The organism is Rhodococcus sp. NPDC004095, from assembly GCF_053604015.1.
Window position 1 is genome coordinate 344472 of the sequence record NZ_JBSGGS010000005.1, and the last position, 55342, is coordinate 399813.

At 65.6% G+C, this 55342-nt stretch carries 61 protein-coding genes and 1 pseudogene (2 of these 62 only partly in view); 28 read left to right on the top strand and 34 right to left on the bottom strand.

All coding sequences use genetic code 11. The features are described from left to right. The 6 genes from ftsY to ACWEPG_RS12290 form a co-directional block, all read left to right on the top strand. Positions 1-682 carry the final stretch of a signal recognition particle-docking protein FtsY gene (gene ftsY / locus ACWEPG_RS12265; protein ID WP_450116905.1) on the top strand. 827 nt of this gene lie to the left of the window's left edge, so 682 of the gene's 1509 nt are visible here — the last part of the coding sequence; its start codon lies beyond the left edge, outside the window; the stop codon is at positions 680-682. Between the two features lie 184 nt (positions 683-866). Continuing rightward, positions 867-2240 (top strand): ammonium transporter, encoded by a 1374-nt coding sequence (locus ACWEPG_RS12270; RefSeq protein ID WP_450116904.1) that lies wholly within the window; start codon positions 867-869, stop codon positions 2238-2240. Positions 2241-2245: 5 nt separating this feature from the next. Further along, positions 2246-2584 carry a P-II family nitrogen regulator gene (locus ACWEPG_RS12275; protein WP_450116903.1) on the top strand — a complete coding sequence of 113 codons (339 nt, stop codon included), beginning with the start codon at positions 2246-2248 and terminating at the stop codon, positions 2582-2584. Further along, positions 2574-5114 (top strand): [protein-PII] uridylyltransferase, encoded by a 2541-nt coding sequence (locus tag ACWEPG_RS12280; protein WP_450134407.1) that lies wholly within the window; start codon positions 2574-2576, stop codon positions 5112-5114. The genes ACWEPG_RS12275 and ACWEPG_RS12280 overlap by 11 nt, the downstream gene beginning before the upstream one ends. Before the next feature lie 66 nt (positions 5115-5180). Beyond that, positions 5181-6755, top strand: coding sequence for a signal recognition particle protein (gene ffh, locus ACWEPG_RS12285; protein ID WP_450116901.1), 1575 nt, complete (start codon positions 5181-5183; stop codon positions 6753-6755). Positions 6756-6758: 3 nt separating this feature from the next. Next, complete coding sequence (locus tag ACWEPG_RS12290; RefSeq protein ID WP_450116900.1) at positions 6759-7853, top strand: amidohydrolase family protein; 1095 nt, start codon at positions 6759-6761, stop codon at positions 7851-7853. Positions 7854-7930: 77 nt separating this feature from the next. Here the strand turns inward: ACWEPG_RS12290 and ACWEPG_RS12295 are convergent, their stop codons facing one another. Continuing rightward, on the bottom strand, positions 7931-8614 hold the full coding sequence (locus ACWEPG_RS12295) for a TetR/AcrR family transcriptional regulator (protein WP_452594445.1): 684 nt from the start codon (positions 8612-8614) through the stop codon (positions 7931-7933). 107 nt (positions 8615-8721) lie between these two features. Here ACWEPG_RS12295 and ACWEPG_RS12300 point away from each other — a divergent pair, with 107 nt between their 5' ends. Next, entirely contained in the window at positions 8722-9489 is a 768-nt protein-coding gene (locus ACWEPG_RS12300) for a carboxymuconolactone decarboxylase family protein (RefSeq protein WP_450116898.1), read from the top strand. Positions 9490-9541: 52 nt separating this feature from the next. Beyond that, a complete protein-coding gene (locus tag ACWEPG_RS12305; protein WP_450116897.1) occupies positions 9542-10372 on the top strand; it encodes a mycofactocin-coupled SDR family oxidoreductase in 831 nt (276 codons plus the stop codon). A gap of 12 nt (positions 10373-10384) precedes the next feature. Here the strand turns inward: ACWEPG_RS12305 and ACWEPG_RS12310 are convergent, their stop codons facing one another. Together ACWEPG_RS12310 and ACWEPG_RS12315 are read right to left on the bottom strand one after the other, a co-directional pair. Further along, a complete protein-coding gene (locus tag ACWEPG_RS12310) occupies positions 10385-11179 on the bottom strand; it encodes an NADase-type glycan-binding domain-containing protein (protein ID WP_450116896.1) in 795 nt (264 codons plus the stop codon). Continuing rightward, positions 11176-11832, bottom strand: a complete 657-nt coding sequence (locus tag ACWEPG_RS12315) for a DUF5336 domain-containing protein (protein WP_450116895.1) — start codon at positions 11830-11832, stop codon at positions 11176-11178. Before ACWEPG_RS12315 ends, ACWEPG_RS12310 begins: the two co-directional genes overlap by 4 nt. 284 nt (positions 11833-12116) lie before the next feature. Between ACWEPG_RS12315 and rpsP the strand changes: the two genes are divergently transcribed. From rpsP to trmD, 4 genes are read left to right on the top strand one after another with little or no spacing between them, the layout of a single operon-like run. After that, positions 12117-12584 (top strand): 30S ribosomal protein S16, encoded by a 468-nt coding sequence (gene rpsP, locus ACWEPG_RS12320; protein WP_450116894.1) that lies wholly within the window; start codon positions 12117-12119, stop codon positions 12582-12584. Then, entirely contained in the window at positions 12581-12823 is a 243-nt protein-coding gene (locus ACWEPG_RS12325) for an RNA-binding protein (RefSeq protein WP_450116893.1), read from the top strand. Before rpsP ends, ACWEPG_RS12325 begins: the two co-directional genes overlap by 4 nt. A 4-nt stretch (positions 12824-12827) precedes the next feature. Then, positions 12828-13403, top strand: coding sequence for a ribosome maturation factor RimM (gene rimM, locus ACWEPG_RS12330; protein ID WP_450116892.1), 576 nt, complete (start codon positions 12828-12830; stop codon positions 13401-13403). 2 nt (positions 13404-13405) lie between these two features. Continuing rightward, entirely contained in the window at positions 13406-14101 is a 696-nt protein-coding gene (trmD, locus tag ACWEPG_RS12335) for a tRNA (guanosine(37)-N1)-methyltransferase TrmD (RefSeq protein WP_452594446.1), read from the top strand. Positions 14102-14108: 7 nt separating this feature from the next. On the opposite strand, the gene ACWEPG_RS12340 is transcribed toward trmD, so the two are convergent. Then, positions 14109-15197 carry a hypothetical protein gene (locus tag ACWEPG_RS12340; RefSeq protein WP_450116890.1) on the bottom strand — a complete coding sequence of 363 codons (1089 nt, stop codon included), beginning with the start codon at positions 15195-15197 and terminating at the stop codon, positions 14109-14111. A 96-nt stretch (positions 15198-15293) separates the two neighbouring features. Further along, positions 15294-16817, bottom strand: coding sequence for a serine hydrolase domain-containing protein (locus tag ACWEPG_RS12345; protein WP_450116889.1), 1524 nt, complete (start codon positions 16815-16817; stop codon positions 15294-15296). A 149-nt stretch (positions 16818-16966) separates the two neighbouring features. On the opposite strand from ACWEPG_RS12345, the gene ACWEPG_RS12350 reads away from it, so the two are divergent. After that, positions 16967-19330, top strand: a complete 2364-nt coding sequence (locus tag ACWEPG_RS12350) for a Tex family protein (RefSeq protein WP_450116888.1) — start codon at positions 16967-16969, stop codon at positions 19328-19330. Between the two features lie 68 nt (positions 19331-19398). Here ACWEPG_RS12350 and ACWEPG_RS12355 read toward each other — a convergent pair whose 3' ends face one another. Continuing rightward, on the bottom strand, positions 19399-20070 hold the full coding sequence (locus ACWEPG_RS12355; protein ID WP_450116238.1) for a GAP family protein: 672 nt from the start codon (positions 20068-20070) through the stop codon (positions 19399-19401). Positions 20071-20160: 90 nt separating this feature from the next. On the opposite strand from ACWEPG_RS12355, the gene ACWEPG_RS12360 reads away from it, so the two are divergent. From ACWEPG_RS12360 to ACWEPG_RS12385, 6 genes are all read left to right on the top strand, one after another. After that, the gene (locus tag ACWEPG_RS12360) at positions 20161-21084 is read left to right on the top strand and encodes a formylglycine-generating enzyme family protein (protein WP_450116240.1); all 924 of its coding nucleotides are present in this window, start codon (positions 20161-20163) and stop codon (positions 21082-21084) included. After that, the gene (locus tag ACWEPG_RS12365; RefSeq protein ID WP_450116237.1) at positions 21084-21929 is read left to right on the top strand and encodes a hypothetical protein; all 846 of its coding nucleotides are present in this window, start codon (positions 21084-21086) and stop codon (positions 21927-21929) included. The genes ACWEPG_RS12360 and ACWEPG_RS12365 overlap by 1 nt, the downstream gene beginning before the upstream one ends. Positions 21930-22088: 159 nt before the next feature. Continuing rightward, positions 22089-22430, top strand: coding sequence for a 50S ribosomal protein L19 (rplS, locus tag ACWEPG_RS12370; RefSeq protein ID WP_450116236.1), 342 nt, complete (start codon positions 22089-22091; stop codon positions 22428-22430). 195 nt (positions 22431-22625) lie between these two features. Beyond that, positions 22626-23411, top strand: a complete 786-nt coding sequence (gene lepB / locus ACWEPG_RS12375; RefSeq protein WP_450116235.1) for a signal peptidase I — start codon at positions 22626-22628, stop codon at positions 23409-23411. Between the two features lie 26 nt (positions 23412-23437). Continuing rightward, on the top strand, positions 23438-24130 hold the full coding sequence (locus tag ACWEPG_RS12380; protein ID WP_450116234.1) for a ribonuclease HII: 693 nt from the start codon (positions 23438-23440) through the stop codon (positions 24128-24130). Between the two features lie 64 nt (positions 24131-24194). Further along, entirely contained in the window at positions 24195-24518 is a 324-nt protein-coding gene (locus ACWEPG_RS12385) for a DUF2469 domain-containing protein (RefSeq protein ID WP_345343313.1), read from the top strand. A gap of 31 nt (positions 24519-24549) precedes the next feature. Here ACWEPG_RS12385 and ACWEPG_RS12390 read toward each other — a convergent pair whose 3' ends face one another. From ACWEPG_RS12390 to ACWEPG_RS12410, 5 genes are all read right to left on the bottom strand, one after another. After that, the gene (locus tag ACWEPG_RS12390; protein ID WP_450116233.1) at positions 24550-25062 is read right to left on the bottom strand and encodes a TIGR04338 family metallohydrolase; all 513 of its coding nucleotides are present in this window, start codon (positions 25060-25062) and stop codon (positions 24550-24552) included. Further along, positions 25059-25814, bottom strand: a complete 756-nt coding sequence (locus ACWEPG_RS12395) for a DUF2786 domain-containing protein (protein WP_450116232.1) — start codon at positions 25812-25814, stop codon at positions 25059-25061. The genes ACWEPG_RS12390 and ACWEPG_RS12395 overlap by 4 nt, the downstream gene beginning before the upstream one ends. 95 nt (positions 25815-25909) lie before the next feature. Beyond that, positions 25910-29278 (bottom strand): DUF4132 domain-containing protein, encoded by a 3369-nt coding sequence (locus ACWEPG_RS12400; protein ID WP_450116231.1) that lies wholly within the window; start codon positions 29276-29278, stop codon positions 25910-25912. 92 nt (positions 29279-29370) lie between these two features. Then, entirely contained in the window at positions 29371-30009 is a 639-nt protein-coding gene (locus ACWEPG_RS12405) for a response regulator (RefSeq protein WP_450116230.1), read from the bottom strand. After that, positions 30000-31247 (bottom strand): sensor histidine kinase, encoded by a 1248-nt coding sequence (locus ACWEPG_RS12410; RefSeq protein ID WP_450116229.1) that lies wholly within the window; start codon positions 31245-31247, stop codon positions 30000-30002. The genes ACWEPG_RS12405 and ACWEPG_RS12410 overlap by 10 nt, the downstream gene beginning before the upstream one ends. A gap of 111 nt (positions 31248-31358) precedes the next feature. On the opposite strand from ACWEPG_RS12410, the gene ACWEPG_RS12415 reads away from it, so the two are divergent. The 7 genes and pseudogenes from ACWEPG_RS12415 to ACWEPG_RS12445 all read left to right on the top strand — a co-directional run bounded on the left by ACWEPG_RS12415 (position 31359) and on the right by ACWEPG_RS12445 (position 38694). Further along, complete coding sequence (locus ACWEPG_RS12415; protein ID WP_450116228.1) at positions 31359-32123, top strand: ABC transporter ATP-binding protein; 765 nt, start codon at positions 31359-31361, stop codon at positions 32121-32123. 2 nt (positions 32124-32125) lie between these two features. Continuing rightward, on the top strand, positions 32126-34594 hold the full coding sequence (locus ACWEPG_RS12420; RefSeq protein WP_450116227.1) for an FtsX-like permease family protein: 2469 nt from the start codon (positions 32126-32128) through the stop codon (positions 34592-34594). Between the two features lie 113 nt (positions 34595-34707). Continuing rightward, entirely contained in the window at positions 34708-35064 is a 357-nt protein-coding gene (locus tag ACWEPG_RS12425; protein ID WP_450116226.1) for a YraN family protein, read from the top strand. Next, positions 35064-35978: pseudogene (locus ACWEPG_RS12430) on the top strand (YifB family Mg chelatase-like AAA ATPase); the annotation flags it as partial. The gene ACWEPG_RS12425 and the pseudogene ACWEPG_RS12430, both read left to right, overlap by 1 nt. A 345-nt stretch (positions 35979-36323) precedes the next feature. Then, positions 36324-37166 (top strand): hypothetical protein, encoded by an 843-nt coding sequence (locus ACWEPG_RS12435; protein ID WP_452594447.1) that lies wholly within the window; start codon positions 36324-36326, stop codon positions 37164-37166. 65 nt (positions 37167-37231) lie between these two features. Beyond that, positions 37232-38134: a restriction endonuclease gene (locus tag ACWEPG_RS12440; RefSeq protein ID WP_452594448.1), complete on the top strand. Its 903-nt coding sequence runs from the start codon at positions 37232-37234 to the stop codon at positions 38132-38134. A 263-nt stretch (positions 38135-38397) separates the two neighbouring features. After that, entirely contained in the window at positions 38398-38694 is a 297-nt protein-coding gene (locus tag ACWEPG_RS12445; RefSeq protein WP_452594449.1) for a hypothetical protein, read from the top strand. A 385-nt stretch (positions 38695-39079) separates the two neighbouring features. On the opposite strand, the gene ACWEPG_RS12450 is transcribed toward ACWEPG_RS12445, so the two are convergent. The 21 genes from ACWEPG_RS12450 to ACWEPG_RS12550 all read right to left on the bottom strand — a co-directional run bounded on the left by ACWEPG_RS12450 (position 39080) and on the right by ACWEPG_RS12550 (position 51266). Further along, positions 39080-40090, bottom strand: coding sequence for a GTP pyrophosphokinase (locus ACWEPG_RS12450; RefSeq protein ID WP_452594450.1), 1011 nt, complete (start codon positions 40088-40090; stop codon positions 39080-39082). 81 nt (positions 40091-40171) lie between these two features. Beyond that, positions 40172-40663: a DUF3846 domain-containing protein gene (locus ACWEPG_RS12455; protein WP_452594451.1), complete on the bottom strand. Its 492-nt coding sequence runs from the start codon at positions 40661-40663 to the stop codon at positions 40172-40174. 65 nt (positions 40664-40728) lie between these two features. Beyond that, the gene (locus tag ACWEPG_RS12460; protein ID WP_452594452.1) at positions 40729-41259 is read right to left on the bottom strand and encodes a putative PDDEXK endonuclease; all 531 of its coding nucleotides are present in this window, start codon (positions 41257-41259) and stop codon (positions 40729-40731) included. Next, positions 41256-41645 carry a hypothetical protein gene (locus ACWEPG_RS12465; RefSeq protein WP_452594453.1) on the bottom strand — a complete coding sequence of 130 codons (390 nt, stop codon included), beginning with the start codon at positions 41643-41645 and terminating at the stop codon, positions 41256-41258. Before ACWEPG_RS12465 ends, ACWEPG_RS12460 begins: the two co-directional genes overlap by 4 nt. 244 nt (positions 41646-41889) lie before the next feature. Continuing rightward, complete coding sequence (locus ACWEPG_RS12470; protein ID WP_452594454.1) at positions 41890-42072, bottom strand: hypothetical protein; 183 nt, start codon at positions 42070-42072, stop codon at positions 41890-41892. Between the two features lie 810 nt (positions 42073-42882). Continuing rightward, complete coding sequence (locus ACWEPG_RS12475) at positions 42883-43863, bottom strand: hypothetical protein (protein WP_452594455.1); 981 nt, start codon at positions 43861-43863, stop codon at positions 42883-42885. Between the two features lie 221 nt (positions 43864-44084). Beyond that, on the bottom strand, positions 44085-44381 hold the full coding sequence (locus ACWEPG_RS12480; protein WP_452594456.1) for a helix-turn-helix domain-containing protein: 297 nt from the start codon (positions 44379-44381) through the stop codon (positions 44085-44087). Then, complete coding sequence (locus ACWEPG_RS12485; protein WP_452594457.1) at positions 44378-44545, bottom strand: hypothetical protein; 168 nt, start codon at positions 44543-44545, stop codon at positions 44378-44380. The genes ACWEPG_RS12480 and ACWEPG_RS12485 overlap by 4 nt, the downstream gene beginning before the upstream one ends. Beyond that, the gene (locus ACWEPG_RS12490; RefSeq protein WP_452594458.1) at positions 44542-44748 is read right to left on the bottom strand and encodes a hypothetical protein; all 207 of its coding nucleotides are present in this window, start codon (positions 44746-44748) and stop codon (positions 44542-44544) included. Before ACWEPG_RS12490 ends, ACWEPG_RS12485 begins: the two co-directional genes overlap by 4 nt. Before the next feature lie 298 nt (positions 44749-45046). Next, the gene (locus ACWEPG_RS12495; protein ID WP_452594459.1) at positions 45047-45559 is read right to left on the bottom strand and encodes a hypothetical protein; all 513 of its coding nucleotides are present in this window, start codon (positions 45557-45559) and stop codon (positions 45047-45049) included. Between the two features lie 41 nt (positions 45560-45600). Continuing rightward, the gene (locus tag ACWEPG_RS12500; protein ID WP_452594460.1) at positions 45601-45882 is read right to left on the bottom strand and encodes a DUF7695 domain-containing protein; all 282 of its coding nucleotides are present in this window, start codon (positions 45880-45882) and stop codon (positions 45601-45603) included. Then, positions 45879-46391 carry a hypothetical protein gene (locus tag ACWEPG_RS12505; protein ID WP_452594461.1) on the bottom strand — a complete coding sequence of 171 codons (513 nt, stop codon included), beginning with the start codon at positions 46389-46391 and terminating at the stop codon, positions 45879-45881. The genes ACWEPG_RS12500 and ACWEPG_RS12505 overlap by 4 nt, the downstream gene beginning before the upstream one ends. Before the next feature lie 30 nt (positions 46392-46421). Beyond that, positions 46422-46661, bottom strand: a complete 240-nt coding sequence (locus ACWEPG_RS12510) for a DUF6953 family protein (protein ID WP_452594462.1) — start codon at positions 46659-46661, stop codon at positions 46422-46424. 135 nt (positions 46662-46796) lie between these two features. After that, the gene (locus ACWEPG_RS12515; protein WP_452594463.1) at positions 46797-47456 is read right to left on the bottom strand and encodes a recombinase family protein; all 660 of its coding nucleotides are present in this window, start codon (positions 47454-47456) and stop codon (positions 46797-46799) included. A 3-nt stretch (positions 47457-47459) separates the two neighbouring features. After that, positions 47460-48263 (bottom strand): prohibitin family protein, encoded by an 804-nt coding sequence (locus ACWEPG_RS12520; RefSeq protein ID WP_452594464.1) that lies wholly within the window; start codon positions 48261-48263, stop codon positions 47460-47462. A gap of 131 nt (positions 48264-48394) precedes the next feature. Continuing rightward, positions 48395-48661: a hypothetical protein gene (locus tag ACWEPG_RS12525; RefSeq protein ID WP_452594465.1), complete on the bottom strand. Its 267-nt coding sequence runs from the start codon at positions 48659-48661 to the stop codon at positions 48395-48397. Between the two features lie 4 nt (positions 48662-48665). Beyond that, positions 48666-48908, bottom strand: coding sequence for a hypothetical protein (locus tag ACWEPG_RS12530; RefSeq protein WP_452594466.1), 243 nt, complete (start codon positions 48906-48908; stop codon positions 48666-48668). Beyond that, the gene (locus tag ACWEPG_RS12535) at positions 48908-49462 is read right to left on the bottom strand and encodes a hypothetical protein (RefSeq protein WP_452594467.1); all 555 of its coding nucleotides are present in this window, start codon (positions 49460-49462) and stop codon (positions 48908-48910) included. The genes ACWEPG_RS12530 and ACWEPG_RS12535 overlap by 1 nt, the downstream gene beginning before the upstream one ends. Next, the gene (locus ACWEPG_RS12540; protein ID WP_452594468.1) at positions 49449-49676 is read right to left on the bottom strand and encodes a hypothetical protein; all 228 of its coding nucleotides are present in this window, start codon (positions 49674-49676) and stop codon (positions 49449-49451) included. The genes ACWEPG_RS12535 and ACWEPG_RS12540 overlap by 14 nt, the downstream gene beginning before the upstream one ends. After that, positions 49673-50239 carry a hypothetical protein gene (locus ACWEPG_RS12545; RefSeq protein ID WP_452594469.1) on the bottom strand — a complete coding sequence of 189 codons (567 nt, stop codon included), beginning with the start codon at positions 50237-50239 and terminating at the stop codon, positions 49673-49675. Before ACWEPG_RS12545 ends, ACWEPG_RS12540 begins: the two co-directional genes overlap by 4 nt. Before the next feature lie 58 nt (positions 50240-50297). After that, positions 50298-51266, bottom strand: a complete 969-nt coding sequence (locus ACWEPG_RS12550) for an ERF family protein (protein WP_452594470.1) — start codon at positions 51264-51266, stop codon at positions 50298-50300. Between the two features lie 563 nt (positions 51267-51829). On the opposite strand from ACWEPG_RS12550, the gene ACWEPG_RS12555 reads away from it, so the two are divergent. After that, the gene (locus ACWEPG_RS12555; RefSeq protein WP_452594471.1) at positions 51830-52537 is read left to right on the top strand and encodes a replication-relaxation family protein; all 708 of its coding nucleotides are present in this window, start codon (positions 51830-51832) and stop codon (positions 52535-52537) included. A gap of 1119 nt (positions 52538-53656) precedes the next feature. Here ACWEPG_RS12555 and ACWEPG_RS12560 read toward each other — a convergent pair. Further along, entirely contained in the window at positions 53657-54574 is a 918-nt protein-coding gene (locus ACWEPG_RS12560) for a hypothetical protein (protein WP_452594472.1), read from the bottom strand. A 50-nt stretch (positions 54575-54624) separates the two neighbouring features. On the opposite strand from ACWEPG_RS12560, the gene ACWEPG_RS12565 reads away from it, so the two are divergent. Then, complete coding sequence (locus tag ACWEPG_RS12565; protein ID WP_452594473.1) at positions 54625-55089, top strand: hypothetical protein; 465 nt, start codon at positions 54625-54627, stop codon at positions 55087-55089. Here ACWEPG_RS12565 and ACWEPG_RS12570 read toward each other — a convergent pair. Further along, positions 55052-55342, bottom strand: the end of a protein-coding gene (locus tag ACWEPG_RS12570) for a hypothetical protein (RefSeq protein ID WP_452594474.1). The gene runs 750 nt beyond the window's last position; 291 of the gene's 1041 nt are visible here — the last part of the coding sequence; the start codon falls outside the window, past its right edge; it ends in the stop codon at positions 55052-55054. The two genes, ACWEPG_RS12565 and ACWEPG_RS12570, sit on opposite strands and share 38 nt — an antisense overlap.

Here is a 55342-nt window from a genome sequence, read left to right on the forward strand (position 1 = left end):
GATGCTGCGCAAGGTTCTCGTCGACGCGCTGCACCCGGAGATGGACCGCTCCATCCGGGCGCTGCCGCACGACGCCACGCCCGGCGTGCTTCTGGTGGTCGGCGTCAACGGCACCGGCAAGACGACCAGCACGGGCAAGCTCGCCCGGGTGCTCGTCGCAGACGGACGCCGGGTGCTGCTCGGCGCCGCGGACACCTTCCGTGCCGCCGCCGCGGACCAGCTGCAGACGTGGGCGGAGCGGGTCGGTGCCGAGGTGGTCCGCGGCAAGGAGGGCGCCGATCCGGCCGCCATCGCCTTCGACTCGGTCACCAAGGGCATCGAGACCGGCGTCGACGTCGTCATCGTCGACACCGCGGGTCGCCTGCACACCAAGACCGGCCTGATGGACGAGCTCGGCAAGGTCAAGCGGGTCGTCGAGAAGCGGGCCAAGGTCGACGAGGTGCTGCTGGTCCTCGACTCCACGATCGGTCAGAACGGCCTGGTCCAGGCCCGGGTGTTCGCGGAGGTCGTCGACATCACCGGTGTGGTGCTCACCAAGCTGGACGGCACGGCCAAGGGCGGAATCGTCTTCCAGGTGCAGCACGAACTGGGCGTCCCGGTGAAGCTGGTCGGCCTCGGTGAGGGCGCCGACGACCTCGCCCCGTTCGAACCGGAGGCGTTCGTCGACGCGCTCCTCGGCTGACCGCCGCCCGTCCCGGACTCTGTTGTCGGCGGATTTCACGACGAAACCTGAAAGCAACAGAGTTCCGGGATGCGTTCACTTGCTCGAAACACCGGAGCGTCACAGCCGAAACACCAGGTGAGCAGTCTTCTCCTTAAGTCGAAAAGCCGCGAGCACGCGGGGCGACAGAAGGAGGAGGCACAAGGTGGAATTCCCGACTATCGGAGCGCCGGACGCCGGTGACACCGCGTGGATGCTGATGAGCGCCGCGCTGGTGTTGTTGATGACGCCGGGTCTCGCGTTCTTCTACGGCGGCATGGTTCGCGCGAAGAACGTCCTGAACATGATCATGATGAGCATCGGCGCGATGGGCGTCGTCGGTGTGCTCTGGGCCCTGTACGGCTACTCGATGGCCTTCGGTGACGACAAAGGCGGCCTGATCGGCGATCCGACCCAGTTCTTCGGACTCAAGGGTCTGTTCGGTGGCTCCTACCTCGCCGATGCCGAGACCGGCGCCGCCGCCGCGATCCCGCTCGTGGGCACCATTCCCGCGACGGTGTTCGTCGCCTTCCAGGCGATGTTCGCGATCATCACCGTCGCGCTGATCTCCGGCGCCGTCGCCGATCGCCTGCGGTTCGGTCCGTGGCTGCTGTTCGCCGGCCTGTGGGCGACGATCGTGTACTTCCCGGTCGCACACTGGGTGTTCTCCTTCGACGGTGTGACCGCCGAGACCGGTGGCTGGATCGCGAACAAGCTCAAGGCGATCGACTTCGCCGGTGGCACCGCGGTGCACATCAACGCCGGTATCGCCGGCCTGGTCCTGGCGCTGGTCCTCGGCAAGCGCCGCGGATGGCCGACCACCCCGTTCCGTCCTCACAACCTGCCGTTCGTCATGCTCGGTGCCGCCCTGCTGTGGTTCGGCTGGTTCGGTTTCAACGCCGGGTCCGCGGTGGGCTCGAACGGGATCGCCGGTGCCGCCTTCGTCACCACGCTCGTCGCGACCGCTGCCGCGATGCTGGCCTGGCTGCTCGTCGAGCGGATCCGTGACGGCCACGCGACCACCCTCGGTGGCGCGTCGGGCATCGTCGCCGGCCTCGTCGCGATCACCCCGTCCTGCTCCTCGGTCAACGTGCTCGGTGCCCTTGCCATCGGTGTCGTCGCCGGCGTGCTGTGTGCCCTCGCCGTCGGACTGAAGTACCGCTTCGGCTTCGACGACTCGCTCGATGTCGTCGGTGTGCACCTGGTCGGCGGCATCGTCGGCACCCTGATGGTCGGTTTCGTCGCCACGGCGGAGGCCCCGGCCGCGGTCGACGGCCTGTTCTACGGTGGTGGCTTCGACCAGCTGTGGCGTCAGGCGGTCGGTGCGGGCGCGGTCCTGCTGTACTCGCTCGTCGCCACGACCATCGTCGCGCTCATCGTGAAGTACACGATCGGTCTCCGGGCGAGTGACGAGGCCGAGGCCCGTGGTCTGGACGATACTGAGCACGCCGAAAATGCGTACGACTTCGTCGCTCTTGGTGGAGTCTCAGCAGGTTCGGCAATCTCGGCACCGGTGCGCACGTCCGTCAGGGAGGCATGAAAACAATGAAGCTCATCACCGCAATCGTCAAGCCGTTCACTCTCGAGGACGTCAAGACCGGGCTCGAGCAGGCAGGCGTGCTGGGCATGACCGTCAGCGAGGTCCAGGGCTACGGCCGCCAGAAGGGCCACACCGAGGTGTACCGCGGAGCGGAGTACTCGGTGGACTTCGTCCCGAAGGTCCGCGTCGAGGTCGTCGTCGACGACGGTGCAGTCGACAAGGTCGTCGAGGTGATCGTCGAGGCCGCACGCACCGGCAAGATCGGTGACGGCAAGGTCTGGGTGAGCCCCGTGGATTCCGTCGTCCGGGTTCGGACCGGCGAACGGGGTGCGGATGCAATCTGACCCGACTGGGTCCGCTTTCGGTGGCCCCGATCCCGTCGCACTGTCGGCGGGGTCGGGGCCACCCGCGTCTGCGGCCCACGAAGCACATGCGCACATCGTCGCCGCCGACGACCTGGCTCGGGCCCGGAAACAGCTGCTGGACCGAGGGCCCCGGTCGCGCCGGCTCGACGCGGCGACGTTGCGTCAGGCCATGGTCGAACTGCACGAGTTCTGGTTGACGACCAAGGGGACGGAACTCGGCATCACTCCGGACAGCGGGTTCGCGATCGTCGCGGTCGGGGGACTGGGACGGCGGGAGTTGCTGCCGTACTCGGATCTCGACCTGGTGCTGCTGCACGACGACATGGATGCCGACATCGTGTCCCAGGTGGCGGACTGCCTCTGGTATCCGCTGTGGGACGCGAACATCAAGCTCGACCACAGCGTGCGGACGGTGCCGCAGGCGCTGCAGGTGGCGTCCACGGACCTGACCGCGGCGATGGGCCTGCTCGAGGCCCGTCACATCGCCGGTGACGCGGAACTGACCAACCTGCTGATCGGTGGGGTGCGGCGGCAGTGGCGGACCGGAATCCGGTCGCGCTTCGACGAGCTGGTGGAGATGACGCAGGCACGGTGGTCGCGCAGCGGCGAGATCGCGCACCGCGCCGAACCGGACGTCAAGAACGGTCGCGGCGGCCTCCGGGACGTCCAGCTGCTCGACGCGTTGGCGATCGCGCAATTGACCGACGCCGCGACGAGCCTCGGTCCGGACGCCCCCGGCGGCGGTCTGGACGCCGCGCACGACCGGCTGCTCGACGTCCGAACCGAACTGCACCGGGTCGCGGGCCGGGGCCGGGACCAGGTGCGGGCACAGGACGCCGACGAAATCGGCGCCGCGCTGCGGATCGGCGACCGGTTCGATCTGGCTCGGACTCTGAGCGACTCCGCCCGCACCATCGGCTACTCGGTGGACGTCGGACTGCGCACCGCGGCCAACGGTCTGCCTCGGCGGGGACTGGCCCGACTGCGGCGGGTGCCGGTGCGCCGGCCCCTCGACGAGGGCGTCGTGCAGCACGCGGGGGAGGTGGTGCTCGCCCGCGACGCGAAACCGAACAAGGACCCGGGGCTGATCATGCGGGTCGCCGCGGCGGCCGCCCAGACCGGCATGCCGATCTCGTCGTCCACCCTGGGGCGGCTCTCCGACAGCGCCCCGGAGCTGCGGGAACCCTGGCCGAAGGAGGCGCTGGGCGACCTCCTGGTGCTGTTGGGTTCGGGTCCGCGGATGGCCGCGGTCATCGAGGCCCTGGACCGCACCGGCCTGTGGGGGCGGCTGCTGCCCGAGTGGGGCGCGGTGCGGGACCTGCCGCCGCGGGACGCGGTGCACACCTGGACCGTCGACCGGCACCTGGTCGAGACCGCGGTGCAGGTCGGGTCCTTCACCACCCGCGTCACCCGTCCCGACCTGCTGCTTCTGGGGGCGCTCCTGCACGACATCGGGAAGGGGCGCGGCGGCGACCACAGCGTGGTCGGTGCCGAGCTGGCCAACCAGATCGGCAACCGGCTCGGGCTGTGGCCATCCGATGTCGCGCTGCTCAGCGCGATGGTCCGGCACCACCTGCTGCTGCCGGACACGGCGACCCGACGCGACCTCGACGACCCCGCGACCGTGCAGATGGTCGCGGACGCGCTCGGACACGACTCGGTGCTGCTTGAGCTGCTGTACACGCTCGCCGAGGCGGATTCGCTGGCGACCGGTCCCGGCGTGTGGGGGGACTGGAAGGCGTCGCTGATCGGTGAACTGGTGCGGCGCTGCCGGCTGGTGATGGCCGGTGAGACGTTGCCGGAGCCGGACCCGGTCGACCCCGAGCACGCGGCGCTGGCCGAGACCGGGGGCGTGCACGTGATGCTGGCGCCCGCCGAGGGCCCGCACACGTACACGGTGACGGTGATCGCGCCGGACGTGCCCGGGCTGCTGTCCGATGCCGCCGGGGTGCTGGCCCTGCACTCGCTGCGGGTGTTGTCGGCCTCGGTCGGCAGTCATCAGGGATCGGCGGTCAACTCCTTCACCGTCTCGCCCCGGTTCGGGGCCCCGCCGCAGGCGGGGCTGCTGCGGCAGGAGTTGATCCGTGCCACCGCCGGGGAGCTGGACCTGGTGGCGATGCTGGCGGAGAAGGAACGGGTCGCCAACGAGGAGCAGGCGCTCGAGCTCGGCGTCGCGGGCGTGCCGGTGCAGTACGCGCAGGCGCCGCCGCGGATCATCTGGTTCGAGACGGCCGTCGACGGTCAGGTGATCGTCGAGCTGCGCACCGAGGACCGGCTGGGCCTGCTGTGCAGGCTCGCTGCCACCCTCGAACAGCACGGCGCGGACGTGCGGTGGGCGAAGGTCGCCACCCTGGGCAACGCGGTCGTGGACGCGTTCTGCCTGCACCTCGGCGAGGGCGACTCCCGGGTGACCCGGGAGGACCTGGAGACCGCGATCCTGGCGGTGGTGCCCGCACCGGCCCCGGCCAAGAAGGACGGGGAGGAGGGAAGCATGGCCGGCAGCGGCTAGTCTGGACGGAAGTGTCCGCGGACAGCCAGTCCAGACCGCCCCGTCTCACAGCCAGGAGCTCGATCGGTGTTCGAATCCCTTTCCGACAGGTTGACAGGTGCCCTCAAGGACCTGCGCGGCAAGGGCCGGCTGTCCGGCGCCGACATCGACGCAACGTGCAGGGAGATCAGGCTCGCCCTGCTCGAGGCCGATGTCGCGTTGCCGGTCGTCCGGTCCTTCATCGCCAGGATCAAGGAGCGCGCGAAGGGCGCCGAGGTCTCCGGTGCGCTGAACCCGGCCCAGCAGGTCGTCAAGATCGTCAACGAGGAACTGGTCGGGATCCTCGGTGGTGAGACGCGCCGGCTGCAGTTCGCAAAGACCCCTCCCACGGTGATCATGCTCGCCGGTCTGCAGGGTTCCGGTAAGACCACCCTCGCGGGCAAGCTCGCGTCGTGGCTGACCGGGCAGGGCCACACTCCGCTGCTGGTGGCGTGTGACCTGCAGCGTCCGGGTGCGGTCAACCAGCTTCAGATTGTCGGTGAGCGGGCCGGGGCCGCGGTGTTCGCACCGCACCCCGGCACCTCGATCGGCGGCGGGGAGAACGAGCTCGGCCAGTCCGCGGCCGACCCGGTCGACGTGGCCCGCCGCGGCGTCGAGGAGGCCCGCGCCAAGCACTTCGACGTGGTCATCGTCGACACCGCCGGTCGCCTCGGCATCGACGAGGAGCTGATGGCGCAGGCCGCAGGCATCCGCGACGCCGTGCAGCCCGACGAGGTCCTGTTCGTCCTCGACGCGATGACCGGTCAGGACGCCGTGCACACCGCCGAGGCGTTCCAGTCCGGCGTCGGGTTCACCGGCGTCGTCCTGACCAAGCTCGACGGTGACGCCCGCGGTGGCGCCGCGCTGAGCGTCCGCGAGATCACCGGCAAGCCGATCATGTTCGCGTCCACCGGCGAGAAGCTCGAGGACTTCGACGTCTTCCACCCGGACCGGATGTCGAGCCGGATCCTCGGCATGGGCGACGTGCTCACGCTGATCGAGCAGGCCGAGCAGGTCTTCGACGCCAAGCAGGCCGAGGCCGCCGCACAGAAGATCGGCTCCGGCGAACTCACCCTCGAGGACTTCCTCGAGCAGATGATGGCCGTCCGCAAGATGGGCCCGATCGGCAACCTGCTCGGCATGCTGCCCGGTGCCGGGCAGATGAAGGACGCCCTCGCCCAGGTCGACGACAAGCAGCTCGACCGAATCCAGGCGATCATCCGCGGCATGACCCCGGCCGAGCGCGCCAACCCGAAGATCATCAACGCGTCCCGCCGGCTGCGGATCGCGAACGGCTCGGGTGTCAAGGTTTCCGACGTCAACCAGTTGGTCGACCGGTTCTTCGAGGCCCGCAAGATGATGACGGCGATGGCCGGCCGGATGGGGATGCCGGGTGCCCGCACCCAGCGCTCCAAGAAGGGCAAGAAGGGCAAGAAGGGCGGCAAGGGCCCCACGCCGCCGAAGATCCGCGGAGGATTCCCGGGCATGCCGGGCGGATTCCCCGGTGGCTTCCCGGGCCTGCCCGCCGGGATGGACCTGTCGAAGATGCCGAAGGGCCTCGACGAGCTGCCGCCCGGCCTCGAGGGCCTCGACCTGTCCCAGCTCAAGCTGCCGAAGAAGTAGCCGGTGGCGCTCCGGCTGGCCGGCCGCGGCCTGCCAGACGAACAGGGTGTCGAGCTGTGGGTCGACGACGACGGCCTGATCTCCACCGACCCGATCCCGGGTGCACGGACGCTGACCGAGACCGGGTGGATTCTGCCGGGGCTCGTCGATGCGCACTGCCACGTCGGGATCCGGTACGGTGGCGGCCACGAGGACGAGAGCGGGCTGCTCGCGCAGGCCGAGACCGAGCGCGACTGCGGCGTCCTGCTGCTACGTGACGCGGGGTCCCCGGTGGACACCCGCATCGTCGACGGCCGGGACGACCTGCCCCGGATCATCCGGGCGGGCAGGCACCTTGCGCGCCCCAAGCGGTACATCCGTGGGCTGCCGATCGACCTCGAGGACGAGGCGCAGCTGCCTGGCGCGGTGACCGAGCAGGCGTTGCGCGGAGACGGCTGGGTCAAGCTCGTCGGCGACTGGATCGACCGCGAGGTTGGGGACCTGCGGCCGCTGTGGAGCGACGCGGTGCTCAAGGAGGCGATCGCCGCCGCGCACCGGGTCGGTGCCCGGGTGACCGCGCACGTCTTCGGTGAGGACGCGCTGCCCGGACTGATCGGTGCCGGCATCGACTGCATCGAGCACGGCACCGGGCTGACGGATGCCACGATCGAGATGATGGTCGAGCACGGCACCGCGCTGGTGCCGACGCTGGTCAACATCGCGACCTTCCCGGAAATCGCGGACTCGGCGGACCGGTTCCCGGTGTACGCCGCGCACATGCGCGACCTGCACGCGCGGGTGGGGGAGACGATCGGCGCCGCGCACGACGCCGGGATCCCGATCTACGCGGGCACCGACGCGGGCGGGTCCATCCGGCACGGCCGGATCGCCGACGAGGTCGCGGCACTGTCCGCCGTCGGGTTGGGGCCGACCAAGGCCCTCGGCGCCGCCTGCTGGGATGCCCGTCCCTGGCTCGGGCACCCCGGCCTCGACGCCGGCGCACCCGCGGACCTCGTTGTGTACGAACAGGATCCGCGTACCGGCCCCGGCGTGCTGTCGCAGCCGGACCTGGTGGTGCTGCGCGGGAAGGTCGTCACCCGGCGCGGCCGGTTCGCGTAGCGGGACCGGTTTCGGCAGGGCCGGTTCGCGTAGCGGGAGCGGTTTTCCGGTGGGGCCGGTGTCGGCTGCCGTGTGCCTCAGGGCAGCAGTCGTAGCGGGGGTTGATCGGAGGGGACGCCTTCGAGTGCTGCGAGCGTCTCGTCGGACGGCGGGGTGGCGAGGATGGCCACCAGGCCGTCGAGCAGTTGACTCACGTGCAGCGCATAGGGCGCGATGGGCAGTCCCAGGGTTCGGCGCCGGTGCCGGTCGGCGCACACGTGCAGGCACACCGACGAGACCTGGTTGATTCGGATGTCCCGCAGCGGTTGTGGGACGAAGTCCAGCATCGTGCGGAGGCGGTCGTAGTACGCGACTTCGGACCCGCGGTGGCTCGCGGGGAGATTCTCGAGTGGGTGTTCGTGCTGCGTCAACTTCTCGAGGAACGGCAGGTAGTAGCAGTTCTCGTCCTCGCCGAGTTCGATCAGTGGCAGCTGATGGGCTTCCACGGTGCCGCGGAGGTCGCCCGCCTGCACACGGGCTTCGAGAAGTGCGCGCCGTCTGGTGAGGTCGTCCACGCGGTTGAACAGGATGGCTTCGATCAGCCCTTCCTTGGTGCCGAAGTGGTACTGCACGGCCGATTTGTTCGCCATGCCCGCTTCCGTGCCGATACGCCGCAGTGGCACGCCGTCCAGTCCGTGGATCGCGAAGAGGCGCTCGGCAGTGAGCACCAGCTGCTGTTTGGCCGACAGGGCGACCGGTTCCGGCTTGGACATAACCCACATGAAACCACTCTGGACAACCTAAGTCTTAGGACTTAATCTTAATGCACACGAATTGAGAGTGGGTGTCCCGAATGAAAAGTCAAGTCGCCGAGGAGCTTCGGGGTGTGATGACCGTTGAGCCCGAACCGTCGGACACCCCGTTCGACGAGTTCAACCGGCGTTTCGTCTTCGGGCAGATCTGGTCACGCCCGGGCCTGAGTCGTCGCAACCGCCGATGGGTGACGCTGACCTGTGTCGGGGCGGCGGACGCGCCACGGCCGATCGACGATCACGTGTACGCGGCCCTCAACAGCGGCGACATGACCGTGGACGAGCTGCTGGAGTTCGTACTGCACTTCGCCGTGTACAACGGCTGGCCCAAGGCATCCCACCTGGAGGGTGTCGTGCGCAGGCAATGGGCACGCATCCAGCAGGACCGCGGCCTCGAACGCTCGCCCTTGCAGCCCATGGAGAACAGCACACTGGGGCAGGCCAACTGGGACGAGCGCATCGAGCGCGGCATCGAGGAGTTCGTCGACGTCAACCTGATCGACGCGCCGACACCCGACACCCCTTACATCCACGCCGGAATCCTCAACTTCGTCTTCGGCCACGTCTGGCAGCGCCCCGGCCTGACCCGCCGCGACCGCCGCTTCATCACCGTCGCGTCGGTTGCGGTGAACGACGCGATCACGCCGCTGCAGTCCCACGTGGGTTCGGCGTTGGAGTCCGGCGACATCACGAAACCGGAAATGGACGAGGTGGTCCTGCAATTCGCGGCCTACTCCGGTTTCGCCAAGGGGCAGGCCCTGCACAGCACCGCGAACGAGGCATGGGACCGAATCAGCCGCCGAGGCGCGCCGACATCCCGGGGCGTCACGAGTCGCAACCGATAGCCAGCCGATCCAACTCGAAACGGCACAGGTGCCGAGAAGGAGTCACAGAGCAATGCCCGGACTCGAAGGACGCGTCGCATTCATCACCGGAGCAGGTAGGGGACAGGGTCGAGCCCATGCGGTGCGACTCGCACGGGAAGGTGCCGACATCATCGGGATCGACATCTGCGAGAACGTGGCGTCGATGACCTATCCGAACTCGAGCGAGGCCGATCTGGAGGAGACCGTTCGCCTGGTCGAGAAGGAAGGCCGCACGATGGCCGGACTCAAGGCGGACGTCCGGGACTACGAACAACTCCAGAACGCCTTCGACGTGGGCCACGAGCAGTTCGGCCGCGTCGACATCGTCATCGCCAACGCGGGCATCATTCGGATGGGCCCCGAGTCGGAGGACTTCCTGGCCGACTGGAACGACGTGATCGACACCAACCTCACCGGCGTCTACCACACCGTCCGCGCCGCGCTGCCCGCCCTGCGCGCCGGTGGGCGCGGTGGCTCGATCGTCATCACCAGTTCCACCGCCGGGCTCAAGGCGTCCGCGTCGTTGAACGCGAGCGGGAACGCCTACGCCGCAGCCAAACGCGGTGTGGTCGCGTTGATGCAGGGTCTGGCCGCCGAACTGGCCCCGGAATGGATCCGGGTCAACACCATTCACCCGACCGGGGTGGCCAGCGGCATGACGATGAACGCCGCGATGGCCGCCCTGATGGAGGAGGCCGCGGCCGGCGGAGCGAACTCGATCTCCGGCATGCAGAACGCGCTGCCGCTGCAGATGATCGAGGCCGAGGACGTGGCCAACGCCGTCGCGTACCTGGTGTCCGACGAGGCGAGGTTCATCACCGGCATCCAGTGGCCGCTCGACGCCGGATTCATGATCCGGTGACCGGCCCGCGCGCTAGCGGACGCAGCCGTCCCCGCCGTCGCCGGCGCGGGCGGTGAAGCGGATCTCGCTGATGGACGTGACGTCGTTGAACGGGGCGGACCGCTCGCCTGCCCGGTTGGTGACCGGCTGACCGTCGACGGTGGCCAGCACGGTCAGTGTCGCGGTACGGGCAGTGGTGTCGACGGGCATCGTCTGGATGCCGCGGCGCGGCTCGACCTGCTGTTCGACGCTGCTGCCGTCGTCGAACGTCCACTTCACCCGGGTGACCTTGCGGTTCTGGGCGAACCGGTCGGAGCCGTCGGGATCGGTCTTGTCGTGGCCCGGGTCGATTCCGACGGTCGCCAGGTGGACCGAGCACGGGAAGCTGATCGCGAGGGTCTGCCCCTGCGTGCCCTTGCACCGCCAGGCGGTGGTGACGTCGCCGTCGATCGCGTTGGGGGCCTCGTAGGCGTGCGTGCGACCCGCCGAGTCCACGGCAGGCGGCAGGGGGGTGCAGGTGGGCAGGACCGCCGTCGGAGCGACGGCGACGGTGTCGGTGTCCGCGCCGAAGTCGAAGTCGTCCCCGGTGGCGAAGTCGCCGCCGCCGAGATCGCCGTTGTCGTCGGCAGCCGGCGCCGCGCTGCCCGTAACCGACGTCTCGTCGTCGCCGAGGGTCCGGTTGAGGAGATAGCCGCCACCGGCGAGCAGCGCGAGGACGGCGGCCGCCGCGGCCGCGACGGCCAGCCATCCGCGTACCGACAGCGGTGGGCGGGGCGGTTCGGGTGGGAGCGGGTTCGGCGGCTGCGGTGCGGGTGCGCTCTCGCTCATACGGTGTCGGCTTTCGTGGGTGTGGGCGCCTGGTCGGTGGACCCGGACGCCGGTGTGGGGAGGCGGCCGGGCGCGAGGAGCATCGTGCGGCGGGTCTGCACCAGCCCGACGTCGTAGGCGAGGGCGACGAACGCGGTGATCGCCTGCGCCACCGCCAGCGCGAGGATCGTGATCCCGGCCCAGCCGAGCCCGACGACGAGTTCGGTGTCGCGGGTGAGCCCGGAGACCAGATCGGTGGGTCGGGCGACGCCGACGATCACGATCAGCGCGAACGCGGCGAGCAGGGCACCGACCGTGGCGGCGGCCGTGGCGAGGGCGTGCAGGACCGGGGTGGCGCCGCGAACCTGCTTCAGACGGGGCAGTGTCGACAGTCCGGCGACCAGCCCGGAGAACAGCAGGCAGGCGACGACCAGCAGGCCCTGCGGCACGACGAAGGCACTCGCCGTCAGCTCGCCCGAGTCGGTCTGCACCCGAAGCAGCGGACCGAGCCCGGTCAGCAACGCGGCCAGGCCCAGCAGCAGCACCAGCCACGCCAGGGCGGTGGCACGTCCACGCTCGGGAACCGGAGGGCCGTCGGCGAAACTGGGGTACGGGTTCGCCGGAGGAGCCGTGACCGGCTCCGGTGGGGTGGGCGTGGGCGGCGTGGACGACAACGTCGAACCCCCTTCGAGACGTCGAACGAACCCGCAACGCGCGGCTGACCGGAGTCTAGGCAGCGACCCCGCCGAGGAGAGCGGTATCACCGGTGTTGGCGAGTCGCGGGGCGGCGGAACGGGCGATTCGCCCGTCGGCGTCCCCGTCTGGCAGAATGGACCGCTGTTCGCCCGTCTCCGGTTACGTACCGCGCGGCGGTCACGACACCCCCTCAAACGCAAAACCGGGTGCGCACGCCTTGCGCATCGCTGAATTGCGCCGTGACCATTCGAAAGGCTCCACCATGGCTGTCAAGATCAAGCTCACGCGGCTCGGCAAGATCCGCAACCCGCAGTACCGCATCATCGTCGCGGACTCTCGCACCCGCCGCAACGGCCGTGCGATCGAGACCATCGGCAAGTACCACCCGAAGGAAGAGCCGTCGCTGATCGAGATCGACTCGGAGCGCGCGCAGTACTGGCTCGGCGTCGGCGCCCAGCCCACCGAGCCGGTCGAGAACCTGCTCAAGATCACCGGTGACTGGCAGAAGTTCAAGGGCCTGCCGGGCACCGAGGGCACCCTCAAGACCAAGGAGGCCAAGCCCTCCAAGCTCGAGCTGTTCCAGGCCGCGCTCGCGCAGGCCGAGAACGAGCCGGTCGCCGAGGCCATCACCCCGAAGAAGAAGGCCGCCAAGAAGGACGCGGACGAGGCTGCTGCCGAGGCGCCCGCCGAGGCCGAGGCCGCCGCGGATTCCGAGGCTGCTGACAAGTGAGTGCCGTTGTCGCCGACGCCGTCGAACATCTCGTTCGCGGCATCGTCGCCAATCCCGACGACGTCCGGGTCGAGTTGATCACCGGGCGTCGCGGGCGCACCGTCGAGGTCCACGTCAATCCCGACGACCTCGGCAAGGTGATCGGCCGCGGTGGCCGTACCGCCACCGCACTGCGGACCCTCGTCACCGGCATCGGTGGCAAGGGGATCCGCGTCGACGTGATCGACACCGATCAGTAGATCGGTGGAACTCGTTGTCGGCCGTGTCGCCAAGTCACACGGCATCAGGGGCGAACTCGCCGTCGAGATCCGCACCGACGAGCCGGAGCTGCGCTTCGCCGTCGGTGCGGTCCTGCACGGCCGGAAGCCCCGTGATCGGAAACTGACCGATTACACGGTGGAAGCCGCCCGGGAGCACTCCGGGCGGCTTCTGCTGCGTCTGAAGGGCGTCGAGGACCGCACCGCGGCCGACGCGCTCCGTGGAACGCTGTTCCTCGTCGACACCACGGAGCTGCCGCCGTCCGAGGACCCGGACTCGTTCTACGACCACGAACTCGAGGGTCTCGAGGTCCGGCTGGGCGACGGGACCGTCGTCGGGACCGTGGTCGAGGTGCTGCACTCGGCGGCAGGGGAGCTGCTGTCCGTGCGGCCGGCCGGCGCCGTGCCGGATTCGTCGGCACCGCCGACCGCTCCCGAGTCCCAGGCACCGTCGGCGGGCGAAATCCTGATCCCGTTCGTCACCGCGATCGTCCCGGTCGTCGCTGTCGCCGACGGCTACGTCGAGATCGACCCGCCCGAAGGATTGCTGGACCCGGAGTAGCCGTGCGCCTCGACGTCATCACGATTTTCCCCGAGTACCTCGAACCGCTGCGAACGGCGTTGCTGGGCAAGGCCATCGACAAGGGTCTGGTGTCCGTCGGCGTGCACAACCTGCGCGACTGGACGCACGACGTGCACAAGGCCGTCGACGACTCCCCGTACGGCGGCGGACCCGGCATGGTCATGAAGCCCACCATCTGGGGCGACGCGCTCGACGCGGTCTGCCCCGACGACGCCCTGCTCGTGGTCCCCACCCCGGCCGGGGTGCCCTTCACCCAGGCCACCGCCCAGCGCTGGTCGCGAGAGAAGCACCTGGTCTTCGCCTGCGGCCGGTACGAGGGCATCGACCAGCGCGTCTTCGACGACGCCGCCCGCCGCGTGCGCGTCGAGGAGGTGAGCATCGGCGACTACGTGCTCATCGGCGGCGAGGCCGCGGTGCTCGTCATGGCGGAGGCCGTGGTTCGGCTGATGCCCGGCGTGCTCGGCAATCAGCAGTCGCACGAAGAGGATTCGTTCTCCGACGGGCTCCTCGAAGGGCCCAGCTACACCCGGCCGGTCAGCTGGCGCGGACTCGACGTCCCCGAGGTGCTGCTGTCGGGCAACCACGCGAAGGTCGAGCAGTGGCGCCGGGAGCAGTCGCTGCGCCGGACCGCGGAGCGGCGGCCGGACCTGCTGCCGGACCACGGCGACGGCCGGTAGACCTCCGCTACCCGATTCGCCCCTCCGGGAACAGGGTTCGCACCACCAGGGTCATCGTCTCGCGGGCGTGTGCGGCACTGGCATCGTCCGCCGCCGAGTCCAACGAGGTGTCGGGCAGCGTCGGGTACGCCTCCTGTGCGCCGCCGTCGGCACCGCGGTCGGTGGCGTCGGCGTAGTCCACGTTCTCGTGTGCCGCGACGACCAGCACGTACCGCGAGTCCGGCCCGACCACCGCCGTCGACACGTGGACCCAGCGGCCGGCCGTGCAGCACATCCAGCCCTGTTTGACCGCGACATCGCCGTCCTGTTGCGCGCCCAACGCCTCCGGGATGCCGAACCGCTGGTCGTAACCGTCGGCGGCGACGGGAGTGGACCGGCGCAGGTGCCCGAGGATCTCCGCGGTCGCGTCCGGTGCCAGTCCGCCGCCGCCGTCGAGGAATTCGGCGTAGTAGTCGACCAGATCGGCGGTGTTGGTCTCGGTGTTCCACCAATTGCCGTCCCATGGCGGGCGGGTGTCGGGCAGTTGGTAGCGGTCGGCGACGGCGTCGACGATCGCGCTCCCGCCGTATCGGAGCCACAAGCTGTTCGCGGCGTCGTCGTCGGACCGTTCGAGCATGCGGACGAGCAGGTCCTCGTCCTCCTCCGAGATCGACGCGTCCTCGTGCAGCATCTCGTCCGCGATGAAAAGCTTGGCGACCGAGGCAGTCTCGACGACGTCGGTCTCGGCGGTGCCGAACCGGTCGCCGGTCACGCGGTCGAGCAACGTCACCGACGTGTCCGCGCCACGGGCAGAGGCGGCGGCGGTCGCAGCGCCGATCCGGGCCTCGATGTCGGCCGGCAGCGGACCCGAGGCGCGGGGCACCGGAGTCCACGTCGCGGCCATCGGCGGTGGCGGCGCAGCCGTCGCGGAGGATGCGGGTGGTGCCGGGACGGGGGGAGGGTCGTGCAGCGTCGGCACCTGCTGCTCCGCCTGCCATGTCGGCGCGTCCGGTCGGGCGGGGAGGGTGGCCTGCTCGGACTCGGTCGGCACGGTGCATCCGCAGGCCCCGAGTGCGATCGCCGCGGCGAGTGCGATCGCCGCGAAACGCGCGCGCATGGGTGCCTCCTCGGTGCCGTGTCCGTGCCGGTGTCCCAGGGTAGGGGGCGGGCAATGGTCGCGGATCGGAATCCGGCCCGCCGCCATGGGACCGACCTACCTTGCTCGTCTCATCCTGCCGGACACCACCCGTCCGAGTACGGCCGCCGCCGCGGCGGCGCCGGCGCCCTCGGCCCACAGCCGCGGATTCGTGGTCCTCGGCTTCCTGTGCGCGGAGAGCGGCATCATCTCCAGGTGCACCGCCATGACGCCCGAATCCGGGTCGCGACCGAACACGACCGGGAAACTGCCCACGCCGAACTCCGAGAGGTCGAGCCGAAACGCGTAGGGGTCCGCCGGGTCGTCCGGGTGCAGCGGCAGTCCGCGCAGCAGGGGCGGGACCGGTCCGAGGAATCGGAAGGTCAGCCGGCCGCGGCGGACGAGAACCTCGAATCCGGCGCCCATCAGCGACCGCACCCGGGTGTCCGTGAGTGAGCCGGGGAGCTGATACCAGCCGCACAGCTCGTTCCAGAACTCGGGTCGCTGTGGGACATCGGTGCGGATCCCGTCGTCGGGCACGTCGATCAGCCGGCCGAGCAGGCCGCCCACCTCGACCGGCAGCCACATCCCTCCCTGCCGGGTCCCGTTCGTGAACGCCATGATCGCGACACCGTCCTCCGGCGCGACGACGATCTGCGAATCGAACCCCGGCAGCAGGCCCTGGTGTTCGACGACGGCGTGCCCGCCCGGGTTCTTACGAAAGAACGCCAGGCCCATGCCCGGAATGCGGGGGTGGGGCCGGTACTGGGGCGCGAACATGCTCGCGAGCGTCGCCGGCTGCAGGACGCAGCCGTGCTCGTTGCTGCCGCCACCCAGCAGTGCGGCGAGGTACCGACCCATGTCCCGTGGAGTGGAGAGCACATTGGCGGCGCCCGCTGTCACCCACTCGCGGAACGGGACCACGCGGGCACCGTCGGGACCGAGTGTGTACCCGGTCGCCAGTCGGGCGGGGTCGACCTCGGAGCGCAGCAGGGTCGTGTCCGTCATGCCCAGCGGTGCGAAGACGTGCTCGCGCAGATAGCGGTGCAGGGGGATTCCGGTGACGTCCTCGACGATCTGCCCGAGTGTCGCCGGACCGTGGTCCCCGTACCGGAACATCGTGCCCGGCTCCGCGTCGAGGCGGACGCCGCCCCGATAGTGCTCGGCCAAGGTCGGCACCGGCCGCCCGGGCGCGATGCTCTCGCCGAAATCCCGCCGGAGAAAACCGGATCGGGGCGCCAGCTCCCCGATCCCGGCGGTGTGGGTCAGCAGGTGACGCAGGGTCGCGGGCCGCCATCCGGATTTCGACGGAACCAGTCGGTACGCACGCAGGTACTCGTCGGCGGGGGCGTCGAGGTCGACCAGCCCCTGCTCCTGCAGTTGCAGGATCGCGATCGCGGTGAAGGTCTTCGTGATGGAGGCGATCCGGAACACTGTGTCCTCGGTGATCGGAGCGTGCGCCGCGATGTCCGCCAGGCCGCTGGTGTGGAGGAACTCGGTCGACCCGTCGCGCACGATTCCCAGCGCGAACCCCACGGCCGGCTGACGGCCCAGGATTCCCTGGACGTGGGACATGGTCTCGGTCGGATCGATTCCCGGCATCCACGGACCTCCGGTCGGTTGACGAAACGACGTTCCGCGCCTCGCGCGCCGCACTCTCGAATCGTCGCACGCACCACCGTCGGTGGTGGCCGTACGCGACGGGCGTCGCGCGAGTGTGGTGTCGGTCGGCACCGGTAGGGTTCCCCGATGTGACGACTGCTCTCAAGACCGTGAACCAGCGCATCGCCGAGGAACTCGACGTCCGGGAGGAGCAGGTCCGCGCGGCCGTCGATCTCCTCGACGGCGGTGCGACGGTCCCGTTCATCGCCCGGTACCGCAAGGAGGTCACCGGTGGCCTCGACGACGTGCAGCTGCGGCAGCTGGACGAGCGCCTGCGCTATCTTCGTGAACTCGACGAGCGCCGGGCCGCGGTCATCGAGTCGATCCGGTCGCAGGACAAGCTGACCGACGAGCTCGAGGACCAGCTGATGCTCGCCGACACCAAGGCGCGGCTCGAGGACATCTACCTGCCGTACAAGCCGAAGCGGCGCACCAAGGCCCAGATCGCCCGCGAGGCCGGACACCAGCCGGTCGCCGACACCCTGCTCTCCGATCCGTCCGTCGACCCCGCCCAGTACACCGCCGAGCAGCTCGACGGTGCCCGCGCGATCCTCGTCGAACAGTTCGCCGAGGACGCCGACCTGGTCGGTGAGCTGCGCGAGACGATGTGGCGGCGCGGCCAGGTGAGCTCCTCGGTCCGCAAGGGCAAGGAGACCGAAGGCGCCAAGTTCGCCGACTACTTCGAGTTCTCCGAACCGTTCGAAAAGCTGCCCTCACACCGGATCCTCGCGTTGCTGCGCGGCGAGAAGGAAGAGGTGCTCTCGCTCAGCCTGGACGCCGACACCGAGGAACCGGTGCCGGGGGAGCCGTCCGTGTACGAGGGCCGCATCGCCGCCCGGTTCGGTGTCGCCGACCGGGGCCGTCCCGCCGACCGCTGGCTGCTCGACACCGTCCGCTGGGCGTGGAAGACGAAGCTGGCGGTCAGCCTCGGCATCGACACCCGGATGCGCCTGCGGCAGTCCGCCGAGCAGGACGCCGTCGACGTGTTCGCGGCGAACCTCAAGGACCTGCTGCTCGCCGCGCCCGCCGGCACCCGCGCCACCATGGGCCTCGACCCCGGATTCCGCACCGGCACGAAGGTCGCGGTGGTCGACGCCACCGGCAAGGTCCTCGCCCACGAGACCATCTACCCGCACCAGCCCGCGAACAAGTGGGACCAGTCCCTGGCCACCCTCGCCGGGCTCGCCGCGAAGTACCGCGTCGACCTCGTCGCCATCGGCAACGGCACCGCGTCCCGCGAGACCGACGCCCTGGTCGCCGACCTGATCGCCAAGTTCCCCGATGCCGGGCTGACCAAGGTGATGGTCTCCGAGGCGGGGGCGTCGGTGTACTCGGCGTCCGCGTACGCCTCGCAGGAACTGCCCGACCTGGACGTGTCGATCCGCGGCGCCGTCTCGATCGCGCGCCGGCTCCAGGACCCGCTCGCCGAACTGGTGAAGATCGACCCGAAGTCCATCGGGGTCGGCCAGTACCAGCACGACGTGTCCGAGTCGCTGCTCGCGCGGTCGCTGTCCGCGGTCGTCGAGGACGCCGTGAACGCCGTCGGCGTCGACGTCAACACCGCATCGGTGCCGCTCCTGTCGCGGGTGTCGGGCATCGCGGGTTCGCTCGCGGAGTCGATCGTCGCGCACCGCGACGCCAACGGACCGTTCCGGACCCGCGCCGCGCTCAAGGACGTGCCCCGGCTCGGGCCCAAGGCATTCGAGCAGTGTGCGGGCTTTCTGAAGATCACCGACGGCGACGACCCGCTCGACGCGTCCGCCGTGCACCCGGAGGCGTACCCGGTGGTGCGGCGGATCGTCGACGCCCAGGGCTCGACGGTGAAGGAGATCATCGGCAACACGACGGTGCTGCGGTCGCTGCGCCCGCAGGAATTCGCCGACGACCGGTTCGGCGTCCCGACCGTCAGCGACATCATCGCCGAACTCGAGAAGCCGGGCCGCGACCCGCGACCGGAGTTCAAGACCGCGACGTTCGCGGCGGGCGTGGAGAAGGTCGCCGACCTCAATCCCGGCATGGTGCTCGAGGGTGTCGTCACCAACGTCGCCGCGTTCGGCGCGTTCGTCGACGTCGGTGTGCACCAGGACGGCCTGGTGCACGTGTCCGCGATGTCACACAACTTCGTCAAGGATCCGCGCGAGGTCGTCAAGTCCGGTGACGTCGTCAAGGTGAAGGTGATGGAGGTCGACGTGCCGCGGCAGCGGATCGGCCTGAGCCTGCGCCTCGACGACGAGCCCGGTGCGCCGAAGCAGTCGGGTCCGCGTCAGGGCGGCCAGCAGCACCGCTCGGGCGGCAACGGTGGCGGTCAGGGTGGTCGCAACGGCGGTGGGCGCGGCAACGGCAACGGCGGCGGTCGGGGCAACGGCGGGCAGCGTCAGGGCGGGGGCCGGTCCGAGCGGCCGGCCAACGGATCGATGGCCGACGCCCTCCGCAAGGCCGGCTTCGGGAAGTAGGCGCTGCGCACTCGTGCGCACTTGTGGTGGCGGGAGCCACCACAAGTGCGCACGCGGCGGCGTGGCCGCTAGTACCCGCCGATGCCCTTGCCGATCATCACGACACCGATGACCAGCAGCAGCGTCGCCATCACGGCGGCGTTGTTCGCAGTCAGCCACACCTTCAGGTTGTTCAGCCAGCCGGTTACCCGCTCACGCGCCGCGAAGTATGCGATCACCGGCACCGCCACCGTGCTCGCCGCGATGACGGTGAACACGATCCCGGCCACGGTCAGCACCGAGCCGCTGACGCCGAGCTGCGCGACGGCCACCGCCGCGCCGACGATCATCAGCAGGTTCTTCGGGTTCACCACGGAGAGCACGACACCGAGTCCGAGTGCCTTGCCGGGCGTGACCTTGTCGATCGCGGCGAGCCAGGCCGGCATCTTCGGGTCCTCACCGGGCGCGGGGCGGTCCTTCCACTGCTTTGCGGCGAGCAGGAGCAGCAGCACACCCAGCACGATCTTGATCGTCGCCGTGGTGGCGTTGCCGTCCGAGGACGAGCTCAGTCCGACGGCGCTCGCGATCACCACGAGCACCGCGTAACCGACCGCGATACCCAGGACCCAGCCGGCGGTGAAACTGGTGGCAGTGGTGCCCGCCTTCGGGGTCAGGAGCATGAGGATCGCCGCGATGATCGGGATCGGGCTGATCGCGACGCCGAGCGCGAGGGGGAGGATGTCACCGATTGCAGTACCCATGCCCAGATCTTCGGCGGAGGGTCTCGTACCGACACCATCCGTGATGGGTGAGATGCTGTGGCAATGGTGACCAGCGGGGCGCGCAAGGACATGTCGTGGGTTCCCGGTGGCGTGTTCTGGATGGGGTCGGAGGATTTCTATCCGGAGGAACGTCCCGTGCACCAGGTGCAGGTCGACGGGTTCTGGATGGACACCCACCCGGTGACGGTGGCCGAGTTCCGCCGCTTCGTGAAGGACACCGGGCACGTCACCGTCGCCGAGACCGCGCCCGACCCCGCCGACTACCCGGACGCCGACCCGGGCGACCTGGTGCCCGGTTCGCTGGTGTTCACCCCGCCGCCGGGGAGGGTCTCGCTCGACGACTTCCGGCAGTGGTGGTCGTGGGTGCCCGGGGCGGACTGGCGCCACCCCGAGGGGCCCGGCAGCAACGTCGGTGGGCGTGAACGGCATCCGGTCACCCACGTCGCCTACGCCGATGCGCTCGCCTACGCGGCTTGGGCGGGCAAGGAGTTGCCCAGCGAGGCGGAGTGGGAGTTCGCGGCCCGCGGCGGCCTCGACCGCAAGACCTACGCCTGGGGCGACGACGTCACGCCCGGCGGCCGGTACCAGGCCAACACCTGGCAGGGCGAGTTCCCCTGGCAGAACCTGGCCGAGGACGGTTTCGTCGGCACCTCGCCGATCGGGTCGTTCCGTCCCAACGGGTACGGCCTGGTCGACATGGCCGGCAACGTGTGGGAGTGGACGACGGACTTCCACACCGCCGACCACGGCGCGTCGGGACGCAACGTCGCGCCTGCGAGTGCCTGCTGCATTCCGCGCAATCCGCGGGTGGAGGCGGCGGAGGTGCGGGCCGGCGAGGTGTATCCGCGGCGGGTGATCAAGGGTGGCTCGCACCTGTGCGCGCCGAACTACTGCCTGCGCTACCGCCCCGCGGCCCGGCAGGGGGAGACCGAGGAGACCTCCACCTGTCACGTCGGCTTCCGGTGCATCGTCAGGGGCGAAGGGCCGGCCTGATGCGGCACTGGCTGGAGGACGAGATCGTCGCACGCGGCCGGTTGCCGCTGTTGTTCTTCCTGCTCGGCTTCATTGCCGGTTTCGTCTTCATCCGCTTCAGCGTCCGCATGATCCGTGCGAAGGTCCGGTGGTGGCCGGGCAACGTGACCCCTGGCGGTCAGCACGTCCACCATGTCGTCTTCGGGGTGGTCGCGATGCTCGTGTCGGGGGTCGGGCTGATCGCGATCTACGAGGACGGCACGCAGGCATCCGGTGCGGTGCTCGCCGCGTGCTTCGGCATCGGTGCCGCGCTGGTGCTCGACGAGTTCGCGCTGATCTTCTACCTCAAGGACGTGTACTGGGCCGAGCAGGGGCGTGCGTCGGTGGACGCCGTGTTCGTGGCCGTCGCCGTCACCGGTCTGCTGCTGCTCGGGGCGCGGCCCGACGCGATCGTCAACCCGTCCGACTTCCGGGACAATCCTGAGCTGTGGGTGCGGGCCGTGCTGGCCGTGCTGTCACTGCTGAGTCTCGCGATCGCGGCGGTCGTGATCGCGAAGGGCAAGATCTGGACCGGTCTGTTCGGCATGTTCTTCTTCCCGATGCTGCTGGTCGGCGCCATCCGGTTGAGTCGCCCCGGGGCGCCGTGGGCCCGATGGCGGTACACGGACAAGCCCAGGAAGATGGCGCGGGCTATTGCACGGGAGAAGCGGTACCGGCGGCCGATGATCCGCGCGAAGATCTACGTGCAGGACCTCATCGCAGGCAAACCGAGCGTCGAGCACGCGGTGACGGCGACCGAGCAGGAGTTGGAGCGGACCGTGCGGGCCGCGCCGCCCGTCGGGCACGGCGGCCGGGACGGCGTCTGACGGGTGATTTCGCCTGGGAACAGCCCGTCTGGCACAATTGACGGGTTGCCTGCACAGGCGCACCCATTGAATCGGAGTACGAACCAGCCGAGCATCGCGGATCCGCGGTGCCGCTCGGGTCCTCTGCTCGTGCGAAGAAACGCAAGGATGGATCAACCGATGAACACACTGGACTTCCTGGACGCCCAGTCACTCCGTAGCGACATTCCGGAGTTCCGTCCCGGCGACACCTTGAACGTGCACGTCAAGGTCATCGAGGGCTCGAAGGAGCGCGTGCAGGTCTTCAAGGGCGTCGTGATCCGGCGTCAGGGCGGCGGCATCCGCGAGACCTTCACCGTCCGCAAGGTGTCCTTCGGCGTCGGTGTCGAGCGCACCTTCCCGGTGCACAGCCCCAACATCGCCTCGATCGACGTGCTCACCCGCGGTGACGTGCGTCGCGCCAAGCTGTACTACCTGCGCGATCTGCGTGGCAAGGCCGCGAAGATCAAGGAAAAGCGCTGAGCGTTCGCGCGCAAGCGCACTGAGCTCTGGCTCACAGTGTTGGCCCGGCCCGGAATTTCTGGGCCGGGCTTTCCGCTTTCGAGCGAAGGTCGACGCGTGGGGGGTCGAAGTGCGACGGGAAGCCGTGACCACGTAGCCCTCGTGCTGCTGGGCCAGTAGCAGCAATCGGAAGTGCGCAGACGCTAACCTGTTCCAGTGGTAGATACCCCGCAGGAATCGACGGCGCCGGGCAGCGGCGCCGATGGCCCCGACAGTGCGTCGGAGCGGCCCAAGAAGAAGCCCCGCTCGTTCTGGCGGGAACTCCCCATCCTCATCGTCGTCGCGTTGCTGCTGAGCTTCGTGTTGCAGACGTTCATCGCGAGGGTGTACCTGATCCCCTCCGAGTCGATGGAACCCACCCTGCACGGCTGCGCCGGCTGCACCGGCGACCGGATCCTGGTCGAGAAGATCAGCTACCGCTTCGGGGACCCCGATCCCGGCGACGTCATCGTGTTCAAGGGTCCCGATTCGTGGAACGGCGAATGGTCGTCCACCCGGTCCGACAACGTGGTGATCCGCGGCGTCCAGGAGTTCGGCTCGTTGGTCGGTCTGGTGCCGCCGGACGAGAACGACCTCGTCAAGCGGGTCATCGCGACCGGAGGCCAGAAGGTGGAGTGCTGCGACGAGCAGGGCCGCGTCCTGGTCGACGGCAAGCCACTCGACGAGCCGTACGTGGTCAGCGACTTCCCGTTCACTCCCGGCATCCAGACGTGCGACACCCCGATCAAGTCCGGCCGCTGCTTCGGCCCGTACACCGTGCCGGAGGGCAACGTGTGGGTGATGGGCGACAACCGCAGCAACTCGGCGGACTCGCGCTACCACGTCGGGGACGAGTACAACGGAACCGTGCCGATCGACAACGTGATCGGCAAGGCCGTCGCGATCGTGTTGCCGCCGTCGCGGTGGGGCACGATCTCCTCGCCCAACCCCCAGACGAACTGATCCCGAGACGAACTGACACAGAAGAATTGACCAGTTGGCCACCGCGCACCGTCATCCGCAGAGCATCCGGGCTGCGGACGATGGAGTCTGCGCTGATCCGGACGGGTCTCGGCCCGGTCGCCGGGGTTGACGAGGCGGGCCGGGGGGCGTGCGCGGGACCGTTGGTGGTGGCCGCCTGCGTCCTCGGTCCGAAGCCGCATCGTGCACTCGCCGGGCTCGACGACTCGAAGAAACTGACCGAGCGGGTCCGGGAGGAATTGTTCCCGGTGATCCAGCGCCTTGCCCGAGCGTGGTGCATCGTCGAGATCCCCGCCGCCGAGGTCGACGCGCTGGGCGTGCACGTCGCCAACATCGAGGGCATGCGCCGCGCCGTTGCCGGCCTGTCCTCACCGCCGGGTTACGTTCTGACGGACGGATTCCGGGTGCCCGGACTGGCCGCGCCGTCGCTGCCGGTGATCGGCGGTGACGCGTCCGCCGCGTGCATCGCGGCGGCCAGCATCCTGGCCAAGGTGTCCCGGGACCGCACCATGGTCGCGCTGGACGAGGACCTGCCCGGGTACGGCTTCGCCGGGCACAAGGGGTACAGCACACCCGTTCACACCGCGGCGCTGAGCGCCCTCGGACCGAGCCGCGAACACCGCATGTCGTACGCGAACGTGCGGGCCGCCGCAGGCGTCGGGACGGGTGCGATGTACACCGCCGCGGTCGGTGCGGGATGATGGGGCGTCAGGTCCGGACACCGGGCTGCCTGGACCAGCGAACAGCAGGAGGACAACGAAACCGATGAGCGCCGAAGATCTCGAGAAGTACGAAACGGAGATGGAGCTCTCGCTCTACCGTGAGTACAAGGACATCGTCGGCCAGTTCGCCTACGTCGTCGAGACCGAACGGCGGTTCTACCTCGCGAACTCCGTCGAATTGGTGCCGCACAACGCGGACGGGGAGATCTACTTCGAGGTACGGATGGCCGACGCCTGGGTGTGGGACATGTACCGGCCCGCCCGGTTCGTCAAGCACGTGCGGGTGATCACCTACAAGGACGTCAACATCGAGGAACTCGAGAAGTCCGACCTGCGGCTGCCCGACAACGGCCCGTTCGGATCCTGAGCTCCGCGCGGCCCGGGATCACGCGGTCGGGTCAGGCCAGCCGGACTCCGTTCTCGACGAAGACGGTGCGCAGTACGAAAGCGGTCTCGCCGCCGAGGATCTCCTCGACGAGCACCAGGTAGCGGTCGACGAACTCCGGGCCGTGCGGCGCCAGATCGGCGCCGTCCGGTTCGAGGTGGTGCGCCAGCTCGTGCAGGACGACCAGTTCCCGCAGTGCCCAGCGGGATCGGCCGCCCACGACCGGCACGGCGAGGGTGGCGGTACCGGGTTCGTAGTGCGCCGCCTTCGCGCCGGCGCGCGTCCGCACCGTCACCGGCACCGCGGACCGCGGCCAGCGGGCACGGACCCAGTTCAGGGCCAGCACCCGGTCCGCGTAGTCCTGCACCGACTCCACCGACGCGAAGCGACGCTCGACCGGCAGGGTCAGGTGCGAGCCGAACAGTTCGAGCTGCCGCCCGGTGCCCCGGTCGGCGCGGTCGAAGATCCCGCGCACCACCGATTCCGCGTCGTACACCAGCGAGCGTTGGCTGTCGCGGACACTCACGCGAGCCGCTTCCGTGCACCGGGCAGTTCCGGATTCGCCCCCAGCCGGGCGTCCCGGCCGGCCCGGTCCCCGGCCCGGCGGGCCTTGTCGGAGCGGGCGACGCTCGCCTGCGCGCCCCGCCAGGTGCCACGCGCCTTCGACGTCTGCGAGTAGAAGTCGCGCAGCTCGATCTGCTTGTCCCGCAACACGAGTGCGGTACCGGTCGGATCGGTGTTGCCGGTGTCGGTCCGCACGGCCTCCGCTTCGGCCTCGCGTTTGGCGGTGGCGAGGCGTTCGCCGATCCGCGCCGCGAAGGCGAGCTGGAAGTTCAGCCGGGCGGTCACCCCGGCGACGGGGCGGTGCGCCCCGGACCGGATGTACGCGTCCGACGCCCGGACCATCTGCATGAGCAGCGAGGCGTACAGCGTCTGACAGGCCTCGATGTCGGTGTCGAACCCGTACGCGAACACCTGCGTGGAATTGTGGGCGACGTCGCACTGCACGTCGTTGGCCGCGGCGATCGCCACGAACAACTGCACGTAGGTGCGCAGTCCCTTGCGTCCCGGTTCGCCGATCGAGATCGCCCGCTGCACCGGGGTGGCGCGGCGTTCGCGGGACGCGGTGTGCGCGCGCGCCACGGCCAGGTCAACGGCGGTGGCGGTCGCGAGCCGCTGCGCGGCCTCCATGAACGCCTGCGCCTCGTGCGGGTTGTCGGTCGACTCCGCCTGCCGTAACAGCCCGCCGATCCGGACCAGCATCTTCTCCGAACTCACCCGGTCGAGAGTAGCCGGAGGGTGCGACAGCGGTGCCCTCCCGCGAACCTCGCGGTGCGGCACCGGTGCGCCGGCGTGAGGTCGGACACGGTGCGTCAGGACGCGAAACCCGCCAGATCCGCGATGAGCTCCGAGACGGTCGCCCTGTCGACGTCGTCCAGGGTCCCTCCGCGAAGGTTCACCGAGACGAGCTTCTGGTCGGGATACCCGTCGTACGGGCTGCCCGTTCCCATCCCCGGTTCCAGTCCGAGCAACACCGACACCTCGTCGCTGAGCCGATACAGCAGCCCCTGACCCCAGGACGCGGGGTTCTCCCACACGGGTTCCCATCCGCGATACGTCAGCCGCAGGGCCTGACTCGGTGTCGCGGTCACCCCGGTGAATCGCGACAGTCCGCTCCCGTCGGTGTCACCGGGCAGGGGGTGGTGGACGGTACGGCCGAGTTGGGGAAACGGTTGCGCAATGTCGTGAGCGGCGAAGACGTCGGACCAGGCGCCCACGGTGTCGGGTATGTGGGCGGGGTGCACGAGCCCGATCGGGCCGTCCGGCAGGGCGACCGCGCGGTCCTCGACGTCGGCGAGCGTGTTGTCCTCCGCGACCCGGAACACGACCACGGGACGGGAGTTCTCGTCGAACGAGGCCCACAGCAGGCGGCGTGCCATGTGCACGAGCACGGGATGACCGAGAACGAAGTCGGTGAATTCGTCTCCGCTCCAGCGGCGCCCGGTGACCATCGACCGGTTGAACCGCTTGATCTGCTCCGCGGCGACAGTTTTCGCCTCACGTTTCAGTTCCGAGAACCGCTTCTTCGCTTCCTCGGCCAATGCCGGGTCGTCCCCGGCGCTCGCCTTGGGGAGTCCGGCCGTCTTCGTGCCGGCCTCGTCGAGGACGAACGGCACCAGTGCCTCGGTGAAACCCACGGCGAACGTGCGCGATCCGAAGTCGAACGTCATCGTTCCCTCGGGCGTGAGATCGAGATCGGGCACGGTGCGGTCCGCCAGTTGCTCGGGGTCGAGTCCGAGATCCTGGGCCACGTCCGCGACGCGTTGCCGGGCGCCGTTCTTCAACGACTTGAACTTCATCTTCCGCGAGATGCGATCGAGTTCGGTCAACGCCCGCGCCGACCCGCGTGCGGCGAGCGCATCGAGCCCGAGTTGAGCTCGGGCGGTGCCGTTCTCGCCCGGCCACCGCCGGATGAGTGGTGCCAGCCTGGCGACGGTCGAATCGTCGCCCAGCCAGCCAAGGGCGAGGATCACCCAGTTGTCCTTCGCCGGGGCGCCGGCTCCCCACCAGCGTTCGAACAGTTCCCATGCGGCCGCGGCCAGCGATGTGCGATCACAGAACGCGGCGACGACGTCGAGTCCGGCGTACGGGGCGTCCGCGGTCCCGATCGCGCACATCGTCAGCAGGGTCGACACGGCGGAGGTGGGGAGCGCCGCGGATCGATCGGTCGTCAGAATCGGCGGCAGCGACTCGATGTCCGCCCACGCGGGAATCTTGGGGATTCTCTTGGGTAGCGCCTCGAGCGGGTCGAGATCGACCAGGTCTCCCACGATCTTCGCGGCGTCGGTTCCGTACCGCTCGGCGCCGTCGACCACCGTCTCCCGGGCGGTGGCGCGGGCCAGCGCTCGCAGGGCGGCCGTGGCGTGATCGCGTTGCGTCCCTACCGGTCCCACCGCATCCGGAACCAGCAACGTCACCGCGTCCGCGGCGTGTCGCACGAGCCACGACAGTGCCGGTCTGCGGAGATTCTTGCGGGTGGCGAACATCGTCGCATGCAGCCGCGCAACGTCGATATCGACGTACGGCATCAGGTACGGGGCCGCGGCGCCGGGATGCGCGCGGGCGAACTGCAGCATCAGCGGTAGGGCGTCGAGTTCGTAGCGGGCCACGACGCGAAGCGGGTCCTTGAGCGACGTTCCCGCCCAGTCCGTGAGCAGCGGTCGGGCAATCTCGTCCGGGGCGATCAGGAAGATCAACCAGGCGTCCCACTCGTTCACACCCTGCGCGGTCGTCTCGCGGACGTACTGCCGGTACTGCTCCCACGTGGTGTACCAGTAGTCGTGCGGAGTATTCCGCAGCTCTTCGAGTTCGCCCGGTAGCCAATCGATTCGGCGAACAGCGGGGGCGACGAGCCCGTCCAGTACGGTCGGCGGGGTCGGCTTTCGCCTCTTCGACCACGGCGGGCTGACCAGGATCGCGGGAAGATCGGTTGCCTCGGGCACCGTCGTCGTCAGGTCCTCGACCCGGCGCCGGGCCCACGTGGGGAGGGTGTCCGCCAGCTCGGCGGCCAGGGCAGGTTGTTCCCGGACGTGGCGGTCGAACAACCCCGAACCGGATCGGGCCAGGATCCCGAAGGCACGGCGCGGGTAGTGTTCCATCGCGTGCAGCACCGCGGGAAGTGCGTTCTTCAGCTGCGCCCGGTCGACCAGTGCGGCGAACGCGTCCTCGGTGGGGATCGACGACAGTGCGTGCAGGATGCGCAGCCGGATCTCGTCGTCCCGAACGCTGCGGTAGGGGAATTCCGTGTCGAAGGCGGTGGTCAGTGCCGTCGCGACGTCGGCGCCGACACCGTCGACCACGCCCGCCAGAACCGCTTCGTCGTCGAGCCACGCGTGGCGCCCGTTCCGGCCGATCACCCGCCCGAGTTCGGCGGTCGTGTTCGACGACACCACGAGATGGGTGCGCCAGTGGTACGGGACCTCGTCCATCCCCATGATCAGCTCGTTCGACCAGTCCCGTTCGGTCGGGAAGAGGTACGTCGCGGTGAGGCACCGGATCGTGTTCGTGCGCAGCCCCGATGCCGCGTCGCGCGCCGCGGCGTAGTCGTCGTCCGACGCGGCGGCCAGTAGTGCGCGCATGCGGTCGAGCATGTGTTCGCGGACGGTGTGGCGCACCTGCTCGTTCAGGTCGCCGGTCTGCGTGAGCACGTCGCGCATCACGTGGCTCGGCGGGCCGACTTCCGCCGACGACTCGCGATTCGATCCGATGCCCCCCACCACGAAGGTCACGAAGACGAAGTCGGCGTTCTCCGGCACCGGCACCCGGGTGCTGACCTGCCGCATGTCGGATGCCTCCAGCAGTGCCTCGACCGCGAACGGCACTCCGTGCCTCGCCGCCCACCCGTCCACGACGAGTGCGCCCGTCTCGGGCGTCGTGAATCGCGTGAGCAGGACCATCAGTGCGGCCGCACCGACCGGCGAGTACTCGCCGGCCTGGTAGCGGCGCGCGGCGGCGGCGAGCGCGTTGGGATTGGGATCTTTCACCAGATCCCAGGCGGCCCATTGCAGATGCTGTTCGTTGGACTCGATCTCGTGGTCGAGGACCGTGCCCGCGTCGGGGTCGACGGGGGCGACGTCGGCCGCGAAGCCGCCCCGCCGCGGATACTTCACGGGAATCCACGAGGCGGGTGGCGCGAAGGCGGACTCGTCGTCCCGGGCGTCGGCGGTCGTCCTGTCGCTCACGAAGCTCCTCGAGGTCCCGTCCGGTTTCTTCGGACGCTTCCCGCGAAGGTAGCGACGGGGTCCGACAAGAGATCGCTGTTGCGTCTCGGTCGTCAGGCGCGGAGGTAGGCGAGCACCGCGAGGACCCGCCGGTGACCCGCATCCGACGCCGACAGTCCCAGCTTGGCGAAGATGTTGCCGATGTGTTTGCTCACCGCGGTGTCACTGACCACCAGTCGCGCGGCGATCGACGTGTTGTCCAGGCCCTCGGCCATCAGACCCAGGACCTCGGACTCGCGTGGGGTGAGGGACCGGATCGGGTCGTCGGCGCGGCGCCGGCTCATAAGCTGCGAGATCACCTCGGGGTCCATCACCGTCCCGCCCTCGGCGACGCGGCGCAGAGCGTCGGTGAACTCGGCCACCCGGCCGACGCGTTCCTTGAGGAGATAGCCGAGACCGCTCGCGCCGTCCGCGAGGAGCCCGCTCGCGTACCGGTCCTCCACGTACGCCGAGAGCACCAGAACCGGGAATCCCGGCCGGCGCCGCCGCGCCTCGGCCGCCGCCTGCAGTCCTTCGTTGGTGAACGTCGGCGGCATTCGGACGTCGAGCACCGCCGCGTCCACCGAGTCGAGGGTCTCGAGGAACGAGTCGGGATTGTCCACCGCGGCAACGACATCGAACCCCTCGCTGCGCAGCAGCAGGGCCAGGCCCTCCCGCAGCAGGGCATCGTCCTCGGCGATCGCTATGCGCACGGCAACTCCACTCTCAATGTCGTCGGTCCACCGACCGGGCTGTCCAGTTCCACTCTTCCCTCGAATGCCCGTGTCCGGCGACGGATCCCGGCGAGGCCACCGCCGTCCCGTTCTCGCGCGTCGCCGCCGCCGTCGTCGACGACCCCGATCGTGAGGACGTGTCCTGCCTCCGCCGCTTCGGTCCGCACGGTCACCGCGACCCGGGCCGCGCCGCTGTGCTTGACCACATTGGTCAGGGCCTCCGCGACCACGAAGTATGCCGCGGACTCGACGGCGGCAGGTACCCGCGCGAGCTCGTCCACGTCGAGCACGCACGGCACCGCGCAGCGCCCGGCCAGCGCCGACAGGGCGCCGTCGAGGCCCAGTTCGTCGAGGATCGGGGGGTAGATGTCGTGCACCACGGTCCGCAGGCTCGCGAGCGCATCGGCGGCGGCCTCCTGCGCCCGCGCCAGCTGCGGCAGTGCCTGCGCCGGATTCGTGGTCAGGGAGCGTTCGGCGAGACCGAGCATCATCACCACACCGACGAGTCGATTCTGGGCGCCGTCGTGCAGATCCCGTTCGATGCGCCGCAGTTCGGCGGCATGCGCGTCCAGCGCGGCCGCCCGGCTCTCGGTCAGCTCGCTCACCCGCGCCGCCAACTCCGATTCGCGTGCCGGCGCCAGGAGCCTGCGGGTGAGCGCGGACAGGCCGCGAGCCATCGCCGGGACCAGCCACAGGGCCAGCCCCGCGTAGAGCGCCGCGACCACGGGCATCGCCGCCGCGGTCCACCAGGACGTCACCGGGAACGGGTTGGTCACCGGCTCCTCGGGCGGCATCGTCGACCAGTAGGCCGGGACGAGCAGCGAGTTCAGGACGCCGAGGGGGAGACCAACGGCCAGCGCACCGGCAATCGGCGCGAGGACGCCGTGCAGGACCACCCACCACGCGTCCCGCCGCGTGGACGGTGCCGTCAGCAACCGTCGTGCGTCGGCGAACGTGGGCTCGCCCGGGATCGGGGGATACCGCTGCGGCACCGTCTCGCCGACGAACCGACCGATACGAAGCCGGGCCAACCCTGCCCACCACCGCAGCAGTCGCACCGCGTGCGGTGCCGCCAGCCAGCCGGGACCGATCACGGTGAACACGACGAGCAGCACGCCGACGGGGAGCAGCGCCAGGGACACGAATCCGGCCAGCCCCTCGATGACCAGGAAACGGGTCGCCCGCCACCACCTGCGCAGGATCCCGGTCATCGACATGGACCCCAGCATGCCGCACCGGGCCGGGCCGGACGGTACAGCCAGCTACACCATTGATCGGGTACCACGGTGGATCGGCAGGATGCAGCAGCGTCAATAGCGTTGGGAGTCATGCAGACATCAGCAGTGACCCCGGTCCGGGTCCCGTCCGGGACCGCTCTCCGGCTCGACTCGGTGACCAAGACGTACGGCTCCGGCGCGGCGGGCGTCACCGCCTTGCGCGGAGTGGACCTGCATCTCGCGCGGGGCTCGTTCACCGCGGTGATGGGGCCGTCCGGATCCGGGAAGAGCACCTTCCTGCACTGCGCGGCCGGCCTCGACCGCCCGACGAGCGGATCGGTGTGGCTCGGTGGCACCGACATCTCGCGGTTGAAGCCGAAGGCGCTCACCAGGTTCCGCCGCGACCACGTGGGCTTCGTGTTCCAGGCCTACAACCTGCTGCCCGCGCTGACGGTAGAGCAGAACATCACCCTGCCGTTGTTGCTGGCGGGCCGGTCCGTCGATCCGGCCTGGCTGGACTTCGTGGTGGACGCTGTCGGACTGGCCGAGCTCCGTGGGCGCAGGCCCGCGGAGATGTCCGGTGGTCAGCAGCAGCGGGTGGCCATCGCCCGCGCCCTCGTCACACGTCCCGACGCGGTGTTCGCGGACGAGCCGACCGGAGCACTCGATTCGCGGACCGGCCGCCAGGTGCTCGACCTGCTGCGGCGGACCGCCACGGACCTCGACCAGACCGTTGTCATGGTCACCCACGATCCCGTTGCCGCCGCGCACGCAGACCGGGTGGTGTTCCTCGCGGACGGCGTCTTCGTCGGTCACCTGGACCGGCCGACGCCGCAGCAGGTCGCCGACCACATGACCCACCTCGGGGAGTGGTGACGATGAGGGCACTCGCGAGGGCCGGTGTTCGCGAACACCGCGGCGGCTTCGTCGGCATGTTCGTCGCGGTCCTGTGCGCCGCGATGCTCGTCACCGGACTCGGGGTGCTGATCGAGTCGGGCATCCGCGGCGGGGTGGCGCCGCAGCGCTACGCCGGTGCGGACGTCATCGTCGGCGTGTCACAGCGCCTGGCCGTCCCGGCGGACATCGATCAGGCGCTGCCCGAGCGGGCGACGTTGCCCGCCGGTGTGGTCGGGGAACTCGCGGCGCTGCCCGGCGTCGGCCGGGCGGTGGCCGACACGACCGTCCCGCTGTCCTGGGCGGGGCGGCCGGTGCAGGCGCACGGCTGGTCCGCGGCGGCGATCACCCCGTACGAGATCCGGCAGGGCCGGGCCCCCGGGAGCGCGGGCGAGGTGGTCGTCGACGACCGGCAGCCCGCCCGGCTCGGTGACCGGATTCCGCTGGCACACGGCGGCATCGGAGCGGAATACATCGTCGTCGGCGTCGCCTCCGTGCGGGACGGCGACACCCCGGACCGGGCGGCGCACGTCTTCGTCACCGACTCGCGTGCCGCGGAATTGTCACCGCACCCGGACACCGTGGACGCGATCGCGATCGATGCGGCCGACGGCACGTCCCTTCGGGTCCTGGTGGACGAGATTCACCGGGCCGCGCCCGAACTCGAGGTCCGCACCGGCGCCGCCCGAGGCGACGTCGAGTTCCTCGACTCCGGAGCCGCGCGAAGCGAACTCGTCATGATCGGAACGTCCTTCGCGGGCACCGTGGTGCTGATCGCGATGTTCGTCGTGGCCACCACCCTGTCGCTGACCATCGCCGGGCGCAGGCGCGACTTCGCGCTGCTGCGCGCGGTCGGCGCCACCTCCCGGCAGATCCACCGGCTCGTCGGCCACGAGGTGCTGCTGGTCGGCGCCGTCGCGGCCGCTCTGGGCACGGTGCCCGGGTATCTGCTCGCCGGGCTCCTGCGGTTCCGGTTCGCCGCCGTCGGGATGCTGCCCGCCGACTTCGACCTGGCGTACGGCCCGCTTCCCGCCGTCGCGGCCGTCGTCCTGAGCGTGCTGACCGCGCGGGTCGCCGCGGCCGTCGCCGCCCGCCGACCCGCACGGATCGACCCTGTGGACGCGCTGCGGGAGGCGTCGGCCACCCCGGCCGCGCTCGGCCGTGGTCGGGTGATCACCGGGCTCGTCCTCGCGGCACTCGGCCTCGCCACGTCGATGACGCCGGTGGTCGTGCACGGCCCGGCGGCCGTCGCCGGCGCCGCGAGTTCGGCTGTGCTGCTGATGATCGCGGTCGGACTGCTGGGGCCACGACTTGTCGCGGGGGCGGTGTCGCTCGTCGGGGGACCGCTGCGCCGGTCGGGCCGGCCCGCACTGTTCCTCGCCGCCGCGAACACCGGCAGCAATGCCCGTCGGCTCGCGTCCGCGATCACCCCGCTGGCGCTCGCGATCGGGCTCGGGTGCGTGCAGGTGTTCGCCCAGACGACCGTCGCGGCGGAGGCGAACCATCAGGCGAGGGACGGCGTCACCGCCGACTTCCTCGTCACCGCCCCCGGTTCCGGCCTCTCACCCGGCGTCGGCGCCGCGGTCGCCGCGCTGCCGGGAGTGTCGGCCGCGAACCCGATCACCCGAAGCCAGGTGTTGATCCCGCACGGGGTGGGGGAGGAGTCGGTCACGGAGCGGTACGCGCTGCAGGGCGTCGACCCCGCCGCGACAGCGGACACCATGGACTTGAAGGTGGTCGACGGCAGCCTCGACGGGCTCGCCGCCCCGGACGCCGTGGCGCTGAGCACCGATGCCGCGCAGACGATCGGAGCCCGCATCGGGGAGACCGTCGACCTGCACTTCGGCGACGGCACCCCGGTCGCCGCGACGGTGGTCGCCACCTATGGCCGGGGGCTCGGATTCGGTGACGTCACGATGGCCGGCACCATCGTCCGGGCGCACACCACCAGCGGGCTCAACGACTCGATCCTCGTCCGCACCGAACCCGGCAGGCAGGCCGAGGTCGGGCAGGCGCTGACCGCGGCCGGGTTCGTGGCAGTCGACCGCGCAGCACTCGGCGCCGCAGGCGAGCAGGAACGGGATGCGCAGTCGTGGACCAGCCTGATCGGACTCGCCGTCCTGCTCTGCTACCTCGCCGTGGCCGTCGTGAACACGCTGGTGATGTCGACCGTGGAGCGAGGACGCGAGTTCACACTGCTTCGGCTGGTCGGGTCGAGTCGGCGGCAGGTGCGGGCGATGATGCGGGCCGAGTCGGTGATCGTCGTCGTGATCGCCGCGGTGGTCGGCACCCTCATCGCGCTGCCGCCGCTGGTGGGCGTGAGCATCGGGATCTCCGGGCAGCCGATCCCGGCGATCTCCCCGGCCGTGTACGGCGGGATCATCGCCGCGACGGTGTTGCTGGGAGCGCTCGCCATCGCGATCCCGACGCGGGTCGCGGTCCGGAGGACCTGACCGATTCGGCACGGCGTGGTCCTTGTCCACAGCCCCTGATTCCATCCACAGGCCCGCCGAAACCCGCTGGTGGCTCAGGCACTTCGGGTGGTGGTGGGGTGCAGGGTCGTGGCATGGCACGCAATGTGGAGTTGGGGGCGTTCGGCGAGGAGCTGGCGGTCGAGCATCTGGTCGGGCGGGGGATGGTGGTGCTGGACCGCAACTGGCGGTGCCGGTACGGCGAACTGGACGTGATCGCCGAGGAAGGCGGTGCGGTGGTGTTCGTGGAGGTCAAGACCCGCACCGGGCGCGGTTTCGGGACGCCGGCGGAGGCGGTGACGTATTCGAAGCAGGCGCGGATTCGGCGGTTGGCGGGGCTGTGGCTGCGGGAGCAGGCCCGGGGGTGGGCGCGGGTGCGGTTCGACGTGATCTCGGTGCTGGCGACGCCGGGATGCGCGCCGGAGCTGACCCATCTCGAGGCGGTGTTCTGATGGCGCTGGGGCGGGCGCACTCGGTCGCGGTGCGGGGTGTCGAGGGGGAGCTGGTCGAGATCGAGGCCGATCTCGGTCGGGGTCTGCCGGGGACGCATCTGGTCGGGTTGCCGGACACCGCGTTGCAGGAGTCGCGGGACCGGGTGCGGGCCGCAGTGACCAATTCCGGTGAGAAGTGGCCGGATTCGCGGATCATCCTGGCGTTGTCGCCGGCGACGCTGCCGAAGGGTGGCAGTGCCTACGATCTGGCGCTGGCGTGTGCGGTGCTGGCGGCGGCCGGGGTGGTGCCGGTCGGGGATCTCGAGAAGAGCGTCCTGCTGGGGGAGTTGGCGCTCGACGGGCGGCTGCGGACGGTGCGGGGCATCCTGCCCGCGGTGCTCGCCGCGAAGCAGGCCGGATGGTCGACGGTGGTGGTGCCGTATGTCGCGCTTGCCGAGGCCGGACTCGTCGACGGCGTCGATGTTCTCGGCGCGCGTGACCTGCGCGAGGTGGTCGAGTGGCTGCGCGGTGAGCTGGTGCTCGCGAAACCGGGTGCGATCGACCGTGATCCGGTACGGGTGGTGCCGGATCTGAGTGACGTCGCCGGGCAGGAGGAGGCCCGGCTGGCGCTGGAGGTCGCCGCGGCCGGCGCGCATCACCTGATTTTGACGGGGCCGCCCGGGACCGGGAAGACGATGCTGGCGCAGCGACTTCCGGGGATCCTGCCCGCGTTGAGCGAGGAGGAGTCGCTGGAGGTGACGGCGATCCACTCGGTGGCGGGACTGCTCACGGCCGACCAGCCGCTGATCACCGAGCCGCCGTTCGTGGCACCGCACCACACGTGCTCGATCAGCGCGCTCGTCGGCGGCGGGTCGGGGATGGCGCGACCGGGGGCGGTGAGCCGGGCGCATCGGGGTGTGCTGTTCCTCGACGAGTCTGTCAATGCCGAAACACCCCACGGAACCAGGCCAGGATACGTCGCCTGGTCCGATACGGCACGTGACCTGCCGGAATCGCTGATCCCGTCGGAGTTGCTAACTCGGACTCGGAACCCTCCGCAGAAATCGTCAGGGTCTGGGCAAGGTGTCGGGCGGGCCGCATAGGGTATCGGCCAGTTGAGTGTGTGGATCAAATCGGAGGTAGCGGTGGGGAAGAAGCCGGGGCGCCGGAGCAAGGATCGCGGGCCAAAGACTGTCGCCGTCGCAGAGCCTCGGCTCGGCCCCGTTATCCCGATTCGGGACGACAAGTACATATCAGTTGAATATGGACCGTCCTGCCTGATGTACAAGATCACGGGCACTCAGCGCAGCTACCCCGACAACTCGATCAAGGTGAACTCGATTCAACTCGAGGACACGATCCGTCCCGTCCCTTTGAAATTCGCCGCTCCGCTCCGCGATCGTGCGGCTGACCCCAAAGGGTTCGACTACCACTGGGAGCGATTGACGTACCTGTTCGATCTCGATGATCCGGCCAACTTCCCCGGTCCGTTTGCGTCTCTTCAAGGCTCTGAGCGAGACGCCGCGGTCAGATTCGTGACCACCTGCATGAACTTGGCGGGTTACTCAGTCCTTAGTGCTGACGGCCGGATGTCTATGCATAGCTCGGGAGGGGAGAGATCGTTCAGTTCCGTCCTCCCCAGTCATGAGGCCTTTGCCGGCTTCTCTGCGACTTTTCGCCAGCTTCACAACGACATGGAGAACGCCAGCTTCACGAAGGTCTGGAACTCACTGAACAAGGCGGCGGGTGGACTCAATGAGAAAGAGGCTGCTGAGGCCCGTGCCGTTCTCAAGTCGTGGAAAAAGGCGCGGGCGCAACTCATGCAGAAGATGTCGGCCACCCTCGTGTGCGAACGCCTTCGGCCGAAGGGTGCCAACCCTGACGCCCCGAAGAGCTTCATGGGCGTGGTTCCGGACGACATCATCAAAGCGTACAACTACGGCGACAGCCTGCACTGGGGAGACCAGCGTGAAACGCTCACCGTGCTCGCCAAGGATTCGTTCAGTACAGACTTCTACAAGCACGTCTGCGTGTCTGCCATAACGTCGCTAAGTCACTTCTACTTTGGGTTCGCGTACCTCGTCGCAGTAGCACTTGGCCCCGCCCGCGCCATGAGCGCGTAGTGGCAGACCTGCTGTTCTGCATATCTTCCCCGACCCTATGATTCGTCGGGACACAAGGAGACGACGTGGAGTACATCACCACCGCTGAGGCGGCTGAGAAGAATGCCGCACTACGGATGCGTGAGATGGGCTTCACCGATGCCAAGGTGACCAACGCGGGATCTGACGGCGGCATAGATGTTCGTTCTAAACGGGCTCTTGCGCAGGTGAAGTGGCAGGGTGCTCAGGTTGGTCGTCCCGCTGTGCAACAGCTCTACGGTGCACGGGGGAGTCGTCACGAGGTCGAGCTGTTCTTCTTCGCCGCGACGGGCTACTCGCAGCACGCCGTCCAGTACGCCGATGAGTGCGAGATCAAGTTGTTCACCTTCGACCCACTTGGTGTGACCACGCCGGCTAACCGAGCTGCACGACTGTTCCTCCAGGCTAAGAAGCGGGAGGAAGCGGATAAGCGCGCTGCTGAAGAACGCGCCCGAAAGGCCGAGCAGGATCGCAGGCAACAACAGAAACGTGAGGCAGACAACGCTCGTCGACAGCGTGAGGCTGAGGAACGCCGCGCTCGTGAAGTCAAGGCGCGGGAGGAGAGCGTCAAGGCGGAGACCCGTATTTCACGCGAGCGGTGGATCGCAGACAAGAACGCGGAGATCAAAGCGGAGTTTGAGGCTCAAGAGAGGAAGTCGGCATCGGCTCCGCAGACGGAGACTGATCAGCCGAAGGTTGCGAGCTGGCCGAAGGGATCGGATAACCCGCCGTTGTCAATTCAGCTGGGGGCTATCTTCTTCGTCGTGGTCATGATTGCGTGTGGCGTACTCAGCTTCCTTTTTTTCGGTGCCGGCATCACTGGTATCTCACAAATAGGTGGTGATCCCTCAGTGATACCACCCACAATTATCGCGTTCCTCTTGTCGGCTGCCTTCTTTTGGGTTGCCAAGAGGTCGGTTAAGTCAGTCAAGAAACGAGGAGGATTCTAGTTCGACGGTATAGTCGAATTAAGTAGTCTTGCGACCGAGACGAGGGTGTGAGAGTCCTTGACTTTGACCGGCACTTTTGATCTGCGTACGGAAGCGGCGATATAGCATTCTAGGTCGAAATCCTTTTTCATCTACCCCCATTGTATCAACTTTTGTATTTACTTGAAACAGGATCTGTGCGTAAATAAGTGCAACGTGATTGCCGTCCGGCTATTGCGAAGCACTATGCCTCTAAGGGGGTGAAGATTATGGGTCTACGTTCAGTGAAGTTCTCGGACGTCACAGGAGATGAGCTCAACGAGCTCGAAGCGCTCCGCGTGATCGTAAGGAATCACCCTGACCTCGATGAGGACAAGCAGCTCGATGCGGGTCCGAAGGAACTCGACGCGCTGAAGACGGTCTCCAACTTGGTGAACATCACGGTGGAGTACCCGGATGGGAAGCGTGTCGAACTGGCAGCAACCGCCGCCGAGGTCAACAAGGTGATCCCACTGGACAACCTCAAGCAGGCCGATGGCTTGCGGGGGCGTCGAAGGAATTTCCGTCCTGGTCAGGACTGACTCGGAGGTGATCCAGATCTACTCACAACTACATAGGGCAACGCCCACTGCACATCCAACGGGGAGAGCGTTGGCAATGTGCAGTGGGCATTTTCACTCCTCAACCCAGTACGACCCCCGTGTCCGCTTGAGCACTCGCTCGTGGATACGGGGGTCTTTCACTTGGAACCGGCGGCGATACGGATGCGTCTAACAGACATGGATGAGCCGATCCCTCCCATTGAGTACGAACCTCCGTACTCGCTGGACTTCCTCGCCCACTTGCACGGTGAGTGCTACGACGGGACGCACGACTTGTCACAGGTATGGGCTAGCGTCCTGCGCGACGCCAGTGCTGCACAGATAGTCCGCGAACTTACTGAGGTTCAGATGGCGCTACGCGGCTTCAGTGCCCGTCGTACTCATCCATGAGGAACGAGTCGACGTCGTCGATGGCGCTGTCCAATAGGAGCTGGTTCATTCGCTCGTCGGTGATGCTGACCGCCAGTTTCGCCAAGCCTGCATCGGTAAATCTAGACGGCTGCATGGTTGCCGGATCGAACGGCGGGCTTATCGCTTCGTTGGCCGTAGCCGTGGCGAGACCCTGTGCAATTGCCTCGTTCACTTGCTTCAAGTTCTCGTATCCGCATCTATTGAGCTGCTCAACAAACTCGGAGTAGTCGCGGTCGGCAGATTCATCCCGATCGACGAATAGACGCCGCAGTAGTCCCTTGACAGTGGCTAGGTTCAGCGGGAACAGGTGTAGATCGCCCGGATTCGCTGCCGCAGCCTTTGCCTGGATATCCTGAAGCTGAGCGTCGATCCCTTGAAACTGCTTGTCGGCTACGTGAAGCAAGCCCTTCAGTGCGCTCAAGTCTCTTCGGATCTCGCGGGGAATGCTGGAGGCTCCCTTGTATGCGAGGTAGTGCTCGATGCTGGCCCAAGCATCCGTCAACACAGTCCTAAGCTGTACCTCGAAAGTGATGTTGACTAGGTGGTAGTTCTCGGCGTCGACATGGGTATGCTTCAGTCCGCAGTCGTAGTGAATAGACGTGTAACTGAAGTTCTCTGGCTCAGCCTTCCGCTCTTTGTCATCGCGATCCATCACCTCGAAGCAGCTACGGATTGCACGGTCTGCCGCGCCGAGGTCAGCACTTAGTAGCGTGACGACTCGCGCAGCAACGAGATCTTTCGTCTGCGTGAAGGGATCGTCATACCCTTTGCGTTCGATCTTTTCGATGAAGCTCTTTCGCTCTTTGACGCGTCCAGTGATTGAGTGCGTCTTGATCCCCGTCGAACCGACTGCGGTCTTAAGTTCCTGGACGACAATCGCTGTCAGTCGCTCGTAAGTGTCGAGACTCTTGTCGTACTGATCCGCGTACTCCAGAAGCTTCCGCGCCTCATCTTCGCTAGTCACCACAGGAGTATGGCCGAGGCAGGCGCGTACCCGAGCATGAAAACGCCCGCCACTGGATGTGGCGGGCATACCGGATGGGATCTAGCAAGCAACAACACGCAGGTCGGTTACGAGCAACCAGCGCTCCATGAGGCCCAAGCCAGCGTTAGCTGCCTTAAACAGGTCGTCGTACCGCAGGTTGTTGCTCGCCCAGCTGTCGCCCCCTGTCTGGACCTCGACCTTGTAGCTATCGACGTCCATGATCAGCGCGCGCAGTTCCTCGGGGATGCTGGTGGAGTTTCCTTCTTCATCGGGTGCACCGATGATCAGAACGTCGCCCATGATGACATCGGCGTTCCTCCACCGGGACTCGAGAAGCCAGAGAAGAAGTGTGGCCCTCCGATTCAACTCAGAACCGTTGAGCTTCCCCTCTTCGTCAGTGATCATCGAGGCTCCGTTGCCGAAGTCGACGAACTCAACGATGTTGCAGTTGGTCAGCGAGTAGATGTCACGCAGACTGCCAGCTTGGTACTCGACTTGCTGTGGCTTGCTCGCCTCGTCGGCGCGTACGAGCACCGCCTTGATCCTGGTCATCTCTGTCACCTTCTAGATCGTGGAATGTACTTGGAGCCGGATAGCTCCAAGATTCAGCCCGCGATCTAGGCCTTCTTGACCTTGGGCTTCTTGTAAGTGGATGCGTACGGGCACTTCTTGTCGAGGCACCTGTTCGAGCCAGGGGAGACGATGTGACCGTTGCGGCAGGTTGAGACACCGGATGATTGCTTGATGGCAACGGCCTTCTCAACCGCTTCCTCTACAGGGAGCACGACCGGTGTCCGCAGATCTTTCAGTTCGGCTGTGAGGTCTCGGATCTGAACCGCAAGATCAACCAGCGCATCGAACGGCACGCAGGCGAGCACGTCATCATCAGCCGCGAAGACCACCGTAGGAACACGGTTCGGGCTCGCGCCGGCCTTCGCCTGCCGCATCCACTCCTTGATCGAGACGGTCTTGTGGTTCTTGGCCTCGATGTCGAACGGTGTGTCTTGGAAGTAGTCGGTGATGTCGAGCTTCTGGTGGGAGCCTGCACCACTCCGCTTGTCACGGGTAACGCGGGCACCGAGCTTCTTCTGAAGGGTCTTGGCGATGTGACTCTCGAGGCTGACGCCCTTGTCGGAGGATGCGCTCATGATGCCGTGTCTTCCATGAGCCCACCTGCTCTACATCGCTCTAGCATCTCCTGCATCTGGACTTTGTTCCGCTTGCCTACCTTGGGGTCCTTGATGTCGCGGCGCAGTTCGCGGATCATGTGGCAGTTGCGACAGACGACGGAACAGCCGTTCATCACTCTCTGAAACATCTCGGGGTTGTAGTAGAGGATTGAGTTCAGCGTCTTGGCGTTCTTATTCTTCGTCGCGGCACGGCGATCGATGTGATCGAATGTCATGCAGTACGGATGCCATTGGAGCTTGCAGTCCGCGCAGGGGCTGCACTTGGCATCCCACATCTTTCGCGCGTTGATCTCGGTGTTCTGGCGTTGCCGATCGATCTCAAACTGGGTCAGTAGGCGAGTCACGCTGGGCCTCCATCAACCAGGAAGTGCTCTGGAAACTCCACCCGCTTTCGCCGGCTCTTCGCTTCCTCACCATCTGCAACCAGCATGTCCGTGAGTTCGTACATGATCGCGAGGTTCGTCATGACGACACGAGCCAGATGCGCACGGAGATCGCGCTTTTGATGCCGATCAAGGTCCGCGTAGCAGTCAGTGGGGGAGATGAGTTCGTACTGGTGGGATGGCGGTACCTCGCCAAAGGGGGCCGTCATTCTGCTGTCCCCATGATCTCCGCGTACAGCGTCGCTGCCTGCTCCACGGCGACATCGCGGGTGATTACTGCCTTGTCGACAGCGTTCATGACGTGCTCGAACATGACGTAGGTTCCGAGCTTGCGCACTCGCGCCTCGCGGCCTGGATCGTCGTGTTCAAGGGGTGATAGGTGTTCCACGTTGTCTCCTCTATTTAGTTGTTGGTAGCGTCTGGAAGATCCACCGACCGGAATCAAGCAGTGGAAGCGAATAAACCAAGGAGGGCCGCTTCCATGTTTTGCATCGGTGAATCGTCTAGATAGAGGACTCGATCGAGCGGGTGGGTTCCCGATCAAGTCCCCAGTCACAAGGGCGAAGTTACGAGCGAAACCTGCTCCGTCTGCATCGTCCCCATGGCTGGATATCATCACGACCATCACGGGACCGGCAAAGGTAGTTGCTAAAAACGATTAAGTGTTTCAGGTTTGCCGGCCCGTCTTGCCGAAAGGTAGAAGGGGCGAAACTCGTCCCCCGTGATAGTCATGATGATCCAAGTTTTCAAAGTGCCTCGAATGCCCTCGCATAGCATTCGAGCTAGGTGACCAGGTGCCAGGTCATCCATAACCACTGTTGCCGTGAGTGGAGTCACGCGGTCTTACCGTTCTAGACGGGGTTTTGCGGGCAACTAGCGGTGTCTAATTTTCAAAGCGAGTCCGATGATTGGGACAGCTACAATGAGCAGTGCAAAAGTTAGGTAGAAGGTGATCCCGTCCCTAACTGGCTGCCTCCTTTGGCTGTCGTGCGGCTCGCTGTCGGCGGTAGCGTTTGTACGCGCCGATCATCCGTAGAAACGGTACGTCGTCCCCGTGCTCGAAGTGCAACTGGTGCTGTGATAATAACGATGGTTTGTCTTGGTTGTTCATGTTCCCCTCCTGTAAAAGACTATGAGCCATTTGCAGGAAGAATGCAACACCAATCTTTTCCACATGTGGATAAAGATGATGGAGAAGTCAGGACTTCTTGAACGCCTTGTTGATTGCGTGATGCGCTCCACCGGGAACTGAGAATCCACCCGCAGTCAGGAAGTTGCTAAGCGTGCCACTGACATCCTCCGGTCCGTACTGTAAAACGTAGAATGTCACCGCGAAGCTGGTGATGTACATGGTCGTAATAACGATCTTCCGGGCCGTCTCCTTAGAGACCTTCAGGCGCTTCCTAATCGTCTTTACTGCAACGTTGAACGCCGCAAGCCTGCTCGGATCAGATGCGAGCTGATCTTCCACTGCATCAAGGAGATCCTGGTCGACAAAATTGTCCGCCAAGTCCTTGAGGCCGAAGAAGTCCGGGAAGACGTCAAACTGAGGAACGAGGGTGCGCATGGCGTCTGCAAACTCTGCGCCGAACGAGTCACCGAGCCCGCTCGCGGCGATGACACTGACTCCGGAGTTCTGAGCGATGGCTCCGATCGTCGCAGATGTCTGCAACTGAAGCTCGCGCCAAGATTCTTGGGTGTTGAACAAGTCTCCCGTAATCGCTCGGATCTGTTCACCGAAGTCAGGTACCAGAGAGTGAGCGTCAAAGACTTCCTGGATGCCGAAGCCGATCTGGCTAGAGTCGATCAATCCGCTCATGAGCGCCGAATCGATCGGCATGATGTCTGGCATGTTCTGCCGCCAGATGTCATTGATTGCTGGAATTGAGTCCATCACCGACTGCTGGAACGGAAGCACTGACACTGACGCGAGATCGCCGATGCCGGCGAGATCTGGATGCAAGTTGTACTGAGGGAGCAGGCTGACGCGGCCTGCGTCAAAGATCCCCTGCATCAAGTAGCGGTCGCCCATGAGGTTCTTGAATGCGAACGAGTCGAGAACATCCCGGATGGAGGGCGACGTGAAGAAGGCATCGGTAGCGGGCCGAATGCTATCAGCGACTCGCCGCCGGTTGACTTCAGTCGCAGCCTGCATCGCTGCCTTGATCGGGTCGGTCACGGTAGATCCTCTCGTCGGCCGAGGCCAATCATATAGAGGGTGTCCGACGTCGAGTCCCGTTACGGAACCTGGGCGCTAGAAGAAGCGCATGTGGAGGAGTAACCAGTAGGCGAACAGTCCAGCCATGGCGAACGCGATGATCGTCCAGATCATGAGTATGACCGTCGTGACTAAGGCGTCGACGAGAAGGAGCCCGAGGGTTCTCAGCCGTGGACGGCGGCTCATGACGCCAGCTCCACCAGCCTGAACTCGTAGAGCTGTCGTGCTGGCCTGTGGAACATGATGTCGACGACGTTTCGACGACCTGATCCGATGTAGACGGTGACGATCTTGTGCCCCTCGTCCCGGAGGTCGTAGATCCGAGCGGAGTACCGGGGGATACCCATCCGAAGCAGCTCGTAGTTGGTGACAGATCCCTTGCTCTTCAGGAGCTTCAGGATGATCGTGCACTGTGCGGTGGGGCTGTGCTTGTCCCTGGCCGGCTGACCCGCTTGGTCGATGGTGTGGGGGAGGGTCATGACTCCACCTCTACTTCTTCACCGCCTTTGAATCCGAACTCCTTACTCTCGGGCTCATTTGCCTCGATGTACTCGATCATCACGTTGCACAGTTGCTTCGTCTCAAACGACTGACTGATATCGGCGATGGTCTTGAGCTTGGCGATTGTGATGTCGCTGCTCATGACTGTGCCCTCCGCTGCTTCTCGGCGCGAACCTTGTCGCCCAGTTGCGCTGTGTCGGTCATGAGGTCTTCTAGAAGCACTTCGGCTCGATCAAGTTCTTTGTCCGACAACGTCTCTGGGTTGAGTAGGTGTTTGAGCGCGCTGATGGCTTCGACCGTGGCCTTGGTGACGGGGCCGTGTTCGAGGGGGAAACGTTCGCCCATCAGCGCATCCTCACGCAACTGATACTTGGGGGAGTATCACTGTTCCTACGACCTGTAACGACGTAGCACTTGTTGCCACGGTCATCGAAGGTGCTGACGGTCCGCGGGTAGCACTCCGCTCCGTCGCAGTTGTTCACCTCGTTGCTGGAGACCGAGTAGATGTTCACTGTCCACGGCAAGTACCTCACGGCAGCGACAGTCGCAGTAGATGCGATGGCTGCCGTCACGATTAGAGCAGCGGCTAGTTGGATCTTCTTCATATTCAGTTGTTCCTTGGCGGTTCGAGCCGCCTGTTAGTTCACTTTTGCGGCATCAGATCGCCGTCGTATGCTTCGCGGGCATCCGCGATGTACTTGTTCGTGCTGATCCAGAATGCGTCGCGTTGGCCATCGGGCTTCTGGGTCCGCGTCCCTGACAGCAGTTTGTCCACCGTGCCGGAGTAGGCAGACGCGGCGTCATCGAGCGCTCTCAATGACTCGTTCAGCGCTGCGGGTCCAGCCAAGAGGGCTCCTGCCTGTGCAACCTGGAACTCTTCCCACGCGTTGTGGTAGCGCTGAACAAGGTCGGCCGGCATCGCGGAACGATCGTCGTGGTAGTCGTAGGCCACCTTGCGGGTGATCTCACCGAATGCGAATGTGGCCGTGACCATCTGCTGATGAACTGCGTAGCGGCGATTGATCCTCTCTTCTCGCCGTGCCTGGACAGCCTGTCTGCCTTGATGCTTGACGTTCAGCCAGGTGCCCGCGAATGTCGCAGTACCGCCGACTACTGCGCCGATCAACGCGCTCAGGCCGCTCCCGATGTCCCACATGCGTGGAAGGTAGCAGTCGTCCCGCTGGACCACGGCAGCCGTCACGGGCTGGCCTCGATGTGCTTGTACGGCACCACGTGGTACTCAGCGTTCTCGATATCACCGCTGACCTTCGTGTACCAGCTGCCGCCGTCGATCGAGAGGCCTCCACACTTACACGTCTGGTTTTCGTGACGGTTCCGACTGCGGATGTACCAGCCACAGGTGATGTGCCGTACCTGGTTGATGTAGATGTCGCCCACGTCGAGCTTGCGTCGGTCAGCGACGGGCATGTCGTAGGGGGCGAAGTCGATGTAGTCGGTGACGGGGAGGGGAGCGGTCATAGCTTCGCCTCCGGTTTCGCGATCTCCTTGATCACCGCGATCAATGGCCTCAGCTCGTGGTTCCTGAACGCGCTCTCCGCGTAGACAACTCCGCCACCGGTGAAGTGGTAGTGGTTCGCCTCGCGGTACTCCTCGGCGGCCTTCTCGGTCAGGAAGGCAACGCCGTCGTAGCCACCAATGGCCGGCAGAAGCTTCACGGCGTAGGTCCAGTGCGCGTCGTCAAGTGAGTCGCAGTAGCAACCTTCCTCGCCTAGCGGTGGCAGAGCCTCCTCGTCCCAGTCTGTCTCTTTCCAGATCTTCTTGCAGGTATCGCACCAATGCTCCTCAGCGCCTTCGTAATCCAATCGGGCCATGTGTTCGCCGCAACCATCACGGCGTTCGACCTTCTGGTTCTCGTAGATGCGGAAGATCGGGGTGTCCGTGTGCCGGTTGTTCTGGGTCTCCAGCTCGTGCGCAGTACGTTGGATGAACTCGTACGCTTCGTCGCTGATTGTGATTGTCTTGACCATTTTCAGTTGTACCTTGCGGCATAGCCGCGATTAGTTAGTTGTGACCCACCTCCGATCACCGCGCTCCCATTCGATCTCGCCGTTCTTGAGCTTCCCGAACTCCCGCAGGATGGTCGGATGGATCGCGGGGTTGCCTCGTTCGTTGGCGTGCTCCCACTCTTCGCCGAACTTCTCGGTGATCTCGTGAACGATGTGTTCCTGGTAGACGGCCTCCTCAGCCTTGATCTGCTCGACCATCCAGGACGCGATGTCCTTCGCCGTGTGTGTCATGCGGGGGAGAGTAGTGGCGCGGTACGACACAGACTTCGCCGATCCGGTGTTGTCGATTTGACTTGTGGAAAAGTCGAGGTTGCGCTTGACGGAGCATTCGAGGTTCTATCTAGCACTCGGTGTAGCGTCTGCCGCCTACATCTTCTTATCGGTGGTTTTCTGGAAGCGTCGCCATAGCAACTCTTTGTCCAGTTCCTGCCGTTTCATGTAGCGAGCCAACGTATTCCGGTTCACGTCAAGCATGGATGCGATCGCGGTCCTGGACACGCCGTGCTCCAGCCATTCAAGGATCTGCTCGTCTGCGCCATGAAGCTTGAGCTTGTCGGGAGTCGACGAACCTACTGGCCGGCCGAGCTTGACGCCCTGAGCCTTCTTACGCGCCAGCGCCTCGCGGGTCCGAGCCGAGATGAGACTGCGCTCGATCTCGGCAGACAACCCGAAGGCGAAGGCCAGCACCTTGGAGTTGATGTCGTCCTTGAAGACGATGTTCTCCTTGACGGTGATGACGCGGATACCGCGGTCGATGAGCTGCTGGATGATGTTCAGAACATCTATGAGGCGGCGAGAGATACGACTAGTCTCGCTGACGATGAGCGTGTCGCCCTCCGCGAGGCTATCGAGTACGTCGCTGAACCTCCGCTCGGTGATGGTGCTCTTGTAGCCCGAGATCGTCTCACCGACGATCTCCGTGATGTGAAGGTTCTCCCTCGTGGCGTACGTCTGAATGCCGGTGAGCTGGTTCTCGGTTTCTTGCTTGATTGTGCTGACGCGGATGTAGGCGACGACTCGCGCCATGACCTACTTGCTCGCTGGGATGTTAAACAGCAGACCGCCGTTGTCACCGGCCGTGGTCGTTGGTAACTGCCCGTTCCACTTGTCGATCGCCTTGTTCTGATTCTCGATCTCTTTGAGGTGGAGGTAGTTGTCGGTCAGCGTCTCGGCTTGCACCTGCTGACTCTGTGCGTCGAGCTGAGCCTGCTGAAGGTTGTACTGCGCACGCTCGGCGTTCTGTTGCGCTACCTGGCGCTGCTCAATCGCCTTGGTGAACTCGGGACTGTATTGAAGATTCGTGATTGAGACGTCTTCGATGACGATCCCTCGATCGCTAAGTCGCTTCTTGAGGCCAACCACAACATCGCTCTTCACCTTGTCGCGGTTCTGCTGAAGCTCGACTGCGGTGTACTTCGCGGATGAGGCCTTGAAGACTTCCTGGATGGCAGGAGTTACGAGCACGTCCTTGTAGTTCACGCCAACGCTTCGGTGGATGTTCGAAACCTTGCCACGCTCGATGTGGTAGTTCACAACCACTGTCGCTGACACGTCCTGGAGGTCGCTCGTCGCTGCGGCTGCACTCTGCTCTTCCTTCTGGGTCTTCACGTCATATAGAGAAGCGTCCTCGACACCCCACGGCGCAATCCATGACAGGCCTTCGCTGAGTTCTCTACCGGTCACCCGTCCGTAGTTGGTGACGACGCCAACCTGGCCGGTGCCGACACTCTGCATTGAGCTGAACAGGGTGATGAGCCCGAGTAGAACCACGACGGCGGTTAGGCCGAGTGAAGTCCACATCTTGATCTTGCTTCTTGATTCTGATTCGTACATCTACTTCTTTCTCCTTTTATTCTGTTGTTTGCGTATCTCACCTTCTTCCTTGAAAACTCGACTCATGATGATGAGCACGGCGGCCGAGCAGCTGGCGAGCACTATTGCTGCGATGACTAAGGCTGCGGCCATCATGCTGCCTGCCGCTTTCCGTAGGTCGACTGCCGGAACTCTCGGTACTCGTCCTGTATGTCGGACAGATGCACCTCAAGCTCCTCGCCGTCACTGGTCTTGAACCGGTAGGTCGGGAAGGCAGCTGGTGCCACCAGCTTTAGCCCGTGCTGCAGCTTGTACCACTGGATAGCTTTGAGGTCGGACGCCTTCACCTCTCCGGCTTTCGTGCGGGGGATGGGGCGCTTCTCTGGCTGGGGTGCCGCAGTAAAGAGACTCTCCTGCATACGCCTAGCTCGCTTTCGCGGCCTCTCGCTCGTGCCTATTGATGATCGAGTTCAGTTGGGCGACTTCGATCTGAGTAAGGCCAGACCTTCGACCAGTCTTCTTCGGCACCTTGACCCCAGCTTTGCGCAGGATCTTGATGCGCGCCGCGAGCGACGCTGGGCTGATCCCGAGAGTCTTCGCGGCTTCCCCAGTTGTCTCGCTACGCAGGTAGGTGACCAGGGTCTCGCGGTAATCAACGGCGGCCACTATGCGGCCTTGGTTGCCTTCGTGGAACGGGCCGCTCGTTTGCGCGCAACCGGTGCCTTGGTTGGTTTCTGGACCTTCTTGAACGCTTCGAACTGGTCCAGCTCCTCGCGAGTCATGTACTCAGGTGAGACCTTGAAGACCTCCACGAAGTTCTTGGGGTCGTCCTCGACTAGCGAGCGGTCGTAGATGCGTTGTGTCTGTTGTGGATCTTTGTTGAACGACTGGTCGAGGAGGATGTACTCCTGTGTGTCGTCGTCACACGCCTCTTGCCAGCGAGCGTCCTTCTTGACTGTCACAGAGTCCTTGAGTTGTTTGAATGTTCGTCGTTGGTATGGCATATCACCTCCTTCTGTTGCTAATTCTAGGTACTCGCTGAACACTCCGCAGTTGCCCTTCCCGCCGTAATAGCAGGTGTCGCTCTCGCCACGGTTATAAGAACTCACTTCATTGATCAGATAAGTGAGACCGACTTCCCAGCCTGCACCGGCATACGGTTGAGATGGCGAAGACGGATTGATACACCGAACCTTATCGCCTACTTTAAACTTGCTCATCTATCACCTCCTTCTTCGTTGATTTACCTCGACGACTCTTGTGTCCGCCTTTTGTCCCAGCGAAACTCGCCAGCTTGGGGTTGGCCGCGAAGCCCTTCGGTATCTGGGTTGGAGTAGCCCCGCCCTTAGCGCCGATCTTCTTATAGAAGTCCTCGCCGTGAAGCTCCTTGTTCTTCCGGGCTGCTTTCAACCCTCCGGCCTTCGTGCCGCTCACCTGGAGAACCGCTTCACAATCCGACCGATGAACGTCTTGTTGAACTTGCGGCGCTTTGCTGCCTCGGCCGCATCGCGCCGCTGGATCTGCGCTACCGCTTCCTTCACTTCTCGGAAGTCTTTGCAGAGTGGAGCGAACTCTTGGTCGTAGAACTGATCCCAGACGCCCACGTAGTTCTTGATGTGTGTATCTAGTCGGTTTCCGGTTTTGATCGAGTGCTTGCTGATCACGTCGAGATCCCTCTTAACCTCTGGTGGGACCTGGCCGGCTGCTCGTGGTGGGCGGCCTAGTGGTTTCATCAGGGCTGGCGCTGCGATCGCCTGCTTTGGGGCGACTGCTTTCACGGGCGCTGGTGCGGGGTGAAGCGCCCTCTCCGCAGACACTCGGCGTGTGCGCAGTTTGCGACGGCGCTCGTATTCCGCATAGGTCTTCGCCTGGCGGATCGCCTTGATGGTCGACGGCTTGACGCCTACTCGGGCGCTGATCACGTCGTCCGGCTCGTCTGCCTTGTCGCGTCTGATTACCTCGTTGAACTGTTTCTCTGTGATTCCCTTCTTTGGCATGTAGTCCTCCGTGCTGAGCACGGCGTTAGTTAGTTGGGTGGTCCGCTCCGTTGCGGTCTCACGCGGTTGCTTCTGGTGGTGTTACGTCTGGCTCATCCCACTCAGGCGGGATCTCGAATGTCCCAGCCTTGATGGCATCGATAGCCTCCGCGACACTGACGCGCTCCTCGTGAGTGCAGTTCCTCAGAAACGGCTTGCCCGTCACATGCCGCACTAGAGACCGCTTGCCCTTTTGACTGATCGGCAACTCGACCATCTGCGATTGCAGGTTATCCACGGTCGATTCGTCATCGGTCGATATACCGAACTTCTCCCTCGCCTTGTTTGTGACCTCGATCGGAACCACTTGATCACGGCTTCCGGTGAAGACTGGGATCGCGTCGTTCTCGCCGTTGATTTGCTTGGCGCGCTCGCTCACATTCTTCCGAAGGTTGGCGATTGCGACAGTTGCATGATCCTCTGTGCGCAGTGAGACCAGTCGAGCCGCTACCTGATCTGGTGGGTACTTCAGATCGACGCAGAGCTGACGAACTTCGCTGATTTGGTCAGCGGTCGGCCTGGACTGTCGATTGGCCGCCTTATTTCCGTCGTCATCGTCCTCGGCGGATAGGCCGAGAATTGCCATGGTGGTCTGGCGCCGTTGGTAGGTGATGGCTGAACCGAGTCCTTGCGGATCGTTCTTGGTGAGTAGTAGATCAATGTCGTCGACCATGCCGACGCCTGACGTGTGCACCAGGTAGCTCCGCAGGTAGTGCTTGCCACCCTCGGTACGCGGCCACTGGGTGAGTGCCAGGCCGTGCTTGCTGAGAAGCGGCAGCGCCATCGTTTGAACGTCCTTCAACTCGGCGTATGTGTTGCCGAAGTGGTCGTTCTTCGCGCCCTTGATGATCGTCTTTACCTCGCCCTGGAGCTTGACTAGTGCGGCTGCGATCGCAGGGGGGATCAGTTGGAGGTTTGCCGGCTGCTTCTCGGCTGGAGCGCTAGGCGCTTCGGTTGTGGCTGGTGCCTCCGTTCCTTCTTTCGACATGTGTGCTTGATTCCTGTTTAAGTTGTTTCTCCGCGACGGCCTTCATGCGGATCATGTCCGGATGATGATCGAGCATGTCTTGCAGGATCAGGGATTGCGATATGTCTCGCCCCGTTCTGTCCCTAGCTTCTTCCTGCAAGAGCTCGATGGCTCGCTTCTCTACGAGTGTTACCCCGAAGGTTATGCGTATGAGCTCATGACCCCACCTCATCCGGCGCTGTCTGTACCGTTCTATCGCTTGACTCATATAAATGTACCTCTACCTCAAACCCTCCCGTCTATGTTTGACTCGTGCAATACGGTCTGCTGTCCAGCGCTTAGTGCTGCGTCGATTGCTATAAACGATTATGAGTCATTTAGTGCAAATAATCAATAGTGATTTGACGCAAAGTAGTTACGTCTGTGGATAACTGGAATAATTCGTCGAATGTGCTTAACTGGTATCAATATGACCTGTCTGTCTACACCCCTTCAACCATCCTGCTCGGCAGACACCATGCGCGCGGCTGACCAGGGGAGACCGTATGGCTGCGGCCGCCGCTGACTCTCCGTACTCTCTTCGGATGGAGATTCTTCACCGGGACATGGAGATCCTGCGCCTGGTCGCTAGGTTCGGGCAGCTGACGACGGCTCACCTTCAAGCTCTCGTCTTCCATCAACTGACCACGGACACCCAGTGCCGGCGACGGCTGACGCGACTGGTTGAGGCTGATCTACTGGCGCGCGTGCAGCAACGTGTGCCGGGCGGTGTGCGTGGGGGATCGCCTCAGTACTGCTACCAGCTCGGGCGTAAGGGCTGGCGGTTGTTCTTCGATGAGCGCTACAGGTTCTCGACGGTGGTCAAGCTGCACACGCTCTGTATTGCAGACCTGTATGTGCGGGTCGTGGAGCAAGAGCGGGTGGGGGCTATCGACATCCTCGACTACGCGACGGAGCCGGATAGTTGGTTAATGGTGGCGGGGGAGGACTTGCGGCCTGATCTCTATCTAGACCTTGGGCTTCGGGAGCGGGCTGAACGGGTCGCGCACTGGATTGAGGTTGATCTCGGGACAGAACGGCGTCGGCAGATTGTTGAAAAGCTGGGACGATACAAGCGCGCTTACGAGCGTTCTCATGAGTTCCCCGGCGACATCTTCCCGCAGATCGTGTTCCTGGCTACAACGTCTGAGAGGCTGCGAGAACTACGCACAGCGGTATCTATGGCGCGGTTACCGGAGGGGTTAGTAGTTGTCGAGCCGCTCGATAGCTATCCACAGTCTTTGGTGCGATAACGGGGGAGAAATTATTGATCTTTTAGGGTAAATGGCTCATAATAGTTTGTGGAATCAAGCTAAACGGAGAACAACTTAATATGACATCACGAACGCGCAAGACATCAGTCGGTTTGACTGACGTGATTACCGGCGAGATACTCAATCCTCACATTCTATCTCGGCCACCAAGGGTCACTAACCGGCGCGCAACCGCAGCTAGGCGATCACGTCCTGCTTACCAGTTCACTAACACCCGGAGCGTCATAGCGAACTCATGGGGCGTGACGGTACTCATCGTGAGCGGGTTGGCGCTTGCGGTAGCGATAAGCAACTAACAGCGAGAAGCCCCCGCTAGTTTGGCGGGGGCGAACTTGTATTTGTGTCATGCCCGAAAGGAAGAACGGGCGCTCATGTGTTGGGAGGTGTAGGTGTTTGAAGAAAGGTGCTAGCTGGGTGAACTACCCGGCTTACTTTGATTGTAGCGCTTCGGATCGTATATGCGGAATACTTTGTGCGTTCGTTTTCTCTCGGCCTCGTCGAGCTTGCGTGCAGCCTCTGTCGTTGGTAGCGGCTCTTGAGGAATCTCGATGCGTCGATTAGTGAGGGGGAGTTCTGTTTTGGTAGTGCCCATGACGTGATTATGGCATGGTTTCGGTATTGGTGAAATAGCTTGGTCGTGATTAAATGGAAGATACCAATCGCTGTCTAGATAACGGCGTGCGGGGTATAAGGGATGAGAAAGAACCGACATGCAAGTGCCGGTCCTGTTCGCTGTCTAGATATACCTCCATTATATCAAGTGAGTGACCTTATGCAAATACCTTTGCAAAAATCAGTAGCAGTCTGATTGTGAAGATCGGAGCTCGCGAGAGTGTGACGCTTCTTCGAACAAAACTGTACCGCGTGTCAGTAGCCCCTCCCCGTTGTGGATGAAGAATGAAGTGAACAGACGCGAAAGAACTTGTATGTGACGTTAAGTCCAGGCGCTGATACATTGCCCCCTGCTACGTCAACCTGGCCAATGCGACGCATATACAGTTCGGGAAGCTTGCACCCAGTACTCGGAGAGGGAGCGGTCGCAGCAAGCAATTGCACTGGGTTCGCGCACGTCGGTTTCGTATAGCTACGGAAGGGGGGCTATATGGCTTCTGTATCGAACTTCCGTAGTGGTCGACTTCGGGTTAGGTGTTCGCGCACTGTCTTGATCATGGGGTCGCGCATCTTGTTGAGCTTGGACTTAGCGGCGTTGATCGCGACTACATCGGCTGGTATGCGTTCGCCCAGTGAGTCTTGTACGGACGCATTTATGATCTTTCGGAAGTCGACGAACGCTTGGTAGGTCTTCTCCAGCGCCTCGAGCGTGTTTGGCTCGTTAACGACCATCATCGCAGTAGTGAACGAAATTTCGGCTGCCATCATGGTCGGGGCGAACTGTTGGATAGTGTCTTCAAAGTCACGTCCTGCCCTTCGGACTTTCTCCTCGATGTCGGCATAGGCCGGCGTCCCGGGGTCGGCGCCCAGGTATCTCAACTGAGCATTTGCGACCCTGGTGAGTTGTACGGTCATGTTGTTCGCCGGAACCTCGATCGCGGCGATGGCGTTCCATATGACACCAAGAGCGTCCACCTGCCTCATGCGTCGCTGCTCGTCGAGTTCTTGCGTTAGTAGTTCATCTGACTTCTTGAGCTGACTCTGGTGTCGCTCTTCGGCAGCAGCCAGTTCATCGGAGAGGCGCTTATTAGCGTCCTTGATCTCGTCGTCGTGGCGCTTCTGTAGATCGCCTTGGATCTTCTTGTTCTCTACTGCGTCTGCTTCCGCCCGAGCCTTCGCTTGCGATGCCTGCCATAGAGCAACGGTTACTGCGGCAACCGCACCGATACCACCAGCCCATCCGCCGGCCGCCGCCCACTGATCTGCTGTGTAGCGGGGGAACCAGATGACTCCGCTGAAGTATGTGGCAAGGAAGACCACGACCACTACAGCCGCGATCCCGATAGCGAACCGTTGCCAGTGCTTCTTCAATCGGTCCCACAGAACCGTCAGTGTGCTGCTCACGCCACGCGTTGTATCACGCTCGGCCGCTCCCGGATGACACACTCTCCCTTATGGAGCTCGATCCCACCCTCAAGCCCTTCCTGCCAAAGCTCGGTGCACGCAAGCGGCTTCATATCTGCGCGGGCGCACCGTACAAGAAGGCGCTGCGGGAGCTGTACACCGGGAAGTACGGCGGCAAGTACTGGAAGGTGACCGACAAGATGCAGACGGGGGACATGGTGCTGTCGCTCGTCTTCACCTCACCCCGCATGATCATCGCGCTCGAGACACTGACCGCCGACTACGACCCTGCCGTCGACAAGCCAATGTTGGTCGACACGGATACCGCTGTGGTCTTCGAGAACGGGATCTTGGCGGATGCGGTGGCTACTCGCTGCGGGCGGGATAGCCTGCCGGAGGCCGGCTACATAAGTGGGCCGGAGGCGCGTCTACTCCTCGACTGCCTGGAGGATGAGTACCAGCTCGACATCCCGTGGTTCACGCCGGATCGGTGGCGTGAGGTGTCGGGTTCGTAGCGTTCGTCCCAGGCTCGGTGCTAGCCCCGTCCGCGTCCGGCCTTGGCGCCACTTCCTCGACCTTCGTGAACTCGGCAGTTGGGTCTACTGGTCCGCTTCGATCGAGAAGGTCTTCGTACGAGCGGAAGGTGATCGGCGGACTTTGAGTCAGATGGAAGCGCATCAGTTGAAGCATGATTCTTCGGTGATTGGCCATGTTCTTCACTAAGGCGTCAGATGCTTCCGTGTTCGGTGGGGTGTGCTGTCCTACGCT

Coding starts and splice junctions, on each gene's coding strand:
- ACWEPG_RS12500 (WP_452594460.1), bottom strand. CDS start 45,882: ATGACCGCTCCCCTCCCCGTCACCGACTACATCGACTTCGCCCCCTAC.
- ACWEPG_RS12310 (WP_450116896.1), bottom strand. CDS start 11,179: ATGAGCGAGAGCGCACCCGCACCGCAGCCGCCGAACCCGCTCCCACCC.
- ACWEPG_RS12280 (WP_450134407.1), top strand. CDS start 2,574: ATGCAATCTGACCCGACTGGGTCCGCTTTCGGTGGCCCCGATCCCGTC.
- ACWEPG_RS12435 (WP_452594447.1), top strand. CDS start 36,324: ATGTACAAGATCACGGGCACTCAGCGCAGCTACCCCGACAACTCGATC.
- ACWEPG_RS12485 (WP_452594457.1), bottom strand. CDS start 44,545: ATGAGCAGCGACATCACAATCGCCAAGCTCAAGACCATCGCCGATATC.
- rpsP (WP_450116894.1), top strand. CDS start 12,117: ATGGCTGTCAAGATCAAGCTCACGCGGCTCGGCAAGATCCGCAACCCG.
- ACWEPG_RS12555 (WP_452594471.1), top strand. CDS start 51,830: ATGGAGATTCTTCACCGGGACATGGAGATCCTGCGCCTGGTCGCTAGG.
- ACWEPG_RS12515 (WP_452594463.1), bottom strand. CDS start 47,456: ATGGCGCGAGTCGTCGCCTACATCCGCGTCAGCACAATCAAGCAAGAA.
- ACWEPG_RS12365 (WP_450116237.1), top strand. CDS start 21,084: ATGCGGCACTGGCTGGAGGACGAGATCGTCGCACGCGGCCGGTTGCCG.
- ACWEPG_RS12525 (WP_452594465.1), bottom strand. CDS start 48,661: ATGCAGGAGAGTCTCTTTACTGCGGCACCCCAGCCAGAGAAGCGCCCC.
- ACWEPG_RS12295 (WP_452594445.1), bottom strand. CDS start 8,614: ATGTGGGTTATGTCCAAGCCGGAACCGGTCGCCCTGTCGGCCAAACAG.
- ACWEPG_RS12415 (WP_450116228.1), top strand. CDS start 31,359: ATGCAGACATCAGCAGTGACCCCGGTCCGGGTCCCGTCCGGGACCGCT.
- ACWEPG_RS12385 (WP_345343313.1), top strand. CDS start 24,195: ATGAGCGCCGAAGATCTCGAGAAGTACGAAACGGAGATGGAGCTCTCG.
- ACWEPG_RS12535 (WP_452594467.1), bottom strand. CDS start 49,462: ATGAGCAAGTTTAAAGTAGGCGATAAGGTTCGGTGTATCAATCCGTCT.
- ACWEPG_RS12360 (WP_450116240.1), top strand. CDS start 20,161: ATGTCGTGGGTTCCCGGTGGCGTGTTCTGGATGGGGTCGGAGGATTTC.
- ACWEPG_RS12520 (WP_452594464.1), bottom strand. CDS start 48,263: ATGTACGAATCAGAATCAAGAAGCAAGATCAAGATGTGGACTTCACTC.
- ACWEPG_RS12565 (WP_452594473.1), top strand. CDS start 54,625: ATGGAGCTCGATCCCACCCTCAAGCCCTTCCTGCCAAAGCTCGGTGCA.
- ACWEPG_RS12355 (WP_450116238.1), bottom strand. CDS start 20,070: ATGGGTACTGCAATCGGTGACATCCTCCCCCTCGCGCTCGGCGTCGCG.
- ACWEPG_RS12495 (WP_452594459.1), bottom strand. CDS start 45,559: ATGTGGGACATCGGGAGCGGCCTGAGCGCGTTGATCGGCGCAGTAGTC.
- rplS (WP_450116236.1), top strand. CDS start 22,089: ATGAACACACTGGACTTCCTGGACGCCCAGTCACTCCGTAGCGACATT.
- ACWEPG_RS12275 (WP_450116903.1), top strand. CDS start 2,246: ATGAAGCTCATCACCGCAATCGTCAAGCCGTTCACTCTCGAGGACGTC.
- ACWEPG_RS12510 (WP_452594462.1), bottom strand. CDS start 46,661: ATGACACACACGGCGAAGGACATCGCGTCCTGGATGGTCGAGCAGATC.
- ACWEPG_RS12410 (WP_450116229.1), bottom strand. CDS start 31,247: ATGTCGATGACCGGGATCCTGCGCAGGTGGTGGCGGGCGACCCGTTTC.
- ACWEPG_RS12345 (WP_450116889.1), bottom strand. CDS start 16,817: ATGCCGGGAATCGATCCGACCGAGACCATGTCCCACGTCCAGGGAATC.
- ACWEPG_RS12425 (WP_450116226.1), top strand. CDS start 34,708: ATGGCACGCAATGTGGAGTTGGGGGCGTTCGGCGAGGAGCTGGCGGTC.
- ACWEPG_RS12460 (WP_452594452.1), bottom strand. CDS start 41,259: ATGAGCGCATCCTCCGACAAGGGCGTCAGCCTCGAGAGTCACATCGCC.
- ACWEPG_RS12420 (WP_450116227.1), top strand. CDS start 32,126: ATGAGGGCACTCGCGAGGGCCGGTGTTCGCGAACACCGCGGCGGCTTC.
- ACWEPG_RS12490 (WP_452594458.1), bottom strand. CDS start 44,748: ATGGGCGAACGTTTCCCCCTCGAACACGGCCCCGTCACCAAGGCCACG.
- ACWEPG_RS12455 (WP_452594451.1), bottom strand. CDS start 40,663: ATGACCAGGATCAAGGCGGTGCTCGTACGCGCCGACGAGGCGAGCAAG.
- ACWEPG_RS12340 (WP_450116890.1), bottom strand. CDS start 15,197: ATGCGCGCGCGTTTCGCGGCGATCGCACTCGCCGCGGCGATCGCACTC.
- ACWEPG_RS12505 (WP_452594461.1), bottom strand. CDS start 46,391: ATGGTCAAGACAATCACAATCAGCGACGAAGCGTACGAGTTCATCCAA.
- ACWEPG_RS12550 (WP_452594470.1), bottom strand. CDS start 51,266: ATGTCGAAAGAAGGAACGGAGGCACCAGCCACAACCGAAGCGCCTAGC.
- ACWEPG_RS12480 (WP_452594456.1), bottom strand. CDS start 44,381: ATGACCCTCCCCCACACCATCGACCAAGCGGGTCAGCCGGCCAGGGAC.
- ACWEPG_RS12300 (WP_450116898.1), top strand. CDS start 8,722: ATGACCGTTGAGCCCGAACCGTCGGACACCCCGTTCGACGAGTTCAAC.
- ACWEPG_RS12545 (WP_452594469.1), bottom strand. CDS start 50,239: ATGCCAAAGAAGGGAATCACAGAGAAACAGTTCAACGAGGTAATCAGA.
- ACWEPG_RS12305 (WP_450116897.1), top strand. CDS start 9,542: ATGCCCGGACTCGAAGGACGCGTCGCATTCATCACCGGAGCAGGTAGG.